Origin of the sequence: Idiomarina sp. UBA3176 (genome assembly GCF_002364295.1) — a bacterium.
In the GTDB taxonomy this organism is placed as follows: domain Bacteria; phylum Pseudomonadota; class Gammaproteobacteria; order Enterobacterales; family Alteromonadaceae; genus Idiomarina; species Idiomarina loihiensis.
In genome coordinates, this window is the sequence record NZ_DEXU01000014.1 from 172,072 (window position 1) to 229,742 (window position 57,671).

Consider the following 57,671-nt stretch of genomic DNA (forward strand, 5'->3'; position numbering starts at 1 on the left):
TCGCTTTATCACAAGCTTGAAAGCCTGGGGCCTGAGGCGTTAACTAAAGTATTGCAAGATCTCGACGGCTATCAGAGCCAGGCTAAGCCGCAAAGTGACGCCAATGCCACTTATGCGAAAAAGCTGACCAAGCAGGAAGGTAAAATAGACTGGACACAACCGGCGGCCTTTATCGAACGCTGCGTACGAGCGTTTAACCCCTGGCCAATGAGCTGGTGCCAGTCAGAACATTTAAAAGCCGGACAGAACACAGTAAAAATTCACGCAGCTGAACTTATTCAGGGTGCCAGCAATAAAGGCCCGGGCACGATTATTAATAGCACCCACGAAGGTATCGACATAGTGACCGGGGACGGTATTTTACGTATCACTCAGGCGCAGATGCCGGGGAAAAAGGCTCAGCCAGCCAGTACATTGGTTAACGGCTATAGCAATGTCTTTAGCCCGGGACTGGAATTACAATGAGCCAGCCAAAACAATCAGAAAGCAGTGGCCAGGGAGCAAATAGCCGGGCCGCCGCTGCAACCGCCCTCTTTCATGTATTAGAGAAAGGCGAATCGCTTTCCGCCGCCTTACCCCACGCCACCGGCAAGCTCTCCGACGCGGACAAACGTCTTGCCAGTGCAATTAGCTATGGTGTTTTAAGGGTTCTGCCCAGCCTTAACAAGCTGGTTGGCGCTAAACTGGATAAGCCACTTAAAGGTAAGCTTAAAGTATTGCACTACTTGCTACTGGTAGGTGCCTATCAGCTTTATTGTCTTCGTATTAAAGACCACGCTGCCGTTAGCGCCACAGTAGAAGCGGCGCGTATTCTGGGCAAACGTAATCACAAAGGCCTGGTAAACGGTATACTGCGCCAATTACTGCGCGAAGCACCAATCGCAGATGAGTCACAGCAGCGCGATCTTCCTGTTGACGCGATGCAAAATCATCCGCGCTGGTTGTTTGATGCGATTCAGGCAGACCACCCACAACAAGCCAGCAACATTCTTTTAGAGAACAACGCACACCCACCCATGTGGTTACGCGTGAACCGTCGTTTTTTCAATCGCGATGACTATTTAAGACAACTGGAAGACAGTGGTATTGCTGCCGAAGGCGACACTCTGGCTGACGATGCTATTCGGCTGCATTCACCTGTTCCGGTTGAAAGGCTTCCGGGATTTGACCGGGGCCACGCATCGGTGCAGGACCGCTCGGCGCAGCTGGCTGCGGATTACCTGAACGTAAAAGCGTCCCACCGCGCACTCGATTGTTGCGCCGCTCCGGGAGGCAAACTGCTACATTTGCTAGAGCGAAACGACTTTGAACAACCGGTTCAGGCTATTGATATTGATGCTAAACGCCTTGAGCGAGTGGACGAAAACCTGGAGCGCGCCGGTTTAAGTACCATAGTTCATTGCGCCGATGTTGCTGCAACTGGTGACTGGTGGGACGGCGAGCAGTTTGACCGCATACTTTTGGATGCCCCATGTTCTGCAACAGGCGTAATACGCCGCCACCCTGATATTAAATGGCTGCGTCGCGCTGAGGACATTAATGAGCTCGCACAATTGCAAAACCAAATACTAAATTCGCTTTGGCCTTTACTTAAAAACGGCGGAGAGCTGCTTTACGCAACCTGCTCTATTCTAAGCCAGGAAAACCAAACTCAAATTGAGTCTTTTCTAAAACAGCAATCGAGTGCTAGTCTGATACCTATTGATGAAAAGCAGAAAACTCTGCAACTGCTCCCGGGTGAACATAACGGGGATGGTTTCTTTTACGCGAGATTGAAAAAAGTCGAATGAAAATTATCATACTCGGTGTTGGCCAGGTTGGCGGCACATTAGCAGAAAACCTGGTTGGCGAACGTAACGATATCACCATAGTTGATACCAACAACGATTTACTGGACGATTTGCAGGATAAGTATGACCTGCGGGTCGTCGTTGGTAACGGAGCGCACCCTGATGTTTTACGTCGCGCGGGTGCCGACGATGCGGACTTGCTTATTGCAGTAACCAGCAGCGACGAAACTAATATGATTGCCTGTCAGGTTGCTTACTCGATATTTAATACGCCAAAGAAAATAGCCAGAATTCGCTCTGAAGAATACATCCGCTATAAAGATCAGCTTTTTCATAATCAGGATGCCCCAGTTGACCACATTATTTCACCGGAACAACTGGTAACCAGCTATATTCGCCGACTTATTGATTACCCCGGCGCACTGCAAGTGATGGAGTTCGCCAACGGACGAGCCAGCCTGGTCGCAGTAAAGGCCTACTACGGCGGGAAGCTCGTTGGCCATGCTATCTCAACACTGCGGGAACATATTCCCAATATCGACACCCGGGTTGCGGCTATTTATCGTCAGGGTAAGCCTATACGCCCTACCGGAACCACAATCATCGAAGCCGATGATGAAGTTTTCTTCATTGCCGACACCCGCCACATTAGTACCGTAATGCAGGAACTGCAAAAGCTGGAAGACAAATACCGCAGAATAATGATTGTTGGTGGCGGCAACATTGGTGCCGGCCTGGCGAAACAACTGGAAGTTGATCATCGGGTTAAGCTAGTAGAGCGTTCAGAAACCCGCGCGGAAGAGCTTTCGCAAAGCCTTGAGCATACCTTAATTTTCCGTGGTGACGCGTCCGACCAAAAGTTGCTGGAAGAAGAGCACGTTGAAGACATCGACGTGTTTATTGCGGTTACCAACGACGACGAAGCGAACATTATGTCAGCCATGCTGGCTAAACGTATGGGCGCCCGTAAAACTATGGTGCTCATTCAGCGTAGCGCCTATGTTGACTTGGTGCAGGGAGGCGAAATTGATATTGCCATTTCACCGCAACGTGCGACTGTTTCAGCTCTACTAACTCACGTACGCCGTGGCGATATTGTTAACGTTTACTCACTACGAAAAGGTGCCGCCGAAGCTATTGAGGCAATTGCACATGGTGATGAAGACACGTCCCGAGTGGTGGGTAAAGCCATTAAAGATATCAAGCTTCCGCCGGGAACCACCATTGGTGCGGTTGTCCGGGGACAAGAAGTGCTTATGGCGCACAGTGAAACCATCATTCACTCCGACGACCACGTGATTCTTTTCTTGCTGGATAAAAAGTACATTGATCAGGTTGAAAAAGTCTTCCAGCCAAGTGCTATGTTCTTTTAGTCCAGTTCTTTCAACTGCACCCGGCCACGGGTGGCAGCTTGTAGCTTCTTCTGCAGCGCCCCAACATTCACGGGGCGTAGCAACACCTTAAGCCGCACACTTTCCTCGTACTCCGAAGATTCCGTTTCAGCATTGGCCTCAAGCAAAAGCGGTTCAACATCGCCCTGGTCAGTATAAGCAAAGTTTAACTGAAAGCATTGTTTAAAAACCCTTTGCTCTTTTTCAAGCTCAGCTAATGCGGCGACTGTCGCGTCGGTATAGGCTCGCTGAAGTCCGCCCGTTCCCAATTTCACCCCACCAAAATATCGCACGACTATAGCGGTAACCTCGCCGACGCCGCTATTTTGTAGCGCCATAAGCATAGGTCGCCCCGCTGTTCCCGAGGGTTCTCCGTCGTCGCTGTAGGCCATACTCTGGCTGTTATTAGGTGCTGAAAAAAGCGACGCAGAGCAATAGTGAGAGGCCTTAGGCCAGCGCTTTTTTATCACGGCCAGAAACTCTGATGCGCTGTCGACGTTTGCTGTATGTGCCAGGCACGCAATAAAGCGGCTGCCTTTAACCTCTATTTCGACTTCCGTTTCCGAAGCCGGAATGTCGTAATCCTGATCATGCAAGACGGGTAACCTTTTTCACGTAAGCATCTAATGTGGTTCGGCGTGTAAGGTTATCATTTCGCTCGCGGTAAACCACAATATTATCCTCGATTCGCACTCCACCAAAGGGTTTAAACTCATCCACTCTGCGCCAGTTAATTAAATGCTTATTGCGTGAATTCGCTAATTTCTGCAGCAAAGGCTCAATAAAGTAGATTCCGGGTTCAATGGTATAAACCTGTCGGGGCTCTACGGTACGAGTGGTTTTTAGCGTAAGGTGACCACTGGGTGGCGCTATCGGCGTGCCTCTTTCATCAGCCTGCGCAGCACCAACGTCGTGTACCTGCAAGCCCAAGGGGTGCCCTAAGCCATGCGGAAGAAATACCGTGGTTATTCCGTCTTCAATCATTTGTTCAGGACTGCAACTGACAAAACCAAAAGCAAAAAGCACATTAGCAATTTGTTCATGAGCCAACTGGTGCAGCGCCGGGAATTCAACGCCCGGCTTCATTTTATCAATTAAAGCCAATGTAATTTGGTCAAGTGCAGCTATCAGCTCTTCGTATTCATTATGTTGTTTAGACCAGGTACGGCTAATGTCGGCGGCATAACCACAAACCTCAGCACCCGCATCAACCAACATCGACTTAAGCGAGCCTGAAGCTTTTTTATCAGGCATCCAGTGATGCAAAACACTGGCGTTTTCATTTTGTCCAATAATGTGATTATAAGGCACTTCGTTCTGCCCTTGCCGAGTAGCCGCCATATATTTCAGCAGACAATCAAACTCCGACTCACCGTTAAAAAAGGCGTCAGCGGCCGCAATATGGCCTTCAGCCGCAATATGGTTTGCCTGGGTCAAACAGGCAATTTCATAGTCGGTTTTAAACAAGCGATGATAATGAAAAAAGTGAAGAACAGGATCTGGGTTTATATTCTCAAAACCCAGAGCCTTGGCAACCTCAATATGTTCACCAAGGTAAGCCGCGCTTTTCTTATCGTAAGGAAGTAGTTTTTCAATGGCCTCTGGTGAACTGATGTGTTCCACGTGGAACTCTTCTAACCAAGGAGCTCCCTCGAGGCTTGCTGTCGTGTGCCAAAAATCTGGAGAACTTAATAGAACTAAGGTTGGCCGGGTGTTCGGCTTTAAAATAACCCAGGCATTAGCCAACTGAGTTTCCGGACACCAAGCCTTAAAGTGAGGGTTCGCACGAAACGGATAGTTCATATCATCCAAAAACCAACGTTTTTGCTGGCCCGAATGAATGGCAACTAAATCTAAATTTTCTCGTTTAAAAAGTCGTTCAGCACGAGTCTGAAGCTGCTTTATATGGTCAGGAAACAACGGCCACAAATCTGCTGTCGCAGTCATATTGGATCGCCTTATTCAGTATCAACAATTGTCATATCAACAACTTGCTCAAATAGATTATCCTCGTTACCACCCAACATCCTATAAATTTGCTGATAACTCAATACTGCTTTTACATAATCTCTGGTTTCATGGTACGGAATGGTTTCAACCCACACATCGGCAGCAACAGGTTCGTCAGGCAACCACTCCTTAACTCTATAGTAGCCTGCATTATAGCTGGCTGTAGCTAATAACCAATTATTCTCAAAACGGTGTTTCAACCGGCTTAAATAGTCAGTGCCCAGGCGCACATTGACAGCGGGGTCGTTTAACCGCCGCCAACTATTGTTTTTAGTGTCCAGTTGCTTTGCGGTACCAGGCAGAATCTGCATTAGTCCCCTTGCACCGGCACTTGAATATGCATCGTGCCGAAAGTTACTTTCCCGGCGCGTAATAGCTAAAGCCCAGTTTTCATCAATTCCGGCAGCCTGTGACGCCCGCCCTAATATATCTTTGTAGGCTAAAGGGAAACGAATGCCCACAGCGTCAAAATGCCCTATTTGCGCTAATGTCCATATTGCCTGATCGTGCCATCCCCACTCGCTGGCGAGATATGCCGCAACCTTTTGCTCCTCGCCATCAAGCTGCGTCAATAAATGGTTCCATTCGCGCCGGGCGTCGACCCAACGCTCCAGTTGAATCAGTTCATACGCACGTTGCACGCTAGGATGATTACGAATTTGCTCAAGCTGAACAACACTGACTTCAAGTTTCTCTTGTTCAAGACTCACCGGCTTCTGCAGTCGCGCGGCCGCCAGAAATCCATAGTAATGGCGCTCATCGGCTAAATCTTCATACAACTCTTGTGCGGCCAAAGCGTTACCGGTTATCTCCTGTGAGCGTGCCAGCCAGTAACGCCATTGATTGCCCTGCCGAATGGCAACCGGCAAACTTTGGATCGCATCTCTCAGGCCTTCGTAATCTTTGTCCTTAAGATAAATAGCCAAACGCCACTGTAAAACTCGTTCATTTAACGCGTTTACCGGAACGCGGTCATGCCAGACACGAGCTTCGGGATGAGAATTTAAGCTTAATGCAACAGCAAACTCTTCGGCGATGCGGCCCTCTTGCTGTTCGGTAAAGGGCAGTTGTGAACTCAGCTTTTTATAGCTTCGCAGAGCAATGTTTTCATCACGCCAAACCAGCTTGGTTAAAGCATAGGTAACTATTTGCGCCTCTTTACCAGGATAGCGCCCCTTGTACCAGGAGTCGTCCTCTATAGCGGCGGGTGAATACCTCACCTTGTGATAAAACTCACCCAGATACTGCTGTAATTCAGGCAATAAACCGGTTAAATACGGGAGCAGAGTCGGGTTACCGTGCTCAGCAGCCAATTCCAATCGTTCCCACACTTTTTCTTCGGTGCGCCCACCCAACTTCGTCCATTCGTCCAAAATAGGGTCACAAGCCGACGGAAGCGAAAATCCATGCTTCCAGATAGCATCCACCTGCCGCCTAAAAGGCCCGTCCCCCAAACCCGTTTTACGTTGAGACTCTATAAATTGACAACGATGAGTTAGGGTTCCCGGATGCCGGAAATCCCGAATAAAGCGTGAATATTCATTTTGTCCCGCCAGATAGGTAAGCCACGGTTGTCTTAATTGCCAGTCGAGGGGAGTCTTTTCATACTTTTCGAGAAAATCCAGCACGCGGTCTTCATTGGCCAGATATCCAACTTGCTCCAGCCGGGCCAATTCCAGATACGGCACTAAAGGATAACCCTCCAGCTTTTCAAGTAATAGCCGGTATTCGCCCAAGCGGCCACGTTTAGCCGCGTACTCCGCTTTTTTGAATAGCTCACGCTGCTGCTCCCGTTGTTTTGTATCAACAGGTTCAGACTGAACCGCACCACTGCTTAGCAGGAACAACACGAAAAACAATGGCGCACTGTAACGTATGATAAACGACTGCTTTTTCATTGATTCAAACGCATGTTTAAATAACCGTTGAAAAATTGGCGTATTCGCGCCAAACTCTGTCTACCTTAACCCAAAGCTATAGCAGAATCAGTTTCTTTATAGCAACAAATTAATGGAAGTCGTGGGAGACCCAAGATGATCTATCAAGGTGAAAGCATTCGGGTCGATTTTATCGAACCAGGTTTCGCAGAATTACAATTTGATGCGAAAGGCTCGGTTAATAAATTCGACCAGGCTACATTAGAAGAATTCAGTGAAGCACTGACAAAATTACAGAACACTGACGATTTACGTGGCGTTATTGTTACCAGCAGCAAGTCGACCTTTATTGTCGGCGCTGACATTACCGAGTTCCTGACGCTATTCTCTGATCAGGAAAAAACCCGCAGCTGGGTGGCAAAAGCCTCACGCGTGTTTGATCAATTAGAAGACCTGCCAGTTCCAACCGTTGGAGCCGTAACCGGATTCGCACTGGGCGGCGGTTGTGAAGCATTGTTAGCTTGTGACTACCGTGTTGCGGACACCACAGCAACTATCGGCCTGCCAGAAGTTAAACTGGGTCTTATCCCTGGCTTTGGCGGCACCATGCGCTTACCTCGCGTGATTGGTCCGGACAACGCGCTTGAGTGGATAACCACAGGTAAAAACAACAAAGCCCTTGATGCGCTGAAAGTTGGTGCTGTGGATGCGGTTGTTGAACCGGAAAACCTGACTAAAGCCGCACTCAACTTAGCTAAAGCCGCAGCAGCCGGCCAGCAGGACTGGAAAGCCAAGCGCCAGCCTAAGTTAGAGCCGCTGAAAGCTAACGACACCGAACTGATGATGTCGCTGGTTACCGCCAAAGGCATGATTACGGCAAAAGCAGGCAAACATTACCCGGCGCCTCATAAAGCCTTAGAAGCCATTGAAAACGGTGCCCGCGAGCATCGTGAAGGCGCGCTAACAGCTGAAAACAACGCGTTTTTCGACCTCACCCAAACCGAGGCTTGTCAGGCTCAAGTTGGTATCTTCCTGGCGGATCAGGCAGTTAAAAGTAAGTCGAAAAAATACGCTAAAGCAGCAACCAAAGAAATTAAGACAGCAGGTGTTTTAGGTGCCGGCATTATGGGCGGCGGTATCGCTTACCAGTCAGCGCTTAAAGGCGTACCGGCTGTTATGAAAGACATTAAGCAAGACGCTTTAGACTTAGGCATGAAAGAAGCCGGCAAGATCCTGAAAAAAGGTGTTGAGCGCGGTAAGGTAAACAACGAGAAGATGATTAAAATCTTGTCTTCTATTACGCCTACGTTGCTGAATGACGCAGTCAAAGACGTCGATATTGTCGTAGAAGCCGTTGTCGAAAACCCGAAAGTTAAAGGCTCGGTGCTGGCTGAAATTGAAGGCGTAATTGGCGATGATGCCATTTTGACTTCAAATACCTCGACCATTTCTATTACTGAACTGGCTAAAAACCTGAAGCGCCCTGAGAAATTCTGCGGAATGCACTTTTTCAACCCGGTACACAAAATGCCATTGGTTGAAATTATCCGTGGCGAGAAAACCTCAGATGACACTGTTAATGCGGTAGTCGCTTATGCACTTAAGCTGGGCAAAACTCCTATCGTTGTTAACGACTGCCCGGGCTTCTTAGTAAACCGCGTATTATTCCCTTACCTGGCAGGCTTTGCTGGCATGGTTGATGAAGGCGTTGATTTCGTCGGCATCGACAAGGTTATGGAGAAGCAATTCGGTTGGCCAATGGGTCCTGCGTACTTAAGCGATGTTGTTGGTATTGACACAGCTGATCATTGTACCGTTGTTATGGAAGCAGGCTTCCCGACCCGCATGAAACGCGACGAGTCCAGCGCCATTGCTAAACTGGCAGCTGCTGAGCGTTACGGTCAGAAAAACGGCAAAGGCTTCTATGTTTACGGCACCGACAAAAAAGGAAAGCCAACCAAAGAAGCGGATCCTGCCACTTACGAGCTATTAGGCTGTGAGCAAGGCAAGAAACTGGATGCTGATGAAGTCATTGCGCGCTGCATGATCCCTATGGTGAACGAAGTGGTTCGCTGTCTGGAAGAAGACATTGTTGGCTCTGCTGCCGAAGCAGACATGGCGCTGCTTTATGGCTTAGGCTTCCCTCCATTCCGCGGCGGCCCTTTCCGTTATCTGGAAACGCTTGGCATGGACAACTTTATTCAACTGGCAGACAAGTACGCGCACCTGGGTGAAATTTATCAGGTTACCGACGGCATGCGCGAAATGGCTAAAGCCGGTAAATCTTACTTTGACACAACCAGCGCGAAGTAAGGCTTGAGGAGGTTATTAAAATGAAAGACATCGTCATAGTAGATTGTATTCGTACGCCAATGGGGCGTTCAAAAAATGGTGTTTTCCGCCATACTCGTGCCGAAGACCTCTCAGCTGCGCTGATGAAGGGCTTACTTGAGCGTAACCCGGAAGTTGACCCGGAAGAGCTGGAAGACATTTACTGGGGTTGTGTACAACAAACCTTAGAGCAAGGTTTTAACATTGCGCGTAATTCAGCATTAATAGCCGGTATTCCGCATAAAGTGGCCGGTGTAACGGTTAACCGTTTGTGTGGCTCTTCAATGCAGGCATTGCACGACGCTACGCGCGCTATTATGAACGGCGACGGCGATATCTTTATGGCTGGAGGTGTTGAGCACATGGGTCACGTACCAATGACTCACGGAATTGACTTTCACCCGGGCATGAACAAGTCTGTAGCGAAAGCCTCTGGCAGCATGGGTATGACCGCTGAACTGTTATCTCGTAAGTTCGGTATTACCCGCGAACAACAAGACGAATTTGGTGCACGCTCTCACAGAAAAGCGCACGAGGCGACGGTTGAAGGCCGCTTTGCTAAAGAGATTTACGCAATGAATGGCCACAACGCCGACGGCGAACTGGTACGTGTTACTGAAGACGAAGTGATTCGCCCAGAAACCACTGCTGAAGGCTTGTCACAGCTTCGCCCAGTGTTTGACCCTGCTAACGGTACGGTAACCGCTGGTACCTCGTCAGCCTTGTCAGACGGCGCCGCAGCCATGTTGGTTATGTCTGCTGACAAAGCCAAAGAACTGGGTCTGACGCCACGCGTTAAAATCCGTTCAATGGCCGTTGCAGGCTGCGATCCATCCATTATGGGTTACGGACCGGTTCCGGCAACAGAAAAAGCGCTGAAGCGTGCTGGTGTGTCTATTGATGACATCGACGTTGTTGAACTGAACGAAGCCTTTGCCGCACAGTCGCTGCCTGTACTTAAAGGTTTAAAACTGTTCGACAAGATGGAAGAAAAAGTGAACCTGAACGGCGGTGCTATCGCTTTAGGTCACCCATTAGGCTGTTCTGGCGCTCGTATCTCAACCACGCTAATCAACTTAATGGAAGAGAAAGACGCGAAGCTTGGCTTAGCAACCATGTGCATTGGCCTTGGCCAGGGTATTGCTACTGTCTTCGAACGCGTTTAAAAGAAACAGAAAAATTAGGGCGGTTTAACACTTTAACTGCTCAGAGGAAGGGGGGAGCGAAGGCTCGCCCCTTTTTATTGTCAGGAAAGACTCAGAAACACGCCGTGAACCCATCCCTGGGGGCTTGACTGCAGCCATCCATGGCTGCAGACAGTTTCTGAGTCTTTCCCGCCAACAAACAGCGGCGCAATCCATCACTCCCCCTCACCTATTAAGCGCGAAAGTGTTAAACTACCCAGCTGCCCCATTAATCTCTACTTGAACATAATGACTCAAATTGACTGCGACAAAGAACTCGATACCTTAGGCCTTAAATGCCCAGAGCCCGTAATGTTAGTTCGTGCGGCTATTCGCAAAATGTCGGTTGGAGAGGTATTGCTGATTTTTGCGGATGATCCCGCAACAACCCGGGATATTCCGGGCTTTTGCGAGTTTATGGAGCATGAATTGGTTGGTTCTGAAACCGAAGAAATCCCCTACCGCTACTGGGTTAGGAAATCTCATTAATAGCCTGATGCTTAGATGTCAGGCTTTGTCTTTATTCAAGTACATTTCCCAAAACTCGGCCTGACCTACGTCACCTAATTCATAAGGTGCAAAGCCGAAGTTCTCATAGGCTTTTTTCGCCCGGTCATTGTTCTCAAGCACTTCCAGTGTCAGCTTCACGCAACCGCGGAACTCTGCAAGTGTTTTCACTTCTTCAAGAAGTTTACGCGCAACGCCCTGTCCCCGGTACTCTGGAATGACGGCTATGTCATGAATATTCATTAACGGTTTTGCTGCGAAGGTTGAAAAGCCTTCTACACAGTTTGCAACGCCAACCGGAGTGTCACCATCGTAGGCCAGCAAAGAAAACACATGGCCTCGCTTTGCCATTTCATCTATGAGGCTTTCTTTAACTTCATCTGATATGCCTTCACCGCCACCCATTGGGTCTTTGGCATAAGCATCTAACATAGCAATAACGGCATTGCGGTGTTTGGGGTTGCTGTAATCCGCAAGAGTAATTTCTATCATTCTTCCTTCGCTCATTTTACAACGTAAACTGTTTCATTTGGTCAGCAACAGGCTGATAACAATGACAGCTAGTAACATGGTCGTTCACCATACCAACTGCTTGCATAAAAGCATAGCAAATGGTCGGTCCGACAAACTTAAAGCCTTCCTTTTTTAACGCTTTTGCCATGCTTTGGGAAGCTTCTGTTTCTGTTGGGATCTGACTTTGCGCCTGGTGCTCATTAATAATCGGTGAGCCGCCTACAAACTCCCATAACCACCGCTCAAATTTGACGCCCTTTTCTTCCATTCTTAAATACGCTTCAGCGTTAGTAAAAATGGCATCAATTTTGGCCTTGCTACGGATAATATCACGGTTGCTGTACAACAATTCACGATCAGCGTCACTCATTGCCACGATAGCTTGTGGGTCAAAACCTAAAAAGGCTTTCTCATAGCCGGCCTGTTTACGCAGAATGGTTAACCAGCTAAGCCCCGCCTGCTGCCCGTCCAGACACAGTTTGGCAAAAAGTTCTATCGGGTCGCTTACCGGACGCCCCCACACATTGTCATGATAAGCACGGTAGTCGTCAGTAGATTCACACCAGGAACACCGTTCTGGCTGATTATTTGTCATACCTTCCCCTATAACCAAGGCGATTCAGAGGGTATAATCTACGCATATTTCTCGACCTTCGGTCAACCACAAATAACAAAGCAGAGAATGCGTATGTCGACGTACGATGTGAAAACCTTTCAGGGGCTTATTCTTGCTCTTCAGGATTACTGGGCTCAGCAAGGCTGTGCCGTGGTTCAGCCACTGGATATGGAAGTGGGCGCGGGTACCTTTCATCCAATGACCTTTCTGCGCTCATTAGGTCCGGAGCCAGCCAGTTTTGCCTATGTGCAACCCTGCCGCCGCCCGACCGATGGCCGGTATGGTGAAAACCCGAACCGCCTGCAGCACTATTATCAGTTTCAGGTCATTATGAAACCATCGCCTAAGGACATTCAGGAGCTTTATCTGGGGTCTTTAGAAATGCTGGGCTTTGACACACTAACTCACGACATACGCTTTGTAGAAGACAACTGGGAATCGCCTACTCTGGGTGCCTGGGGTCTGGGCTGGGAAGTCTGGCTTAACGGTATGGAGGTCACTCAGTTTACTTATTTCCAGCAGGTAGGCGGTATCGAATGTCGCCCCGTGGCCGGAGAAATCACCTACGGCCTTGAGCGTTTAGCTATGTACATTCAGGGCGTGGACAGCATCTACGACCTGGTCTGGACCGACGGCCCGCGCGGTAAAATCTTGTATCGGGATGTTTTCCATCAGAACGAAGTTGAGCAGTCGACTTACAACTTTGAATACGCTGACGTTGATGTGCTGTTCCGCCGCTTCGACGACTGCGAAAAAGAATGTGAACTGCTAATTGAAAAATCTCTGGCTTTACCCGCGTACGAGCAGGTTATGCGCGCATCTCACGCCTTTAACTTACTGGATGCCCGACACGCTATCTCTGTAACCGAAAGACAGCGCTACATACTTCGTGTCAGAACCATGGCGAAAGCCGTTGCCGAAGTCTATTACCAGGCGCGCGAAGCTCTTGGCTTCCCTTTAGCCGACAATAAAAACAAACCAGCAGCGAACTAAGGAGAGCGAGCCGTGCAAAAAGAAAACTTATTAATTGAGTTAGGTACTGAAGAGCTTCCTCCAAAAGCCTTAAAGTCGCTGCGTGACAGCTTAAAGTCGGGTATTGAGTCAGGCTTAAAAAGCGCCGAACTGAATTTTGATAATATTGAGGCTTATGCAACCCCTCGCCGACTGGCCGTTCTGGTAAAACAAGTTGAAACCGAACAGCAGGACAAAGAGGCGGAGAAGCGCGGGCCAGCAGTGAATGTGGCTTTTGACGACTCTGGTAAACCGACTAAGGCAGCTGAAGGCTGGGCACGTTCAAACGGCATTACGGTAGAACAGGCTGACCGCCTTAAAACCGAAAAAGGCGAATGGCTACTGCATAAAGCGACAGTAAAGGGTCAGGCGCTGGCTGACTTAGTTCAGGGTATTTTGGAGGCAGCAATTAAAGCCCTTCCTATTCCGAAGCCGATGCGTTGGGGCGACAGCACCGCGCAATTTATTCGTCCGGTGCACACACTAACAGTCATGCTGGGCAGCGAACTTATTGAAGCCGAAATTCTGGAAACGAAGAGTGCTCGTTTTATCCAGGGCCACCGCTTTCATTCGCCCCAAGGTTTTGAGCTCGATCATGTCGACAATTACTTATCTAAGCTGCTTCAAGCGAAAGTGATCGCTAACTTCGAAGAGCGTATTGAAACCATTCAGTCGGAAGTATCACGTCTTGCCTCAGAACTCGGCGGCCAGGTTATTCAGGATGACGAGTTAGTTGAGGAAGTTGCAGCCCTTGTGGAATGGCCCGTTGCTTTAACGGCAAGTTTCGATCAAGGTTTCCTCGCGGTACCAAAAGAACCGCTTATCGTTACCATGAAAGATGACCAACGTTACTTTCCGGTGGAAGATGGCAAAGGTAACTTACTGCCACAGTTTATTTTCATTACCAATATTGAAAGCCGTGACCCTCAGCAGATTATTAAGGGTAACGAGAAAGTCGTTCGCCCTCGCCTGGCGGATGCACAGTTTTTCTTTGAGTCTGATAAGAAAACGGCTTTAGAATCGCGAGTTGCTGCACTGGATTCGGTTCTATTCCAAAAACAACTGGGCAGTATTGGTGACAAAGCGCGCCGCATATCGGTGTTAGCCGGAAAAATTGCAAACCAGTTAACTGCCGACGTAAAAGCCTCAGAACGAGCCGGGCTGCTGTGTAAGGCTGACCTGGTTTCCGATATGGTTTCTGAGTTCCCTGAAACCCAGGGCGTTATGGGTAAACACTATGCGTTGAACGACGGTGAGAGCCCAGTAGTCGCCGAAGCAATAGAACAGCACTACTGGCCTCGTTTTTCGGGCGACGAGCTGCCTTTGACACGAGAGGCTTGTGCCGTCGCTTTAGCAGACAAACTGGATACGCTGGTTGGGATATTCGGTATTGGTCAGGTACCTAAAGGTGACCGTGACCCATTCGCTCTGCGCCGTGCCGCTCTTGGTTTGTTGCGTACTCTGGTAGAACGTAAGCTTTCATTAGACTTACATGAACTGTTAGCGGCATCCGTCGAAGGCTTTGGTGACAAGCTATCGAATAACACTGTCGCTACTGATGTTTTCGATTTTCTACTCGGTCGTTTTCGTCCCTGGTATCAGGATCAAGGCATTACCGTCGATGTTATTCAGTCGGTACTTGCCCGTTCCCCTTCTAAGCCAACGGACTTCGACCAAAGAGTAAAGGCGGTTCAGTCATTTAAGTCTATGGATTCTGCTGCCAGCCTTGCCGCAGCCAATAAACGGGTAGGTAACATCCTGGCAAAATCAGACGAAGAGATATCCGGTAACGTGGATGAAACTCTTCTACAGGAAGATTCTGAAACAACACTTTATCGTTTGGTTAAACAGACAGAAGACGCTGTTAAGCCACTTATTGCTGATGGTAAGTACAGTGACGCCCTCACGCATTTATCTGAGCTTAAAGAGCCTGTGGATGCGTTTTTTGAACATGTCATGGTCAATGCCGATGACGATAAAGTCCGTATTAACCGCCTGAACTTGTTGTTTCGCTTGCGTCAGCTGTTCTTGGAAATAGCGGATATTTCTTTGCTTCAGTAACTAACGCTTTGATTTTTAATAAAAAAGCCGGCTTCATTTTCATGAGCCGGCTTTTTTGTTGCCTGTTGCTTGCTAATGTCGCTGTTAAGCCTAGACGTCCAAGTTAGCAACCTTAAGAGCGTTTGATTCAATAAAGGCTCTACGTGGTTCAACTTCGTCACCCATTAACGTGGTGAACAGCTGGTCAGCGCCAATAGCGTCCTCAATAGTTACCTGAAGCATACGGCGAGTATCAGGGTCCATCGTAGTTTCCCACAGCTGGTCAGGGTTCATTTCGCCCAGACCTTTATAACGCTGAACGTATAAACCTCGCTTGGATTCACCAATAAGCCATTCCACAGCTTCAACAAAGTGTGTAACTGGCTGCTTCTTCTCACCGCGAAGCACATAGCCACCCGGCTCAACCAAAGAGTCGATCTCTTCGCCAAGCGTCACTATTTGTTCGTAGTCTTTAGACATTAAGAATTCATAGTTCAGCGGGTAATCTGTGTCGACACCGTGTTGACGAATCGTCGTCGAAGGTAACCACATCTTGCGTTCAGTATCTTCATGCAAAGAAACGGTATAAGTTGCCGAATTAATTTCACGGGCAGTTAGGTCATCGTTTAATGTTTTAACCCACTTCTCCATGTAATCTTTATCTTTCAAACGATCATCCGTTAAACGAGGCGCATAGAACAGACGCTGTAAGAAACGCTCAGGCATACGACGACTTAAACGCTTAATATTTTCCTGCGCCATCTGATAGCCGTTAACCAAAGTTTCGAGCTTTTCACCAGAAATACCTGGTGCGGTTTCGTTAACATGTAAAGATGCATTATCCAGAGCTAAACTGGTTAAGTAGCGAATCAACGCAGGGTCATCTTTAATATAAACTTCCTGCTTGCCCTTCTTCACTTTGTACAGCGGGGGCTGAGCAATATAGATATATCCGCGCTCGATAATTTCAGGCATTTGACGATAGAAGAACGTCAATAACAAAGTACGAATGTGTGATCCGTCAACGTCGGCATCCGTCATAATAATAATACGGTGATAACGTGTTTTATCCGGGTTGTACTCATCACGGCCAATACCACAGCCCATAGCAGTAATTAATGTACCAACCTCGACAGAAGACAGCATTTTGTCAAAACGCGCTTTTTCTACGTTAAGAATTTTACCTTTAAGTGGCAAAATCGCCTGGTTTTTACGGTTACGACCCTGCTTAGCGGAACCGCCTGCAGAGTCACCCTCCACAATATAAAGTTCAGACAGTGCCGGGTCTTTTTCCTGACAATCGGCCAACTTACCAGGTAAGCCCGCAATATCCAGAGCACCTTTACGGCGTGTCATTTCACGTGCTTTACGAGCGGCTTCACGAGCTCTTGCTGCATCAATAATTTTATTGATAATAAGTTTTGCTTCGCCCGGGTTTTCTAGTAAATAGTCCGCTAACTGCTCGTTCATTGTCTGCTCAACAGCCGACTTCACTTCTGAAGAAACCAGCTTGTCTTTTGTTTGAGACGAAAACTTAGGATCAGGAACTTTAACAGAAATAATGGCGGTCAGACCTTCACGCGCATCGTCACCCGTTGCAGAGGTTTTTGATTTTTTATTATAACCCTCTTTCTCCATGTAGGTGTTCAGTGTGCGCGTCAGAGCGGCACGGAAGCCGGCTAAGTGTGTACCACCATCACGCTGCGGAATGTTGTTGGTAAAACAATAGATGTTTTCCTGGAATGAGTCATTCCACTGCATACTGACTTCAACACCAATACCGTCTTCTCTTTGTATTGTGAAATAGAAAGCTTTTTGGTGAATTGGCGTTTTGTTCTTATTCAAATAATTAACAAAGGCAGCAATACCGCCTTCGTATTTAAATAAATCTTCGCGGTCGTCACGCTCATCGCGCAACCGTATACCAACACCTGAATTCAGGAACGAGAGTTCGCGCAGGCGCTTAGCCAGAATATCGTAGTGGAATTCAGTATTGGTAAAAGTTTCGTGGCTTGGCCAAAAACGCAGTTCTGTACCTGTTGTTTCGGTATCGCCAACAGGTTTTACATCGCTGTCAGGCTCACCCATATGATAAGTCTGCTCGTAAACCTGGCCTTGTCGACGAATGGTCAACTGCAGCTTTTCAGATAGCGCGTTTACAACAGAGATACCAACCCCGTGCAAACCACCAGACACTTTATAAGAGTTGTCGTCGAATTTACCGCCAGCGTGCAGTACGGTCATAATAACCTGAGCAGCTGAAACACCTTCTTCTTCATGTATATCAACTGGAATTCCACGACCATCATCTTTCACACTAACAGAACCGTCAGAGTGAATGATAACCATAATTTCTGAACAGTGACCCGCTAAGGCCTCGTCAATAGAGTTATCGACAACTTCAAAAACCATGTGGTGCAGACCAGTTCCATCATCCGTGTCACCAATGTACATGCCTGGGCGTTTACGAACCGCATCCAACCCTTTCAGAACCTTGATACTCGATGAACCGTAATTATTTTCTTCCATAGTATTATCTCGATATCATTCGTTTATTACCCCATGTTCCACGTGGAACATTCGGGGTGATTTTTGAAATTTATCCGACAACTGCTTTCCAGTAATTGCGGTGATAAACACTTGTGCGTCTAGATTTTCTAACTCACGACAGAGTAACGCTTGGTTTCTTGAATCAAGCTCTGACGTTAAATCATCGACTAAATAAATGCAGGGTTGCCTTTTTATTTTTTGGTAATGCTTCCCTTGCGCTAACTTTAAAGCGGTTATCGCGGTCTTTAATTGTCCGCGAGACAGGCGATGTTTTACTTCCACCCCGTCCGCTATCACTTTTATATCTGCCTTATGTGCCCCAACTGAGGTAAAGCCGTATTTCTTATCTTTCTCTGTATGGCTTTCTAAGGCGTCAAATAAGCTTTGGCTAGTATCCCAGCCCGATTTTAATCGAACCTCCATTGTAACATCGGAGAGAAAAGATTTCGCTAGTTCTTGTATATAATCATTCAGTTCTTCTAGGTATTTTTCGCGACTTTTACTAATGCGCTCGCCATAATAGGCTAACTGCTCTTTCCAATATCGATCTTCTCTTACAGGAAGCGAGCGCTGCTTGAGTAAACTGTTTCTTTGTTTTAGGAGCTGAGTGTACGCAACCCAGTCAGAATAAAAGGAGTGTTCCACGTGGAACACTCCCCAATCTATAAACTGTCTTCTCTGTCCTGGACCTTCCAACAATATATCGACGGATTCAGGTGTTAATAGTTGTACCGGCACCAAACGAGCAACATCAGACATGCGCTGAACGTTCGCGCCATTCAACCTAAGCGACTGTTCACCATCGGTACTGCGTTTTACACCTATAGCGTAATCTTGGGAACGGCAAAATACAGTAAAGCCCGGTTTCCCTTCTTTAATCAACTGACGAAAACCACCCGGCCGAAAAGAACGACCAAAACCGAGTAAATAGATAGCTTCAAGCAAACTGGTTTTTCCGGAACCATTATCGCCGGTTATGATATTAATTTTGGGGCTGGGAGATAGAGCCACTTCCGAGAAATTTCGGAAGTGGCTTAAATTCAACGTCTCAATGAACATTTACGAGGCAGGGTTACAAACGCATCGGCATAATAACGTAACAGCAAGACTCGTCATGCTGAGGTTCAATTAATGCACTACTATTTGAGTCAGACAGAGTAAAAGAAACTTGTTCGTCATCAATGTTATTTAAGACATCTAGCAAATAGCTAACGTTGAAGCCAATTTCCAGATCATCGCCTTGATAATCCACTTCTATCACTTCTTCCGCTTGTTCTTGCTCGGGGTTCGTTGCCGTAATGCAAAGTTCACCACTACTCAAATTCAAACGCACACCGCGAAACTTTTCATTAGAGAGAATAGATGCTCGCCCAAAGGACTGCCGCAACGCATCGCGATGGGCAACAATAACTTTGTCTCCACCGCTAGGTAAAACGCGACGGTAATCAGGAAAACGACCATCTACCAGCTTACTTGTAAAAACAAGCTCTGGTGTTTCCACGCGAATATGGTTGTTTCCTATCGACACTGACACTTCCTGGTCGTCGTCACCTAACAACCGAAGTAACTCGACCACGCCTTTGCGCGGAACAATAACTTGGCGTTGGGCCAAACCTGGCTGATCAATAGCACAAGTGCTCATGGCTAAACGGTGGCCGTCGGTCGCTACGGAACGCAACATGCCGTTATCAGTTTCGAACAACATGCCGTTTAAATAATAACGCACGTCCTGATTCGCCATGGAGAAATGCGTTTTCAACATTAAATCTTTTAATACCGCCTGCTCAGTTACCAGGTGGATATCGCTTTTCCAGTCGTCGATATTTGGAAAGTCATCTGAAGATAAGGTACTCAATTTAAATTTACTGCGACCAGATTTGACTGTGGCACTGTCTTCCTGCGAGGTAAACTCGATGGTCGAGCCTTCAGGCAGACTGCGCACAATATCCAGCAACTTTTTCGCTGGCACTGTAACAGCCGCATCCATATCCGCCGACTCGAGCGGTACAGCCGAAACCAGTTCAACCTCAAGATCTGTTCCGGTTAGTTTAAGCTGACCATTATCGACCTGAAGCAACAAATTCGACAAAATTGGTAAGGTATGCCGCCGTTCAACAGCGCCACTTACAACCTGCAGCGGCTTTAAAAAAGCATCGCGGTTAATTGAAAATTTCATGACTGAGTCCCCTGTTTATAACGACATACTTTTATGACGACAATGTACGAATTAGATTTCGATAATCTTCTTTAATGTCGTGCTGCGCATCTTTTAATTCTTGTATCTTCCGACAAGCATGCAAAACCGTTGTGTGATCACGACCGCCGAACGCGTCGCCTATTTCCGGTAAGCTATGATTAGTCAATTCCTTAGCTAATGCCATTGCTAACTGGCGAGGGCGCGCTACAGAACGGCTACGGCGTTTTGATAAAATATCGGCTAACTTAATATTGTAGTATTCCGCTACCGTCTTCTGAATATTATCAATAGTAACTAATTTTTCCTGGGCGGCAATTAAGTCACGCAAAGCTTCACGGACAAAGTCTATAGTTATAGGCCGTCCTGTGAGTTGCACATTAGCCACAACCCGGTTCAATGCGCCTTCCAGCTCCCGAACATTTGAACGCAAACGTTTAGCAATGAAAAACGCCACTTCGTGAGGCATATGCAAACCACGTTCATCAGCTTTACGCATTAAAATGGCCACCCGGGTTTCTAATTCCGGGGGCTCAATGGCAATGGTAAGACCCCAGCCAAAACGTGACTTCAACCGATCTTCTACTCCGTCTATTTCTTTCGGGTAAAGATCGCTGGTCATAATAATTTGCTGGTTACCTTCCAACAACGCATTAAAGGTATGGAAAAACTCTTCCTGCGAACCTTTTTTATTCGCAAAGAAGTGAATGTCATCAATCAATAACGCATCGACCGAACGATAGTAACGCTTAAACTCGTTGGTTGAACTGTTACGAATAGAGTTCACCATGTCCTGCACAAAACGCTCAGCCCGAATGTAAAACACCTTGGCGTCCTTTTTGTGCGCCATAATGCCATTACCAACCGCATGCAAAAGGTGAGTTTTACCTAAACCGGTACCACCATAAACAAACAGAGGGTTATAAACGCCGCCAGGATTCTCTGCCACCTGAATAGCGGCCGCACGCGCCAACTGGTTTGATTTACCCTCAACAAAGTTATCGAAGGTGTATTCCGGATGAATATTGCTTTCAAAAGGCACTTCCACATCGGTGTTACCTGATGAGAAGTTAGGTGTTTTTCTGCGGGTTGCAGCTGCGCGTTGCGGTGAGCCGCTGTCACGTTGTGTCGGCGACGCTTCCCCAACTTTTAAAACCACGTTAGGCACTTTGTCATCGCACAAAACTTCTAAATAGGTATTAATGGTTTTCAGGTATTTATCACGCACCCAGTCTACCGAATAAATATTCGGAGCAAACAAGGTTAATGTTTCGCCATTGAGTTTGGCTTGTAGGGGTCTGATCCACGTGTTGAACTGCTGTAACGGTAACTCCGATTGCAGTCGCTCTGCACATTGTTGCCAAAGCGAATTATTCACACTCTTCTCCTGGATCGTTTCTTTATAAACATAACCAAAGATTGTACTTCACTCAGCTAATATTCGCTAGCATAAACTGCCTGAAAACAGCGTCAATAAAGGAGTTAAAAAATAGCCATTGAAACCAAAACTGGCGCATAAATTGCTTAAAAGGCCACATTGCCTCAAAATCGGAAAATAAAGCAAATAGTGAATAACTGTTATTTTATCCACATTATTAATGTTATAATCTCAACAGATTGTGGATGATATTATTTTAGGATTTATTGCCTAAAAAAGCCTCTGGTCATTGACTCAACGAGAAAAGATCGGTAAGATCCGCGCTCTAAAAAATTCCGTTCACGTTTGGTTTCAACTTATTCGGCCAGCGTGGGAAATAGCAAACTGACCGATGGAATATTAGTTATGAAAAGAACATTTCAACCAAGCGTATTAAAGCGCAAGCGTTCACACGGTTTCCGTGCTCGCATGGCAACAAAAAATGGCCGCAAAGTACTGGCTCGTCGCCGTGCACGTGGTCGTAAAGTACTGAGTGCATAAAAGTATCTCATACGGAAGGGAGTTACGTCTGTTAACTCCCTCTCATTTCCAGACTGTATTCTCAAACCCTCCTGTAAAAGCCGTTACTGCTCATGTCACTATGTTGGCAACCCCCAATGAGTTAGGCCATCCACGTATTGGTGTTACCGTCAGCAAAAAGCGAGCTAAGCGCGCAGTTGACCGAAACCGCATAAAACGACAAATACGTGAAACCTTCCGTTTAAGCCAACATAAAATTCCCGCTTTCGACATTGTAATTATTGCTAAGCAGGGTATTGTCGAGCAGGATAACGCCGCATTACGGGATACGTTGAATTATTTATGGCGAAAATTAGCAAAGCGTTGCGAACAATACCAATCGCGTTCATAAAGGTTTATCAGTGGTTTATCAGTCCACTGCTGGGCCCGCGTTGTCGTTTTTATCCATCTTGCTCACATTATGCCTGTGAGGCCATACAAAAACACGGTACAATCCGTGGCATTGGCCTTGCTGCAGTAAGAATCAGTAAATGTCACCCAGCTCATGAGGGCGGCTACGACCCGGTTCCACTTGCTAAGCAAGACGCCAAGCCAGAAAATAACAGCGAATCCGAATCTTTACTAAATCAGCCAACAGAGACGAAATCACTATGAATTCGCCACGCACGATATTATTTATTGCCTTTTTAGTGGTGTCTTTCTTCCTATACCAGAATTGGATGGTGGAAACCGCACCCGGAACAAAAGCACCTGAAAACGTTACCTCAACACAATCGAGCAATAACGCTGAAAACAGCGATGTGCCCTCAGGCAGTTCAGCCGTTTCGGCAGACGTCCCGGAAAGTGATCAGCCGGTTGTAGCTCAGCGGGCTGAAACCACAGTTCACGTTCGCACCGACGTGTTAGATGTTGAGATAGATACCCGCGGTGGTGATGTTGTTTCGACTCACTTACTCAAGTTTGCGAAAACTCAGGGTTCTGAAGAACGCTTTCAACTTCTGCAAAACAGTTCAAACAACGTTTACGTCGCTCAGTCAGGCCTAATTGGCCCGGACGGAATTGATGGCAAAGACGGCCGCCCTTCTTATAACTACGTACAAGAAAGCTACGAGTCTACAAGCGAGGTTATTGAAGTTCCTTTAACCTATACGGCTGAGAACGGCGCTGTTTATCGTAAAGTATTTACCTTCACGCCAGGAAAATACACTGTTGATGTTCGGTACGAAGTAGAAAATAACACCAGCAAAACGCTTGAAACCCAATTTTACGGCCAATTAAAACGTTCCGTACACTCAGGCGAAAGTGGCAGTATGATCATGCCTACCTATTTTGGTGCAGCTTATTCCTACGATGAAGACAAGTTCGAAAAATACGATTTCGACAGCATGCAGGACAAAAAGCTGAACGTTACTTCGCAAACTGGTTGGGTCGGAATGCTTGAGCACTATTTCGTGTCAGCCTGGGTGCCGAAACAAGGTCAGCAAAATCGTCTTTATTCTCGAGTAGCCAATGGCAGCCAGGCAATTATCGGTGTCATTTATCCAATGACTGATATTCAGCCAGGCAGCTCCAAAACGATTGAGTCTCAAGTATTTCTGGGTCCAAAAGACCAAGACGCTATGGCTGAAGTCGTCGAGTATCTGGACTTAACCGTCGACTATGGTTTCCTATGGTGGTTAGCTCAACCGATATTCAAACTGCTGCAGTTCTTACAAAGCATCGTTATTAACTGGGGTCTGGCTATTATCCTGACCACAGTTATTGTTAAAGCGCTATTGTTCCCGCTAACTAAGGCACAATACGTTTCAATGGCTAAGATGCGCATGCTGCAGCCAAAAATGACGGCTCTGCGTGAACGTTATGGTGACGACCGACAGAAGATGTCAGGCGCCATGATGAAGCTCTACAAAGAGGAAAAAGTAAATCCTCTGGGCGGCTGTCTGCCTATGCTGTTGCAGCTTCCAATCTTCCTGGCGCTATACTGGGTGCTATTGGAAAGTGTTGAGCTGCGCCATTCTGCTTTTGTGTTCTGGATACAGGATCTGTCAACCAAAGACCCATACTACATCCTGCCTATTTTAATGGGTGCCAGTATGTTCTTAATGCAGCGACTGCAGCCAACACCGACGGCTGACCCAATGCAACAGAAACTGTTTCAGTATATGCCGGTTATCTTTACCGTATTCTTCCTGTGGTTCCCATCGGGTCTGGTACTGTACTGGCTGGTCAGTAACTTGATTACCATTGCGCAAATGCTGATCATTTACCGGGGCTTAGAGAAGAAAGGGATTAACGTTCGAAACAAGAAATAATCCAACATTAAGGCCCGGCTAATGCCGGGCTTTAGTCCTTTGGGGAGCAGCAAAAATGCAAACTGAAACAGATTTTGACGACACCATAGTAGCTCAGGCAACGCCTCCCGGACGCGGCGGTGTTGGTATTGTTCGCGTGAGCGGAAAAGCCTGTAAAGAGGTTGCAGAAAAGCTGTTAGGTCACTGCCCCAAGCCTCGTAAAGCAGAGTACCTGCCGTTTTACGATTTACAGAAACAACTGTTGGACGAAGGCATAGCGCTCTTTTTCCTGGGTCCAAACTCCTTTACCGGAGAAGATGTCTTAGAACTGCAAGGCCATGGTGGGCCGGTTATTATCGATATGATAATTCGAGCAATACTGGAAATTCCCGGTATTCGCCCTGCTCGTCCCGGTGAGTTTAGCGAACGAGCATTCTTAAACGACAAGCTCGATCTCACCCAGGCAGAAGCCATTGCCGACCTAATTGATACCAACTCAGAGCAGGCCGCAAAAGCCGCCTTACAAAGCCTAAAAGGTGAGTTTTCTCATAAAATTGATCAGTTGGTAGACGCCGTTATTCACCTGAGAATATACGTTGAAGCGGCTATCGACTTTCCTGATGAAGAAATCGATTTTCTTTCCGATGGCAAAGTATCCGGCGATTTAGCTGAAATTATCGACCAGCTGTTCCACATAGAACAGGAAGCCAAGCAAGGCACGCTCATGCGCGAAGGCATGCGCATTGTTATTGCCGGACGCCCCAATGCGGGTAAGTCCAGCTTGCTTAACGCGCTGGCGGGTCGTGAATCAGCTATTGTAACGGAAATAGCAGGAACCACTCGCGATGTTCTGCGGGAGCACATTCAAATAGACGGTATGCCGCTGCATATTATCGATACCGCAGGTTTACGCGAAAGCCCTGACCATGTTGAGAAAATTGGTATTGAACGCGCCTGGGATGAAATACGCCAGGCTGACCGCGTGCTGTTTATGGTCGACAGTCAGGAAACCTCTGCCATTCATCCCGACGATATTTGGCCAGAATTTTTCGCACAATTACCCGAGGACATGCCCTACACCGTTATTCGCAATAAAGTCGATTTATCGGAAGAGCCCACGGGTATAGATGAACACAACAACATTCCGGTTATTCATCTTTCCGCCAAAACAGGACATGGCATTGAATTGCTTAGAGAACACCTAAAACATTGTGTTGGTTACAGTGCAACCTCCGAAGGCAGTTTCATGGCAAGACGCCGCCATTTAGAGGCTCTGGCTAAAGCGAAAGTACATCTACTGCAAGGTCAGGAACAGTTAGAAGCCAATATGGCAGGTGAAATACTGGCAGAAGAACTTCGCCTAACTCAGCAGCACCTCAATGAAATTACCGGCGAATTCACTTCTGATGACCTCCTTGGCCAGATTTTTGGTTCGTTTTGTATCGGTAAATAAAGCTTTTTCTTAGTCGTACAACTAAGGAGCACCAGTGAAAGACAAGTTAGCGCAATGGGGGTTTGACTATGTTCGCCTGCGGTTTGGCTTTCGAACCGGCGTTGCTGCCTGCTTATCTCTTATTATTGCCTGGGCTATGGGCTTAGAGCATCCTCAATGGTCTGCTATGACAGTTTGGGCCGTTTCCCAGCCAACTCGTGGTCTTCTTATAGAAAAGGCCGCATACCGGGCGTTAGGCACTCTTTTAGGGACTATGTTCGGTATGGTGCTGGTGGTTTCTGCCAGTGGCGAAATCATTTGGCTGGTGGCGGGCTTAACTCTGTGGGTATCGCTTTGTGTCTACACGGGCAATTTACTGCACGGGCTTATTTCTTACGGCACCATACTTGCCGGGTATTCAGCTTCCATGGTGGTGTTGCTAACACAAAACCCTGACGCACTTATGCCCCTCGGAATTGACCGTCTACTCACGGTTTTTGTCGGCATTATGACATCACTCGTTATTGGCTGGGCTTTTACTTATAAAAGAGCGGAACAAAGCTTAATTAACCAACTTCGCCGACAAACCGCAGCTAACTTGCACGATATTAGTCGTTACTTCGCCGAACCGGATAATAACGATTTAAACCTTGCCGATAAGTTATCAAAACTGGCGGCCCTCGAAGCTCAACTGCTCGATCACGGCACCGGCTCTGTCAGTGCTCATGAATCGGCCAAAACGTTACGCTTGGTCATTAACAGCCAACTGGGGTTTCTGGCTGAACTGAATATTCAGGAGCCGGAAAAAAACCAAGAAGTAAGCGATTACTTACTCGAAGCGTCAAATAAATTAAATGCTTCCGCTAAACGTTCCGAAATTGTAGAACCTCTCAAAACTGCTCTGGAATCCATTAAAAACGCCGCACTGAAAAAACGCTTTAATGAATTTGTTGAAGCAACCAACGACCGATTATCTTTTCGTGATTCGGGCAAAACTGCCACTTCCACCTTACTCAGCAAAACCATTTTGCATCGCGACTGGTTGGGTGCACGCCAGGCGGCCATACGCACTTTAGTTATTATGGGGCTCATTGGCGCAAGCTGGTGGTATACCGGATTATTTCAATTCGCTTATTTAATGCTGGGTGCTTCAGTTATGTTGACGCTATTCTCCACCGCAGACAATCCGGCATTAACCATGAAATATGTATTTTTTGGGCAGTGTGCCGGCGCGCTGGCAGCCGTAATTATACAGGCAACAATCTGGCAATATCAGGATTCCATTTTATGGATGCTGGTTGCTTTAATGCCGGTTATTTTGCTGGCGGGTTTTCCTATGGCTCATCAAAAAACGGCGAACGGCAGTATGGATTTCAACCTGGTCTTTCTACTGTTAATGCAGCCCTCTATCAGTTATTCGTTCCACCTTGGTCATTCGGCGAGTATTGCTCTGGCAGTCGTTGCCGCTCCTCTTCTTTCATTAATTGCTTATCGACTTATTTATCCAACCAATTTAAAAGCGCGTTATCAAAGCTTACTGCAAACTCTGACCGAAGAAATTGACCAACTGAACAAAACAAAACTCACCGAAAGCCAATACAACCGACGTAAAGCACGTTTCTACCATCGCGTAATAAAGCTTACCCAAATTAGCGACAAACTGGGAATGAAAGACAAAGACGCCATTCTCGGGCACCTTTTAACCGGCCAGAAGCGATTAAATTCCACTGGCTAACTCAACCTTTTTAGCGCGCGACCAGCGTTTTATTTCATATTCCCGCTGACACGCCTTCGTTCGGTTTGGGTGTTCCTCACTCCAGACAAGTGCTACAGGACGCCGGGCACGGGTGTACTTAGCTGCCTTTTTATCGTCCGTATTATGCTCATTCACACGCCGTTCAATGTCCGTTGTGACACCGGTATAAAACGTATTGTCTGCACATTTAATTAGATAAACCGCCCAGCTCACGACTTGAACTCTCTCCAGCTAAACCCAATACATAGTGTAACAACAGTTACTCAATGAACCGACTAAGGATGACATTATGAGCAGACATTTTGATGAAGCCAAGGGTTTGTCTGAACAACACGACCCCGCAACACACGACTTTGTATTTAACCAGACCATGTTCCGCATTAAAGACCCGGAGCGCACCTTAAAATTTTACAGTGAAGTTCTGGGCATGACATTGGTTAAGCGCTTCGACTTCCCGGAAATGGAGTTTACGCTGTATTTCATGGCTGCCATGTCGCCTGAACAACGAAAAGACTGGTCAACCGACAAAGACAAGCGCATTGAACAGACCTTTGGTCGCCCGGCCATGCTGGAACTGACTCACAACTGGGGTGACGAGAACGACGACTCAGTGTCTTATCACAGTGGTAATGAAGAGCCTAAAGGCTTTGGTCACATAGGTTTCGCCGTACCAGATATTGATGCCGCTTGTGAGCGCTTCGAAAAAATGGGCGTAGAGTTTCAAAAACGCCCGAACGACGGTAAAATGAAAGGCATTGCCTTTATTAAAGACCCGGATGGCTACTGGATTGAAATATTCACACCGGATCGCCAACCGGAATTGCTGAAAGAGCACTTAAAATAACGATGGTACCGTGAAAAAAGGCCAGTTCATTTGAGCTGGCCTTTTTCTCTTCTGTAGTACCTTTGCAATTCATTTTACTGTTCTGAAAGCATCGACTTCACTCTATCTTCCAGAGACGTCATTCCATGCTCGCGTCCAACTTCTAACGCGTTTTCTACCGACATTCCATCTAACCAGCCGGCACGCAATGCCATTAACGCCCCAACGCGGTTACTGGAAGCACAATGGACCAGCACGGTTTTATCGCTGTTCTCTAATAAAATACGATCAACCAGGCGTGCGTTAGCAAGCGTTACTCCATCAGCTCCATTTACCGGAACATGGTAATACGCCATGCCATTACGGGTAACCACTGCGGCTTCCTCACTGTCGGTCATTTCTTTTTGTGAAAGCAGATTAATAACAACCTCACCACCTTCATCAGCAAAGTCAGCCAACTGCTCATTTGATGGTGTGCCCATCACCCATAACTTATCTGACACCTGTTTGGGTGACTCAATGCCGGCAAAAACATTCGTTGAAACTATTGCTACACTAAAAGCGACTAATACATTAACCAGAGCTTTTACCATTTGGGTTCTCCTGTATGATTCTCGTGTTTTTAATAGTAGCAAATGAGTTAAAAATTTTATGACTGTTTTACATCTTTTAGTGGGTACAACCTCCGGAAATACCGAGTTTTTAGCCGATACTGTCAGCGAAAAACTAAATCAGCAGGGCATTGAAACCGAGCTACATTACGAACCGGAATTTGAGAAGTTACCCAGCAATCAACCCTGGTTAATTTTTCTTGCCAGCCATGGTGCGGGTGATTATGCCGACTCCATGCTCGATTTCTACGACGAAATAAAGGATCCCCAAAGCCCAGATTTAGCCGGACTGAACTATGCCGTAGTGGCGGTTGGTGAATCCTGTTATGACACCTTCTGCGAAGCCGGTCGACATTGCGATAAACGCTTACAGGAATTAGGCGGAACACAAATGACCGATCGTTTAGAAATAGACATGCTGGAAGACGATCCGGAAGAGAAAACATTAAACTGGTTACCCGCGATCGCTGATTCTGTAAAGGCTCTGTGATCATACCCACAGGCTTGTGCACAAGGATTTCAGCTTGTGACTAAGGTTGGAATAAGATCACTTAAGCACTGTCAGTGAAGTGGGTATAACACTGGGGATAAACTGATCTGTGTATAACTACCCTACTTATCCACGATCTATGATCCCGGTTCAAGGGCACTTATCTACAAAGAGTGATCTTGCTCCAGGATATATTTAAAAAGGGCTTCAGCGATCTATTCACAGAAATCCGCTGACTAGTAGTAATAGTAATAAAAGATCTAAATAAGATCCTTTACTGATCTTCTTTAAGATCTTTAACAGCGCTGAACGAAATTTAACCATTTAGATTTAAGTGAAATCGCGTTAAAATAATCGGCTAACTTCCTATTCTTCAAACAAAGGTCACTTTGCATGTCACAACAGAGCCAACAACACTTTGACGTTATTGTTGTCGGTGGAGGACACGCCGGAACAGAAGCTGCGTTAGCCGCCGCTCGTTTAGGTGTTAAAACCCTATTGCTTACGCATAATATTGATACTTTAGGGCAAATGTCCTGTAACCCAGCCATTGGGGGAATAGGAAAAGGTCATTTAGTAAAAGAGATCGATGCACTTGGCGGCGCTATGGCCAAAGCAGCCGATAAAGCCGGAATTCAATTCAGAACACTGAATTCGTCCAAAGGTCCTGCAGTGCGCGCAACCAGAGCTCAGGCTGATCGACAGCTTTACAAACAAGCGATCCGCTACGCACTGGAAACCCAGCCAAATCTGTCAATATTCCAACAAGGTTGTGACGATCTGATCGTCGAGAGCGATCGCGTTACTGGTGTTGTTACCCAAATGGGTCTTAAGTTCACGGCAAAAACCGTGGTGCTGACCGTAGGAACATTCCTCGGCGGACAAATCCATATTGGTCTGGATAACTACCAGGGCGGACGTGCAGGCGATCCTCCATCAAACGCGTTAGCTAAAAGATTACGTGCATTGCCATTACGAGTTGAACGCTTAAAAACTGGCACACCACCACGTATCGCCAGCCACAGTGTTGATTTTTCTGTTATGCAGGAACAACCGGGTGATACCCCTACTCCGGTATTTTCTTACATGGGTTCTCGTTCTGATCACCCACAACAAATTCCGTGTTACATCACGCATACCAACGAAAATACCCACGAGATTATTCGTTCCGGGCTTGATCGTTCACCCATGTATTCTGGTGTGATTGAAGGCGTTGGACCACGTTACTGTCCTTCAATTGAAGATAAAATTGTGCGTTTTGCTGACAAAGGCTCGCATCAAATTTTTGTTGAACCAGAAGGCTTAGATACCTTTGAAATTTACCCTAACGGCATTTCAACCAGCTTGCCGTTTGATGTTCAGCAGCGTCTGGTTCAATCAATTAAAGGCTTTGAAAATGCGCATATCACACGTCCCGGCTATGCGATCGAATACGATTACTTTGATCCACGAGATCTGAAACAGTCTCTGGAAACCAAAGTCATTGACGGCTTGTTCTTCGCTGGCCAGATTAACGGTACAACAGGCTATGAAGAAGCCGGTGCACAAGGGCTTATTGCTGGTTTAAATGCCGCGTTGCAGGCGCAGGACAAAGAATCCTGGGCACCACGACGCGATCAGGCCTACATGGGGGTGTTGATCGATGACTTATCGACTCTGGGCACTCAGGAACCCTACCGTATGTTCACTTCGCGCGCTGAATATCGTCTGTTGCTGCGTGAAGATAACGCCGATATGCGATTAACTGAAATTGGCCGTAATCTCGGTTTAGTGGATGATGAACGCTGGGCCGCGTTTAATAAGAAAATGGAATCAGTCGAGCAGGAAAAACAACGCTTAAAAACTACCTGGGTGCATAAAGATCATGCATCTGTAGAGCAAATTAACGCGCTGGTCAAAAGCCCTGTCACCAAAGAAGTGAGTGGTGAAGAACTGCTTCGGCGCCCGGAAATTCATTACAAAGATTTAGCCTTAACCGACTTTTTTGCGCCGGGGTTAGACGATCCTTTAGCGGCAGAACAGGTTGAGATCCAAATTAAATATGCGGGTTATATAACGCGTCAGCAGGAAGAAATAGCAAAACAACAACGTCATGAAAATACCTTGCTGCCCTCGCCTTTCGATTACGCTAAAATTAAGGGGTTATCGAACGAAGTGGTTGCAAAGTTAAATGATCATCAGCCTGAGACCGTTGGTAAAGCAGCGCGTATTTCCGGAATTACTCCGGCGGCTGTTTCAATGTTATTGGTTCACCTGAAAAAACAGGGTTTATTGCGTAAAAGTGCTTAAGGAAGCGATGTGAAAGAGCAGTTAAAGGGATTATTAGATCAAGCACAAATAGACCTGTCAGAAGAACAGATTGAGCGACAACTGGCGTTAGTAGGGTTACTGGATAAGTGGAACAAAGCCTATAACCTGACTAGCGTGAGAAATCCGAAGGATATGCTGCCCCGACATATTATGGACAGCCTGGCTGTTCGTAAGTATTTACACGGGCAGCGCTTCATTGATGTAGGCACAGGGCCAGGGTTACCGGGTTTACCCTTAGCCATAGCCGAACCGGATAAAGAATTTGTTTTACTCGATAGTTTAGGCAAGCGCATCCGTTTTATTCGTCAGGTTTGTCATGAGCTAAAACTAACCAATGTCACGGCTGTGCAGGCGCGGGTGGAAGACTATCAGGACGAAAAGCAGTTTGATGGTGTAATCAGTAGAGCCTTTGCCTCGCTTAATGATATGCTTTCGTGGTGTGAACATTTACCGGCTGAAAACGGTCGGTTTTATGCGTTGAAAGGGCTGTATCCGCAAGACGAACTGGAGCAGTTGCCCGAGCAATATAAAATTGAAAGTATTGAGCAAATTAACGTTCCCGGCATTGACGCGAGCCGGCATATCGTCATTATAAGCAAACGGTCATAAAACAACCGACAGTCGACTATCCGACAACAACAAGAGGTTATAAAACCCGTGGCTAGAACCATTGCTATTGCGAATCAAAAAGGCGGAGTAGGAAAAACAACCACAGCAGTTAACTTAGCTGCGTCCATGGCTGCTACCCGTCGCAAAGTGTTGTTGATTGACCTGGACCCTCAGGGTAACGCGACTATGGGCAGTGGCGTTGATAAGTACGATGTTGAAAATACCATTTACGAATTGCTGATTGAAGAAAAGCCAGTCGGCGACGTTGCCGTAAAAGACACCAACGGTAAATACCATTTAATTGCGGCTAATGCTGATGCTACGGCTGCAGAAATTAAGTTAATGGAAGTTTTTGCGCGGGAACTGCGTTTACGTAATGCGCTTAAAGCCGTTCAGGACAGCTACGACTATATCTTTATCGACTGTCCGCCATCGCTGAATATGCTGACCGTTAACGGCATGGCAGCAGCAGATTCTATTCTGGTGCCCATGCAGTGCGAGTATTATGCGCTGGAAGGTCTTACCGCGTTGATGGAAACCATTCGTCAGCTGGCCGACGTGGTTAATCCGGGGCTGGAAATTGAAGGTATTTTGCGGACTATGTACGATCCGCGTAACCGTTTAGCTAACGATGTTTCAGAACAGCTTAAAAACCACTTTGGTGAAAAAGTTTACCGGACCGTTATTCCACGCAACGTCCGTTTAGCTGAAGCGCCTTCATTTGGTGCGCCGGCTATGTACTACGACAAGTCATCCACCGGGTCAAAGGCCTATTTAGCCTTAGCGGGTGAACTTATCCGACGTTCTGAAAATCGTAAAGAAGTAGCAAAAGAATCATAACAAGGGAATAAAGCGAATCATGTCGGCAAAAAAACGAGGTTTAGGTCGCGGTCTGGATGCCTTACTGACCAGTAATCAGCAAAACTCTGACCGTCAATCAGAGCAAGTGACGGAAGAAGTTAAAGGTGAATTACAGAAGCTGCCGGTTGAGTTTTTAAAGCCTGGTCGCTATCAACCTCGTAAAGACATGTCACCCGAAGCTTTGGAAGATTTAGCCGCTTCGGTAAAAGCTCAGGGGATAATCCAGCCCATTGTTGTACGCCCTGTTGGCAAAGACGAATATGAGATTATTGCGGGTGAGCGTCGTTGGCGTGCGGCGCAACTGGCAAAGCTTGAACTGGTTCCTTGCCTGATTAAAGACGTACCTGATGAAGCCGCAGTAGCTATCGCGTTAATTGAAAACATTCAGCGTGAAGATTTAAACGCAATGGAAGAAGCCACTGCGTTACAACGTTTGTTGGTCGAGTTTCAGATGACTCACCAGGACGTTGCTCAGGCAGTGGGTAAATCACGGACTACGGTGACCAATTTGCTGCGCCTTAATAACTTGCAGGACGGCGTTAAAGTGTTACTTGAGCGTGGTGATATTGAACTTGGCCATGCCAAGTTGTTACTTGCGCTGGAAGGCGAACAACAAGCCGACGTAGCACAACAGATTGTCGCAAAAGATATGACCGTACGTGACGCAGAAAAACTCGTCAGACGTACAATAGACCCTCCCAAAGAAACCGAAAAACCAGAGCCAGACGCTAATATTGAGCATTTAGAAACCAAGTTGTCTGAAACCCTGGGAGCCAAAGTTTCCATTAACCATGGTCGTAAAGGAAAGGGTAAACTGGTTATCAGTTACACCAACCTGGACGAACTGGATGGAATTCTGACTCACATCAAATAATAATTTCCAATGCATTGATTGTTGTAGAACTTTTGTTAAATGGCATAGAAACCGTCGCCTACAGGCAAATTTGTTTGCAATTACATGGCAGATCTTTATACTAGCGCGAGTTTCGTTGTGGCTGCTTGAAAGCCTCAAAAAAATAGCCGCCAGTTAAAAGGTTTTAGTCGTGACACAGGCACTTAATGCGGTAGGTAAAAAGCTGGCAGGAAAAGTTGTAGGTACACAATTTATAGCGGTTTTGATAGCCGCACTTGTCACGATAGCAGTTTCAAATACACAGTCGGCTTTGGGTATTCTGTGTGGCGGATTAACCGTCGTAATACCAAGCGCTCTATTTGCACTTATCGCTTTTAGACACGCAGGCGCACGCGCTAATCAGAAAGTTGTACAAAGTTTCTTTTTAGGCGAAGGCGTTAAGCTACTGCTTACAGCAGTGTTGTTAACAATCGCATTGCTGGTAACAAATTTATATCCTGTGTGGTTATTGGTCGGTTTTGTCATCGCCGTCACCATGCAGTGGATAGCACCGGTTTTATTTTTAAAATCAACCTAACTGGGAAACAACATGATAAGTGGAGAACAAACTCCGACTCAGTATATCCAGCATCACCTCCAAAATTGGACGGTTGGTGAAGGGTTCTGGGCGGTGAACGTCGATACTATCTTCTGGTCCGTGTTACTGGGTGTGCTGTTTCTGTGGAGTTTCCGCAGAGTAGCGAAAAAATCCTCTGCTGGGGTACCTGGTAAATGGCAATGCTTTGTCGAAATGATTGTCGAGTTTGTTGACAACAGCGTCAAAGAATCCTTTCACGGTAAAGATAAACTGATAGCACCTCTGGCATTAACCATCTTCGTCTGGATATTCCTGATGAACCTGATGGACTTAATTCCGGTTGACTGGCTACCAACAGCTGCTATGTATGGCGGTTATTGGTTAGGCTTTGTTGAAGACCCGCATGATGTGTACATGAAAGTAGTACCAACAACTGACCTGAATACAACTTTTGCATTGAGTTTAAGCGTATTTGCGCTAATTATTATCTACTCAATCAAATATAAAGGTGTGAAAGGCTTCGCTAAAGAAATGACTTTCACTCCGTTTAATCACTGGGCATTAATACCAGTGAACTTTGTACTGGAAAGTATCACGTTATTAGCAAAACCAGCGTCACTGGCACTGCGTTTGTTCGGTAACATGTATGCAGGTGAATTGATATTTATTCTAATTGCAATGATTGGATTCTGGCAGCTACCGGCGCACTTTGCGTGGGCAGTGTTCCATATTCTGGTTATTACATTGCAAGCGTTTATTTTCATGATGCTGACCATTGTTTACTTAAGCATGGCGTCATCTGAACACTAGTGTTCGAAACAAAAGTTTTTAGCTTTACTTTTAACTTTAATCTACTGAAAAACTGGAGAAATCAATGGAAACTGTAGTTGCTTTTACTGCTATCGCTGTATCAATCATGATCGGTCTGGCTGCACTGGGTACTGCCCTGGGCTTTGGTATTCTGGGTGGTAAATTCCTGGAAGCTGCTGCTCGTCAACCAGAACTGGCACCACAGCTGCAAGTTAAAATGTTCATCGTTGCAGGTCTTATCGATGCTATCGCGATGATCGGTGTTGCTGTTGCATTGCTGTTCACGTTTGCGAACCCATTCTTAACCCAGGTAGCAGGCTAATCGTTATTCGACGGTCACCAACTGAAGGAGGTCCGTTGTGAATATCAACGCTACTCTAATTGGACAAACGATCGCGTTTATCGTGTTCGTGTGGTTCTGCATGAAATTTGTATGGCCACCGATCATCAAAGCTATCGAGGAACGTCAGAAGAAAATTGCTGACGGCCTTAATGCCGGTGAACGTGCTCAAAAAGATTTAGAGAAAGCCCAGCAAGAAATTGCCGAGCAGCTCAAAGAAGCGAAACAGCAAGCCGCTGAAATCATTGAACAGTCGAAAAAACGTGGTGCTAAAATTGTTGAGGAAGAAACTCAACGTGGCCACGAAGAACGTGAAAAAATCGTTGCGGCCGGACATGAAGAAGTTGCTGCTGAACGCAATCGTGTTCGCGAAGAGCTGCGCAAGCAAGTTGCCGTATTAGCGGTGTCTGGGGCTCAGAAAATCATTGAGCGTGAAATTGATAAAGACGCTCATAGTGACATTGTTGAAAAACTGGTCGCTGAACTTTAATAAAGGGGTTTGAGCTTATGTCAGAACTGACTACGGTCGCTCGCCCTTACGCAAAAGCAGCTTTTGATTTTGCTTTAGAACAGGGAGCGCTCGATAAGTGGGCAGAAATGCTTAGCTTCGCTGCTGCGGTGGCGCAAGACGAGACTATTGCCTCATTTTTGAGTAGCTCCTCGACTGTTGGGAAAACAACAGAGGTTTTCTTGGGTGTTTGCGGCGACGAGCTCGACGACAACGCTAAGAACTTCGTTAAAGTACTGGCTGAAAATGAACGTCTGCCAGTGTTACCAGCAGTTAGTGAGCTCTATCAGACGCTTCGTGCTGAACATGACAAAGAAGTCACTGTAGATGTTAAATCGGCAGTTAAACTGCTGAAAGCACAACAAACGGCTTTGATTAAAGCACTTGAGAAGCGCCTGCAACGCAAAATTAAGCTGAACTGCAGTGTCGACAAGTCCATTATTGGCGGACTTGTTATAGAAGCTGGTGATACCGTTATTGACGGCACCTTGCGCGGCAAGCTCGACAGACTTGCTTACGCACTGCAATCCTAATTGGGGACTTGAGCATGCAATTGAATTCAAATGAAATCGCAGAACTGATCAAACAGCGAATTGAGAAGTTCGAAGTCACCAGCGAAGCTCGCAACGAAGGTACCATCATGTCTGTTCAAGACGGTATCATTCGCATCCACGGACTTGCAGACTGTCTGCAAGGTGAAATGGTTGAGCTACCTGGTAATCGTTACGCTATCGCACTAAACCTTGAACGTGATTCTGTAGGTGCGGTTGTTATGGGCCCTTATGCAGACTTGCAGGAAGGCACCAAAGTAAAATCAACCGGTCGTATCCTTGAAGTTCCGGTTGGCGAAAAACTGTTGGGTCGTGTGGTTAACACACTAGGCCAGCCTATCGACGGTAAAGGTCCTATCGAAGCTGACGGCTATGAGCCAGTCGAGAAAATCGCACCGGGCGTTATTGAACGTCAGTCAGTTGATCAGCCAGTACAAACGGGTTACAAGTCAATTGACTCGATGATTCCGGTTGGTCGTGGTCAGCGTGAGCTTATCATCGGTGACCGTCAGACAGGTAAAACGGCTTTAGCAGTAGACGCTATTATCAACCAGAAAGATTCTGGTATTAAGTGTGTTTACGTAGCTATTGGTCAGAAGAACTCGACCATTTCAGCGGTTGTACGTAAGTTAGAAGAGCACGGCGCAATGGAAAACACCATTGTAGTTGCAGCTTCTGCTTCTGAATCCGCAGCCCTGCAATATCTGGCAGCTTACTCTGGTTGTACCATGGGTGAATACTTCCGTGACCGCGGTGAAGACGCTCTGATTGTATACGATGACCTGTCTAAACAGGCTGTCGCTTATCGCCAAATTTCACTGTTGTTGCGTCGTCCTCCGGGTCGTGAAGCATTCCCTGGTGACGTTTTCTACCTTCACTCTCGTCTACTTGAGCGTGCTGCGCGTGTTAACGCTGACTACGTAGAAAAATTCACTGACGGTAAAGTGAAAGGCCAGACCGGCTCATTAACTGCCTTACCTATCATTGAAACTCAGGCAGGTGACGTATCGGCATTCGTACCGACTAACGTTATCTCTATCACCGATGGTCAGATCTTCCTTGAAACTGACTTATTTAACTCAGGTATTCGTCCTGCGGTTAACGCTGGTGTCTCGGTTTCACGTGTTGGTGGTTCAGCACAAACGAAAATCATCAAGAAACTGGGTGGCGGTATCCGTCTTGCCCTGGCTCAGTATCGTGAATTGGCGGCGTTCGCTCAGTTCGCATCTGACCTTGATGAATCGACTCGTTCACAGTTAGAGCACGGTCAGCGTGTTACTGAACTGATGAAACAGAAACAGTACAAGCCTATGAGCGTGGCTCAAATGGCTGTATCAATTTATGCCGTTGAAAAAGGCTTCTTGAAAGACGTAGAAATCGACAAAATCATGGATTTTGAAGAATCTCTGCAATCTTTCATGGCGAGCGAATACGCCGAGCTAATGGCTGAGATTGATAAAACTGGCAACTATAACGACGACATCGATGCGCAATTGAAAGCTGCGCTTGAGAAATTCAAGCAAACGCAATCATGGTAATCGCACCTGGCCGCAATAGCGGCCATTTGTCGTTGAGTTAACAGGAGAATCGTCATGGCCAGCGGTAAAGAGATAAAAACTCAGATCTCGAGTATCGGTAATACTCAGAAGATCACCAGTGCTATGGAAATGGTCGCTGCGTCGAAAATGAAAAAGGCGCAGGAACGTATGGAGGCAAGTCGCCCCTATGCGGACACCATTCGCAAGGTGATTGGTCATGTGGCGCGCGGTAACCTCGAGTATCGTCATCCATTTATGGAAGAACGTCAGGTTAAGCGTGTGGGTTACATCATTGTGTCTACCGATCGTGGTTTGTGTGGCGGCTTGAACGGTAATGAGTTCAAAAAAGTCGTTAAACACGCTAACGAATGGAAAGAGCAGGATGTTGAAGCGGATTTTGCCGCTATAGGCAGCAAAGGAACCAGTTTCTTCAAGCGTTTTGGTAAGTTGAAAGCGCAGGTTTCAGGTATGGGCGATAAGCCAGAACTGAAGGAAATTACCGGTTCTATCCAGGTTATGCTGGATGCTTTTGAAGAAGGCAAAATCGATCGCTTGTACGTTGTATTCAATAAGTTTGTGAATACGATGACCCAGGAGCCGACCATTCATCAATTGTTGCCATTGCCGCAAGCAGGATCGGAAGAAGATGTGCAGACAGGTAGCTGGGATTACCTGTATGAGCCGAATCCGGAAAGTATCCTGGATACGCTAATTCGTCGCTTCGTAGAAATGCAAGTGTACCAAGGCGTAGTGGATAATTTTGCTAGTGAGCAAGCCGCTCGGATGATTGCGATGAAAGCTGCAACAGACAATGCCGAAGATATTATTGACCAATTACAATTGCGATATAACAAGGCTCGTCAGGCAGCAATTACGCAAGAAATTTCGGAAATCGTGTCCGGCGCCGAAGCGGTATAATGCGGCAACGGTTAACAGAATTGAAGAGTTAGAGGAAACGTCATGAGTCAAGGTAAGGTCGTACAAATTATCGGCGCCGTTGTGGATTTAGAATTTCCACAAGACGCTGTACCAAAAGTATACGACGCACTGAAAGTGACCGAAGGTGGCTTAGAAGGTTTGGTTCTGGAAGTTCAGCAGCAGCTGGGCGGCGGAATCGTACGTGCCATCGCAATGGGTACAACTGACGGTCTGCGTCGTGGTATCACCGCTAAAAATACCGGTGAATCAATCATGGTTCCAGTGGGTAAGAAAACCCTGGGCCGTATTATGGATGTATTGGGTAACCCAATTGATGAAGCGGGCCCTATCGGTGAAGAAGAGAAAATGTCTATTCACCGTGCGGCACCAAGCTACGAAGAACAGTCAAACACTAACGAACTGTTAGAAACCGGTATCAAAGTCATCGACTTGATTTGCCCGTTTGCTAAAGGTGGTAAAGTGGGTCTGTTCGGTGGTGCTGGTGTTGGTAAAACCGTTAACATGATGGAGCTTATCCGTAACATCGCTATCGAGCACAGCGGCTACTCAGTATTCGCTGGTGTTGGTGAGCGTACTCGTGAAGGTAACGATTTCTATCACGAGATGAACGATTCAAACGTTCTGGATAAAGTATCACTAGTTTATGGTCAGATGAACGAGCCACCGGGTAACCGTTTACGTGTTGCACTAACTGGTTTGACTATCGCTGAGAAATTCCGTGACGAAGGTCGCGATGTACTTTTCTTCGTTGATAACATCTACCGTTACACTTTGGCCGGTACTGAAGTATCAGCACTGTTAGGCCGTATGCCTTCAGCGGTTGGTTATCAGCCTACCCTGGCCGAAGAAATGGGTGTTCTGCAGGAACGTATCACCTCTACTAAGACAGGTTCAATCACGTCTGTACAGGCCGTTTATGTACCAGCGGATGACTTGACTGACCCATCTCCTGCAACAACCTTCGCTCACTTGGATGCGACTGTTGTACTTAACCGTGACATCGCGTCACTGGGTATCTACCCTGCGGTTGACCCGTTGGACTCAACGTCACGTCAGTTGGACCCACAGGTTATCGGTGATGAGCACTACGACACAGCAATGGGTGTTCAGGAAGTACTGCAACGCTATAAAGAGCTGAAAGACATCATTGCGATTCTGGGTATGGACGAGCTGTCTGAAGAAGACAAACTGTCTGTATCTCGTGCTCGTAAAATTCAGCGCTTCTTGTCGCAGCCTTTCTTCGTAGCCGAAGTATTCACTGGTGCTCCAGGTAAATACGTGTCTTTGAAAGATACTATTGCCGGCTTTAAAGGCATTTTGGATGGTGATTACGACGATATGCCAGAGCAGGCCTTCTACATGGTTGGTACCATCGAAGAAGCGGTAGAAAAAGCCAAAAACCTGTAACCGACCGGGAGGTTTGAATGGCAACACAAACATTAAATCTGGACGTTGTTAGCGCTGAAGACAAATTGTTCTCAGGCGTTGTACAAACGGTTCAGGTCACTGGTAGCGAAGGTGAGCTGGGTATTTACCCAGGTCACGCGCCCCTGCTGACTAAAATCAAACCAGGTATGGTTCGTTATGTCAGCGAAGCGGGCGACGAAGAGCTTCTTTATGTTGCCGGTGGTGTGTTAGAAGTACAGCCTGGTCACGTTATTGTTCTTGCGGACGTTGCTGTTCGTGGTGACGAGCTTGACTTGCAGGAAGCCGAAGCAGCGAAGAAACGCGCTGAAGAAGCCATTGCCGATTCAGGTTCTGATGTGACCTATGCAGAAGCTATTGCTGAGCTATCGCGTGCGTTAGCTCAAATCGATATTATTCGTAAGCTTAAGCGCTAAAACTTCTGCGTTAAAATACGTAAAAGGCCTTGTTGTTAGTGCAACAGGGCCTTTTTTGTCGTTACAATAAGCTAATGTCATAAGGCTTACGCTAGCGATACTGAATTAAGGATCCATTAATATGAAGTTACGCGTTGTTATTCTGGCCGCAGGAAAAGGAACCCGCATGCGATCGGAGCTGCCTAAGGTGCTACATAAGGTGGCGAATAAACCTATGGTAGAGCATGTTATTGATACAGCCAGGTCGCTAAAGCCTGACGCCATTAATTTAATTTACGGCCATGGCGGCGATCAGCTTAAACAGGCGATAGCAGGTGATGACTTAACCTGGGTTGAACAACGCGAACAATTGGGTACAGGACATGCGGTTCAGCAGGTTATTCCGCACCTGAAAAGCAGTGAAAAAGTCATTATTTTGTATGGTGACGTGCCGCTGCTGACCGAATCCACCTTAATTAAATTGGTAACCGCCAGCGCAAACACTTCGCTTGGCCTGCTGACTATGACGCTTGCGGAGCCTACAGGTTATGGCCGTATTGTGCGTAATGAACGCCGCAGCGTTACCGGCATTGTTGAGCAAAAAGATGCCAACGCGCAGCAATTAGCGATTAATGAAGTGAACACCGGCATTATGATTGCCGACAGCGATAAATTAAAAAGCTGGCTTGAGCAACTGAGCAATGATAATGCGCAAAAAGAATATTACCTGACCGATATTGTAGCAATGGCCGCGCGGGAAGGCGTTAATATTGCCACTGCACAGCCTGACAATGCGCAGGAAGTGGAAGGTGCCAATAACCGCCAGCAATTAGCCTCTTTAGAGAGAGCACTGCAGCAGCGTCAGGCTGAAGAGCTCATGACCCAGGGCGCCACCTTAATTGACCCCGCCCGCTTCGATTGTCGCGGTAAACTGAGTGCCGGCAGCGATGTCACTATTGATATTAATGCGGTGTTTGAAGGCAATGTGGTTCTGGGTGACCGGGTTGTCATTGAACCAAACTGCGTCATAAGAAACTCCGTTATTGGTGATGACACCGTTATTCGCGCAAATTCCCATATTGAAGACGCAAAAGTGGCGAAAGGCTGTAAAGTCGGTCCTTTTGCGCGTTTGCGCCCTGGTGCGGAACTTGCGGATGAAGCGCAGGTCGGAAACTTTGTTGAGATGAAAAAAAGCCGTCTGGGTAAAGGTTCTAAAGCCAGCCATTTAACCTATCTTGGCGATACACAGGTGGGTGAATACGCAAACATTGGCGCAGGTACCATTACCTGCAACTATGATGGTGTAAATAAAGCACTCACCGAAATTGGTGATGGTGCTTTTATAGGTTCAAACAGCTCTTTAGTTGCGCCTGTCTCCATTGGTAAGAATGCAACTGTTGGCGCTGGCTCGGTTATTACCCGGGCGGTAGCGGACGAAGAACTGGCTGTTGCCCGCGGCAAGCAGCGTAATATCAGCGGATGGCAACGTCCACAGTCGAAAAAAGGAAGTTAATTTATGTGCGGTATTGTTGGTGCCACGTCGGAACGTCGGGTAACAGGTATTTTGCTGGAAGGTTTAAAACGACTCGAATACCGGGGTTATGACTCGGCGGGTGTGGCTGTTATCGACGCTGATAATCACCTTAAAAGCGTACGCCGTACCGGCAAGGTACAGGAATTAAAAGACGCCATAGACAAGAACCCCTTAGACGGCACTATTGGTATTGCGCATACCCGTTGGGCAACGCATGGTGGGGTTACTGAAGCTAACGCTCACCCTCACCGCTCTGAAGATGAAATTGCGGTAGTGCATAATGGCATTATCGAAAACCATGAACGCCTGCGCGAAGAGCTGCAAGCAGAAGGTTATGTCTTTAATTCGCAGACTGACACCGAAGTAATCGCTCACTTAATTCATCATGAGCGTAAAACGCATGGTGATTTACTGGCTGCGGTTAAATCAGCAGTAAGTCAGCTGGAAGGTGCTTACGGCACCGTGGTTATGGATACCAAGTACCCCGAGCGTTTAGTGGTTGCCCGTTCTGGCAGCCCTCTGGTTATTGGTGTGGGTATTGGCGAGAACTTTGTAGCTTCAGATCAGCTCGCATTATTGCCCGTGACCCGTCAGTTTATTTACCTGGAAGAAGGCGATGTGGCGGATATTAACCGCACTGAAATCGACATTTATGACTCTGAAGGCAACGCCGTAGAACGTGAGATTGTTGAATCTGACGTAAGCTACGACGCGGGTGGTAAAGGCCAGTATCGCCACTTTATGCTGAAAGAAATTTACGAGCAGCCTATTGCCGTGCGTAACACGCTGGAAGGTCGTTTGTCTGAAACTACCGTGTTGGATAACGCATTTGGTGAAGATGCAGCGAGTATCTTAAAAGACATTGAACACGTTCAAATAGTTGCCTGCGGTACCAGTTACCATGCGGGCATGGTGGCGCGCTACTGGCTGGAGTCCATGGCAAACGTGTCATGCAATATCGAAATTGCTTCGGAGTTTCGTTACCGCAAGTCCTATGTTCATCCTAACAGCCTGTTGGTGACCATCTCTCAAAGCGGTGAAACCGCCGATACCCTGGCGGCACTGCGCCTATCCAAAGAGCTTGGCTACAAAAGCAGCCTGACCATTTGTAACGTGGGCTCCTCGTCTATGGTGCGCGAATCTGATCTGGCGTTTTTAACCCGTGCCGGCGCAGAAATTGGTGTGGCGTCGACCAAAGCCTTTACCACCCAGTTAACCGGCCTGCTTATGCTGACCTTGGGTATTGGCAAATACAGAGGCATGCCAGAGCAGCAGCAAGAAGCTGTTGTTCATGCCCTACAAGCGTTGCCAACTAAGCTGGAAGAAGCGGTATCCTTAGCCGATGAAATTGAAGAGTTAGCACAAGACTTTGCGAACAAAGAGCACAGCCTGTTCCTGGGGCGTGGTAACCAATACCCCATTGCTATGGAAGGCGCATTAAAACTGAAAGAAATTTCATACATTCACGCCGAAGCCTATGCCGCTGGTGAGTTAAAACACGGCCCGTTAGCGCTTATTGATGAAGAAATGCCGGTTATTGTCGTGGCACCGAATAACGACTTACTGGAAAAACTGAAATCGAACGTTGAAGAAGTGCGTGCCCGCGGCGGTCTGATGTACGTTTTTGCCGACAAAAACGCCCGCTTCAAAGGCGATGAGTCGTTAACCGTACTTAACGTCAGCCATTGCGACGAAGTGATAGCCCCTATTGTCTATACCGTTCCGTTGCAGCTGTTGTCCTATTACGTAGCTTTGATAAAAGGTACCGATGTGGACCAGCCAAGGAACTTGGCCAAGTCAGTTACTGTGGAATAAGGAAGGGCCGAAAGGCCCTTTTTTTTGTGATGTAGTAATAAAGCCTCATACCTAGTAATAAAGAATCATACTTAGGAATAAAGTTTCATACTTAAATATTTCTCTATTTAACTGTCATGGCTTAGTCGGAAGGTTTTCTGATTTATTAAGTCTACACTTTGGAATTTTCACCTACTGCAACGATATTAACTGCCCACATAAAAAGTTAAAAAATCTGATAAGCTAGTTTTTTATTCGATCTATGGAGTGGCGCTTGATGAGTAAATCTTCAGGCAAGAACATTAAGCATCGTGTAACGCTTGAAGCACAAACGAGACAGGTACGAGCTGCTACAGAATATGCTAAAAAATTGGCGGGTGCTAATGGACTTATCAATAGAGTATTAAGCGAAAGAATTGTACCCTTGCAAGCCGCAACAGCTTTTTTCGAAAGGTCAGAAGCCATTAAAAATGCAAGCCGTATAGCAGAGTCGTTCGCTGAGACTCAAAACTCAATCGCTGCACAGCTTAATGTTAATTACCCGAAAACATTATTGGATCAGTTGGAGATGGTTAGCGAGGCTACTCGTTTAGCTATTTTCGACTCAGGGGTTGCTGCGCGTGTAACTGTATTAGCCTCCCAGTTGAATACGAAAGCTCTATCTGCAATTACGATACCTCAAACGGAACTGATTACAGAAAATATTTCGCAATTAATGCGGGATTTTTATTCAGAGATAGAGACGGACTACCCAGTTCAAGCCGAAGCTATAAAGCAAGAAGTCGAAGCGATACATTTTACAACGACTACTGACCCAAGCTCTAGAAATCTCAGTCTTGAGCAGGCCCTATTGCTGTTGAATACTTTAATGATGGCTATCATGCTCTTTTACACTGTCCTCGGCCATCATAATAGCGCGGTAGAGTCCAGTAGTAACAAGGAATTTCAAGATAAGCTACTTAGCTCTGAAACTCAGATGCTTGGTCAAATGTATGAACTGTATAGTCACATTTCTTCTGTCTCAGAAGCTGAGCATGACTTAGAAAAAGATATGGTTGAATACGTTGTGTTGAGACCAGTAAACCTCCGCACTAAGCATCATACGGGGCAAGAGTCTCACGTTATAACCACGTTGAGGCCGAACCAAAAAGTTGAGCTTTTGAAAAGAGGAGAGCCCCCTAACAAGAAGTGGATATATGTAGGATACCAAGATCATGTTGAGGGGATCCCGCGCACTGGATGGGTTTATAAGAAATACCTTAAACGGATTTTAAACTAAACTTGCTAAAATAAGCTTGTCGCGGAAAACGTAATAAAAAATAGGTTAAATGTTTTTTCTTTTATTTAATATGCACTAAACTCGACTGCTACTGCTTTACACGATGATATTAGGAAATGAGATACAAATATGAATTTTGACAATATGATTTCGTTAATTACGGCTAACGGTTTTTTGATCTCGGTTTTTTCCTTTCTAGCCGTAATTATCGGTATTTGGTATAAAGTCTATAGGGCTCGGCAGGCGAAACGAGCAAATGATATTTCTGAAACCAAATTAAATAGCGACTTACAAGAATATCAGCCTGACGTTTCTATTTCGGCAAGAATAGAGAAAGGTGCTTTTCCTAAAGATTCTGACAGTGAGTTTAAGGTAATTGCCACTATTTTTAACGGAGGCTCGAAAAATATTACAATATTAGAAGTTAGCTTGTGCGCTCAACATAAAAATGAAGACGGTGGAGATATTACTGCCTATAAGTTTAAGTTGCCTAAATATGATATGGCAAAAGAACCATTTATCGTGAAAGCTGGGGAAAAACACTCCGTAACTTTGACTTTAACTGCTTTTAAATGGCTCCCTTCAGGCCGTTTCTGCCATGAAGTAAGAGCTTTAATTAAAGCTGGAACTTTTAAGTCTTATGAAAAATCAAAAAGAAAGACGGAATGGATTTGGTAGATAAAGTTTTTAGGCTTGTCAGGCATATGTCCCTGACAAGCTGAAATTTCAACGCTAGCAGTCAAACACTGCGTATATATGTCATGAGCCTGACCTTTTCCCCTGAAACTTACAATTGTTGGGCTAAAGAAAAAAACAGCCTTAACGAATGTCCAGCGCCTTTTTAATTTTCCATAAGATGGCTTTTCTTTAAATCAAAGTTTATATCTTTATCCAAGGTCTTTTAATTTGGCATGGTACAAGTTGTATACATTATTCTCATTCAATAAGTCTTCGAGCTTTCTAAGGCATATATTAAAAGCAAGAGACTTTTTACCGTCCCACTTTAACTCTTCCTTGGCCTCTTCTAAAGATAATATAGCCCTGTCAATGTTGCATCTGCGCTTGTCTCCTCTCAGATAAATTTCGCGCATTATATCTGAAGCAAAAAGCCAGTCATGCTCTGTTTGAGTTTCAAGGAGATGCCAAATTCTATCATTCATACTTTCTAAAAGTTGCCGGCGATCTTCCTTATAACTTTCTTGAGAACGTTTTACACTCTTTGACATAGCTATTGAAGCATCCAGTAAATCATCGACTTTAATAGAGTTTCGAGATTGAGCTCTTGTTAGTGTTGCTTTGGCTAAAATTTCATACCATTTATCATGTTTTTCATGGTTTTTTTCAATCGCAGTGCCTGCACACTCTATTAAACCTAAGGGATTGCCTAATTCCCTTTCACACTGATACCAGAGATCGAAAGCAAGCTCTTTACGCTGTCCTCTACGAACAGAATTTTTAACGATATCCCTAGCTTCATCAAATTTTCCTACTGGATATGAGATTAAACACCTTGCAAGCATAAGAAGTAAGTCAGGGTTATCTTTGTAATGTTGAAGCTGTACCTCAACTGTTCGCCTAGCTTCATCAATGCGGTTGTCGTTTATTAACGCTAAAGCTTGATTGATTGCTTTTCCAATTTGACGAGTATTACCTTTTTTGCCCCCGCCTTGAGATGAGGTTGTTTTATCAACCTCTTTCTTTAACTTTTTGTAGTCTAAAGCAAAGTCTTCTGGCCTTGAATGTACAATTAAAGCAGTAGTGTTTGAAATCGAGTATCTTTTCTCTGATTCGATCATTTGAGGTTCATTTATAATAAATAGAGACTGTAGCTCTTCAATGGCATTTTGAAGTTTGACATCCCCGAGTTTCACAATGTTTTTTAACTCTGTATAAGAGCTACTTTTTAAAAAGTGTAAAACTAGCAAACAACGCTTTGCTTCCACAGAGAGTGAAGTCAGTTCCTTTTTCAGTGCTGCATCCCTTGCATCTTCCCCTGATTGCCCTTTCCATTCAGTGAGTGCCTCATCTATAGATTTGAACTTAGTCAGTCTTAAAACTGACTCAGTTAATAGAGGAGAACCATCGGTATCTCTGTGTAATTTCTTATATAAACCTTTATTTAGTGATAAACTGAGTCCATGCCTTATGACAAGTTCCTCAATTAACTCTTTGTGCTCTGGTTGCTCTAGACCAGGAACATGTATCATCAATTCCGATGAGTAGCCGTGTCTATTTCGTGTAGTTATTAAAAACCTTATCTCAGAAGAACCAAGTTGGCGGCAAGTGTCTATTACCTTTCTTTGCTCCTCATCATCTAGAGAGTCGATATTATCGACTACAATTATAGAGGGTATAGAGCGCATGTTTGCTCTCAACTGCTTTTTTATCCCCTGAATAGAAAGCTCACCAACTTCCTCATCTATCAATGCGAAGTTATCAGACAAACACGCCAAAAAAGTTTCGTGGTCTGTAAAGTCTGATTCTTGTAGTTGAACATACCGCCCTTCGATCGGACTAAATTGTTTTTCTTTCAAAGAGAGCCAGAGTAGTCTCTCGAATGGTTTAGGAGCGTTACTGACTAACTGCCTTGAAAATTCATAAGCTATTGATGTTTTGCCTTTTCCGCCTTCTCCAGATAATACCCTGGTGTATTCAAACTCATCTCCAAGCCATTTCCAAAGCTGTGTAAGAACCGACGAACGCCCTATGAATTTCGGGCAAATTAAATCTCGAGATGGCAAATTATGATCTATAGAGAACTGTTTAGCTTGTTCTGTGAGGTTCCGCGCGGAAAACAAAAATTGAAAATGACCTGGGTTTTTGGCCTGTACGCATTCATCTTGTTCGCGAAAATAAGTGTCGTCTTTCTGAAAGATGCTTTTGTTCCCTTTCATAGGACCATCTTTTAAGAAGTGTACAATCTCGTCAGTTTCTCCTCTTTTTGGAATATGCAAAAGTCCAACTCCAAAAGATTTGCAGCCGAACTCAATATCATGTATTCCAAAGCTAATATCTATCGTAGTACCCGTATACTGCTTGATAAGGTTACGTATTGAACTTACGTCAAATTTGGAAACATCAAACCCGCAGGGCAAGAACTGGCTATCTTTTTGAGTTTCTTGTACACCATAGACCAAATAGCCCCCAAACGAATTGTAAAAGCTGACTATCTGCAAAACTGTTTTGGCGTGAGATTCTTTAGTATCGCCGACTGCTTCCTTGAAATCCCAAAGTTTTCCTTCTTTCGGTAAGAACTCATCTCCCCTCCGAAGGGTTTCGATGGGTATCGCGGAAATGTCTCCATTTTTAACTAACTGACTTATTTGGCTGTATAATTCCGTTAAACTCTCGTGCTTTGCATCCATGCTGCGATCTCCGTATTCATTAGAATTACAAGTTAAGTTAACAAACTTAACCTAAAGGGTTTTGTTTGCCAAACAAAACCCTTTAATGCTTGAAAGTATCGTGCGTGAGTATCATTTATTGCTGACATACTTTGGGTCTCTTAGTTAAAAGACTCTGCGAATAGTTGTGGTTGGTATGTTTCGGATGTATATCCTGTGAAAACATGGCCTAACTTATTGATTTATGGTGTACTGATAGAATTTAATTTGCGAATTACCGGCGCCCTTACTAGTATGAGTTAATGTCAAAGTCAGGGTTTCGCGATGGCAACGAAAAGAAAAATAATTTCCGAGGCGACCTTTTTCAAATGGATAAAGGAAGGGCGTGGTAGCGGTCAGAATCAAGACTACCGTCCCTGGCTCACTGTTAGGGATTTACCCTCTCTGGGTCGTGTCCATCGAGTATTTGGCCACAAGTCCAGACGAACACACCACTTACTTTCAGATCTTGAACTCTCGGTTTTTCTACTCCTTGAATGGCTGCCGGATGTCACCCAAATTCGTGAACAGTTCCCATTAGATCGAACACTAACCAGAAAAATTGCAGCCGATGCAGGCATTACGCATCCGGCACAAAATGGTGTTGACCAGTTTATGTCGAGTGACTTCTTAGTCGATTCGTCAAATGAAGAAGCCCCTAAGTTCGTGTTTCAGGCGAAATATGCAAATAAGCTGGGCGATGAGCGCACGGTTGAAAAACTTGAATTGGAGCGACGCTACTGGCTGGAAAAAGGTGTGCCCTGGTACTTAATAACTGATCAGCAGATACCAAAGGAAGTTAGTAAAAACGTGAAATGGCTATATCCTGCAGGTCGTGACGAAGATGATGATGAATTAGCGGTCGAGCAGATTGAATTTTACAAGTATCACTTCACCGAAAACCCCAACCAAACCATCATCTCATTATGTAAAAAGCTCGATATTAGCTATGGCCTTAATGCCGGTGAGTCGCTCTATGAGGTTCGTCGTCTTTTGGCAAAACGTTACTTTGAGTTCGATATTTTTATGCCTATTACCAAACTAAAGGTTGGTGCGCTACGCGCCTCAAATTTAGGTTTTGTCCGGGAGGCCTATCGTGTTTCAAATCAATGAAGTTGTTAGGTTTTATGACACCCGGTTTCGTGTCCTGGAAAATCTTAATACGCATCTAGTGTGGATCAATATCGATGATGAGAAAGCATTCCCCGAGTTAATACTTGTTGATGAGGTTTATGGAGCTATAGATGAGGACGTTTTTGAGCGAATCGATGACCCACATAATTACTTAAAATACGAATCTCCGCCCGAAAGTACTATAGCCCGTGAAAAGCGGGATAAGAATCTCTCTTTGCTAAAACCTCTGATTGAGTTGCCGGATTTTTATAATTCTAAAAGCCGGGGACCGGTAGTAGAGAAAATTGTAGTTGAGTTTGGTACCACTAAGCAGACGGTTTATCGGCTTGCGAGGAAGTACTGGCAACGAGGACAGATACCTAATGCTTTACTACCGGATTATAAAAACTCAGGAGGCAAGGGGAAACGGAGGGTGGCTAAAGATAAGAAGCTTGGACGTCCGCGTAAGTATTCGCCTGGCACCGGTGCTATCGTTGATGAGCCAACTGAACGTCTTTTTCGGATTGCGATTGATAAGTACATCCTGAGCGATAAAGGACATTCATTTCCTTATGCGCACCGTCGTTTAGAGACTATGTACCATAACTATTTCCCTGATGTTCCGGAAGAGAATCTGCCAAGTCTTTGGCAGCTGCGACATTTTTATAAACGGGAGTATGTGCAAACGGAAGCATTGCAAAAAAGAATATCTAAAAAAGATTACAGCAAGGATATTCGGCCATTGCATAGTACGGCCAATACTCAAGTCCTGGGGCCGGGTTCGCGTTATGAAATTGATGCAACGATAGCAGACGTTTATCTGGTCTCTGATTCCGACCGGGGCAACATAGTTGGTCGCCCTGTTGTTTATATGGTGATTGATGTATTCAGCCGAATGGTGGCCGGGTTTTATATTGGTTTCGAAAATCCCTCATATGCGGCTGCACTGCAGGCATTGCACGTAGCGATAAGTAGTAAGTCAGACTACTGCCATGCACTTGGCTTTGATATTGCCGACGATGAATGGCCCTGTATAGGGCTACCTGATGCGTTGCTGGCAGACAGAGGAGAACTACTTGGCTATCAAATTGAAAATTTAGAAAGTAATTTCTTTATGCGAATTGAGAACGCACCGCCCTACCGGGGGGATGCGAAAGGGATAGTAGAAAGGCACTTCAAAACTATGCATGAGTCTTTCGGTCCTTTTGTTCCGGGTTATGTTACGGGCAACTTGGTAAAAAAACGAGGGGGCTCAGATTATAGGCTCGACGCGAAACTGACGATCACTGACTTTACCCAAATCGTGTTGTCGTCAGTATTACAACACAATCAGTTTGCAGTGCTAGATAAATATGACCGAGATGTGGATATGCCAACGGACTTGCCGAATACTCCACTTCACCTCTGGAACTGGGGTATACAGAATCGAACCGGACGCTTACGTCAGACTGATTCAGATGCGCTTCGAATTGCTCTACTTCCGAGAAGCAGCGTGACAGTCTCCGAGCGTGGTGTCAGTCTGTCTGGTTTGTATTATACATCTCCAGAAATTGTCCGTTTAGGTTGGACGCACCGAGGGCGGGATGTGAAGCGACCTAAAAAAATGATGGCGGCATATGACCCGTTAAGTGCGGACAATATCTATCTTTTTTATGAAAAAGGGAGCAACAAATACTGGAAATGTAGCCTTACCGATCTATCTAGGCAGTATCGAGGATCATCGTTTTGGGATGTTTGGCAGCTGCAGGAAGAGCAGAAAAAAGTATCGGCAAAAGCTAAGGTGGCTGCTAAGGAAAGTCGTCGGCAACACGAAGAGTTTGTGTTAGAAAAAATCTCTCAAGCCGAAGCAAGCTCTCCAAATAAATCTGAGCGTCCAAACAGTGAAAGGATAAGTGCGATAAAAAACAATCGCTCAAATGAAAAACAATTAGAGCGACAGAGCAAAGCGCCTACGCCTGACAACCGCAATAAAAAGTCAGCTGAGATTATTCCTCTGAATAAGACCAGTCCCGATCTCGACTATCCCGATTATATCGACGAGCTTTTTGAGGATGATGATTGATGCCTTTACCTGATAATTATGTTTCAGCAATCTATAAGTCATCTGATTTCGAGCGTTATCGGGGAAACCCTTTCATCGAAGCTCTGCCTCCAACAATGGATCTCAATACCCTTCGTAATAATCTAACGGGCAAGGTTTATTTTAAACAGGAAGATCGCTTTGCTGAGTCTCACCAGAGAGCTCACGGTATTGCAGCCCTATTAGATGACTTTTTCCAGCCCCTGGCTATTCATAGGCAACTGGAAGAAAAGCTATCAATAATGATCCGTGCTGGTTATGTTGGCCGAAATCCATCGGATGGCTCTCTCAACAAAAAAATGCAGGAAGGCTATCAACGCATTATGGAGGGAGCGACGAGCGATTTTCGTTTCTCTCAGTCGAATTCAACAGCAAAATGTTTATCTCTGATAGGCTGTTCCGGCTCAGGAAAAAGCACTACGGTTAATCGAATATTAGCGACTTACCCGGAGGTTATATTTCATCCTGAGTATAACCTGATTCAATTGCCCTACCTGCGTATGGAGTGTCCAAGTGATGGTTCACTTAAGAGTTTATGCTTAAACTTTTTTCGAGAAGTCGACCGCACATTGCAAACAAATTATGAGGCCAAGTATGGTCGAAAGCGTCACGGGCCTGAAACTCTCTTATCTTTGATGGGACAGGTTGCGACTCAAAGGGCTATTGGCGTTCTCGTTATTGATGACATACAAAGGCTGGGTTTAAAGCGTGAAGAAAGCAAAGAGTCCATGCTTGAGTTCTTTGTTGCCCTGGTAAACGTCATCGGTGTTCCGGTTGTTTTAGTTGGAACCCCAAAAGCTAGACCGCTTTTCGAAATGGAGTTGCAGTCAGGACGTCGGAGCGCTGGATTTGGTTCGTTATTTTGGGAGCCGATGCAAAGAGGATCCCGTCGGTATCATCCTGAAACGGGAGAGCCCAGACTCACCGAATGGGAAGCTTTTACCAATAAGCTATGGAAGTACCAATGGTTAGAGCGACGTGATGAGACGCTTAGTGAAGAAGTTCGGGATTGTTGGTATGACCTATCGCAGGGTGTACTCGATATCGTTGTGAAGCTTTTTGTCTTGGCTCAGATGAGGGCAATAGCGACGGGTCTTGAGCGCATTACTACTGATTTACTTCGTAAGGTTTATGAACAAGAGCTCATTCCGGTTCACCCAATGCTTGAAGCCTTGAGACGCAATGATGCGGATTTGATAGTGAAGTATTCAGACTTGCATTTGCCTTCCGTGGATAAGCGCTTACTTGAGCTCCGTAATTTGATTGAGCAGGAGCAGGAAAAAAAGAAAAAAGAGGTATCGTTTGGTAACAATGAGAAAGCCCTGCGGCTCTACAATATGCTACAGGCGATGGGGTGTGATTCTGATTTGTTGCCGGCACTGGTTGAGAAAGTTTTCAAACAACATGCAGCTCTTGAGCTACCGGAATTAACTCGTATTGTTCTCGAATGGTATAAAACAGAACACGAGCCCTCGTCTGCGTCAAAAGGCAATACTAAGCCCAAGATTAAAACAGTAAAACCAAAAGAGTGGCACACCCTGGCATCGGAGGATCTTCGTTTTAAATATTCTCAAAAGAAAAGCGAGTTTTACCATGAACTTGAGTTAGGCCGTGATATTTTCGATATGGAATCCCGGTTAAAACGGGTGGGCTAAATGCTTGGCTTCCCGATCCCTTATCCTAATGAGCTAATTTATAGCACGATAGCCCGGTATGGAGTGCATAGTGGGCTGACTTCCCCCAAAGAAATATTGCAGGAAGTCTTCGGGAGTAAAACAATAATTGCGACATCGGACTTACATGGCCATCTGGGCAAAATTGCCGGGTTATATCCTCTGGAAATAAATATTCAACCGGAAGACCTGCTCTACAGGCATACCTTGTTCCCGTTATACGCCCCTTTTATTGGAGAGCAGCGCCGGTGTCAGTTAATGAAACAACTGATTGCAGATAAAAAGAACTCAGTACACGTCATGTCCGGTTTCGCTGCTTCCAGAGTTACTCAACCTAATTATCTACGCTATTGCCCCAAATGCATTGAGCAACAATGGAATGAACTTGGAGAGTGTTTCTGGCGCAGAGACTGGCAAGTTGCTGGCATTGACAGTTGCCCGCTACATGGAAAGCTTAAAATGTCTTCTGTGAGGAGGATGACGTATAAGCGACATGTTTATACGCCAGCAAGTCGCACTTTATGCCCTTTGGTTCATCAGGAAAGTATGGATAAATACAGCCGCATTTTGGAGCCGAGTATAGCGGCAACTTTAGGACTGCCTGAACAGTCAGTACCGAGTATTTTTCAGTGGGGATTATTCTACAAGGCTATGGCTTGTGATTTTGGGTTGAATCGAGGGCAACAGGTTGAGCATGAATTGGTCGCTGAGCGAGTTATTAAATTCTGGACTGCAGACTGGCTAAACCACTCAGGTCTTAATGTATCCGAATCTGAAACGTGTTGGCTTAGAACTCTTTTCAGGAAACACCGTAAAAGCTTTAGCTACCTTGAACACTTAATCGTTCTACATGCATTTTTGGGCGATAAATTAACGTTAAACGACGTTATCGGAGATGTGAGGCGGCAGCAGCCTCGTAGTTCATTGGTTCGGATTTCGTCGGTATTTGTTGATAAATTAGTCGTACTTAGAAAGCGGTTCGCATGGCTTAAAGCAATAAAGAACAGAGGGGTGAAGAGAGCTAGAGCCGAGGGGTTTGCGGGACTGTATACCTGGCTATATAGGTACGACAACAGCTGGCTGCTGGGATTAAACGCAAAGTTAAAGCATCGAGAACCGTCTTTAGCGAAGCGAGTTAATTGGGATTCACAAGACCTCACTACTGTAAAAATGCTTATATCTATTCGCAATCAAGTAGAACCGATATTAGAGGGTCCAAGAAGATCAAAAAACTGGTACCTGAGCCAGTTAGACAATAAGTCAAAGCTCGAGAAGAACTTACGAAAACTCCCGAAATGCTCTTTGTTTCTTCATATGTACTCTGAGACTATTTCCGACTTTCAAATTCGTCGTATGACGCGTGTTGCTGCGAAGCGTACTCAGGAAGACGAACAACTGAAACGTTGGGATATTCTGCGCAGTGCAGGCCTCAGTGAAGAGCGATTAACTCAGGGAGCGCGAGAATTTCTTTCTGAAGTACTGGAGTTATAAACTGAATGGCTAAACTGAGCGGTTTTAAAGATAACACCTGGATCAATGGCATTGGATCACTTTTTAAACGAATTAATGGCAGTAAATGGGGAGTCAATCTAAGTATTTATCCTAGTAAAATAAAGGGTAATGACAGTGTCTTGCTCTCCCAGGCACCGATTTTAGTCAGAAAAAATGTCATAAACCATACATGGCCCTTTCGTCGACAAGGCATCGAAATTGAATTCACCATAACTGACTTGCAAGGCTGGATGGTGAGTAATTTGGAGGATTGCCCGGCAAGAGAGCATGATCTACCGAAAGAACATAAGTCCCTCTGCTTTGTTACTAAACTTGCGAACGGTTTAACGATTTATCTTCCGCAATTTGAGCTTGCTCGAGCGCTTTTCTTTCATAACGCTTACTTTTCACGAGCTAGTTTAGAGCATGGAATACTGCAGAATGAGTTCTCTATTGAGGACGATGACTATAATAAAAGCAAGGCGACAGTCACTGTGCTTGCCAATAGCACGTGTCCGGTTAATGTATTTTCCGATCCAGGGTATCGACGTTATTTGGCATGGCTTTTACTGGATGATGACGCCCGACTATCGTATGAAAGTATCAGTAAAAATGAGCTGATGTCAGGCGTTGATAAAGGAGCATATCGGGTTTGGCATTTTGAATTCGAGCCTCCACCACTAAATGGCGCCTCACTAAAAGTACGTGGGAATCTGGATGAAGCAACAAATACGTTATTTGTGTATGAAATTATAGAAATGGTAAATATTCCGGCTGATATCCCTGCCGAAGTTGAGTTCTTTAGTCCAAAATTTTATGTACCTGAAATTACTGGCGGGAAAATGGGTGGCAGCGGAGGCGGTCAACCTCCCGAGCATGAGATAGATGAGGGTCAGGATTCTAGTGGAGAGAACGATCCGATACAGATTGGAAGCTTTAAAACAAAAATCGAATTTAAAAAAGCCGTAAGCACCCGGAAAACCGCGACTAAAAGTAAAAAAGTTGGATCCGGAGGAGAGCCAGGCGGAGAAGAAAGCCCCGGTTTATTGAGCACCGAAGAGCAGTCGCCTCTGGGAGAGCTTCCAGGCGCGGAATGGGATGGGCTCGATGAGCAAACCGATGATATACATTTGTACGCTAAGAAGTTCACTAGTTTTTCTAAGATGCTTGATGACTTGGTAAGTAACCATAATTGTAGAGTCGAGCATGTTGCTTTCAGGAAGCTACCATCTGTCGGACGATGCAAAATGCATTTAATGCGAGATGACTCCACGCCAAGGTGTTGGATGTTGGTTAGGGTTACTATTAAAGGTAAGCCTTTCTATCTGATGGAGGTCGATACATCCGATGCTGCAAAGGCACTATCAACCAAGGTTGTTCTGGTTGCTGAAGTAGAGGAACTGATTGAGAAATTAGCAGATATTGAAGTTAGGCTTCTTAAAAAGTCGCTTAGTTGGCCCAAAGCGTACTTTGATACCGAGTTTGGTGAGGGCCGGCACTTCTTTATTGTTCATCAGGCATCTGAAAAAAAAGGGCTAATATCTCAGGAAACTATAGGTCGTTGGGCAGAAAACGTATATCGTAACTTGGATAACTTATTAACTTCCAAATAGGCGGCGCTTCAACGACTATCGGTAAGAATCAGGAACGAGTGAATTTAACATGCGGGGTTAAAGAGCACATGGCTATCAGTGATCCAGTTAAACTGAGACTCTGGCACCAGTCCCGGTCGGCAGAAGACGATACAAAGGCGTTCAAAGTTGCCGCTAGAATTTTGGATGAGTGGTGTTTTTTGAATGAGGAAAAAGTACTGTCTTTGGGGTTCGTTAGTAAACTACCGGAAGAGCCTTTAAGACAACCATTGACCGTCGACCAGCGTACTAGAGTTTCACTTATTTTGGGTATCCATAAAGCATTATCGACTTTATTTTTGCAGTCAGAACATCGGGTAGAATGGTTAGAAAATACAAACATCAAATTTGATGGTTATTCGCCTAAGGATATGTTGCTGTCAGGCTCTCTAATTGAGGGTCACCGGCTTAGGGATTACCTTGAGTCGAACTGTTGGTAAAGATCTGTTTGCGTGCTGTTGGAGGCTTTGCCATACTACGGTTACAGGTATGAAGCGTTATCTTCCTGAAGGCACTCACCACGCCTTCGGCTAATTAGCCTCCAGGTAGTACTGGCGGCTCTTTTTGATTTTCAGTTATCCACTTGTGGGCTTTGTGACTAAATACGTTACAGCCCACGCAGTAACCATATGAGCGAATTTAACCCTCCTAACGTATGGACGA

51 protein-coding genes (1 of these 51 running past the window's edge) are annotated in these 57,671 nt (G+C 45.8%); 39 read left to right on the forward strand and 12 right to left on the reverse strand.

The genetic code is table 11. The features are described 5' to 3' along the window. The 3 genes in view from fmt to trkA are tightly spaced (each overlapping or abutting the next) and all read left to right on the forward strand, a layout consistent with a single transcriptional unit that may run on beyond the window. Positions 1-465, forward strand: the 3' end of a protein-coding gene (gene fmt / locus B2U97_RS05700; RefSeq protein ID WP_286823847.1) for a methionyl-tRNA formyltransferase. The gene continues 486 nt to the left of window position 1, outside the view; the window shows 465 of its 951 coding nt (coding positions 487-951); its start codon lies beyond the left edge, outside the window; it ends in the stop codon at positions 463-465. Continuing rightward, complete coding sequence (gene rsmB / locus B2U97_RS05705) at positions 462-1,790, forward strand: 16S rRNA (cytosine(967)-C(5))-methyltransferase RsmB (protein ID WP_286823845.1); 1,329 nt, start codon at positions 462-464, stop codon at positions 1,788-1,790. The genes fmt and rsmB overlap by 4 nt, the downstream gene beginning before the upstream one ends. Further along, positions 1,787-3,163 (forward strand): Trk system potassium transporter TrkA, encoded by a 1,377-nt coding sequence (gene trkA / locus B2U97_RS05710; RefSeq protein ID WP_286823843.1) that lies wholly within the window; start codon positions 1,787-1,789, stop codon positions 3,161-3,163. The genes rsmB and trkA overlap by 4 nt, the downstream gene beginning before the upstream one ends. On the opposite strand, the gene B2U97_RS05715 is transcribed toward trkA, so the two are convergent. Genes B2U97_RS05715 through B2U97_RS05725 form a run of 3 tightly spaced genes read right to left on the reverse strand, consistent with a single transcriptional unit; the run spans position 3,160 to position 7,089 of the window. Further along, positions 3,160-3,777 carry a YigZ family protein gene (locus B2U97_RS05715; RefSeq protein ID WP_286823841.1) on the reverse strand — a complete coding sequence of 206 codons (618 nt, stop codon included), beginning with the start codon at positions 3,775-3,777 and terminating at the stop codon, positions 3,160-3,162. The two genes, trkA and B2U97_RS05715, sit on opposite strands and share 4 nt — an antisense overlap. Further along, complete coding sequence (gene pepQ / locus B2U97_RS05720) at positions 3,770-5,128, reverse strand: Xaa-Pro dipeptidase (protein ID WP_286823839.1); 1,359 nt, start codon at positions 5,126-5,128, stop codon at positions 3,770-3,772. Before pepQ ends, B2U97_RS05715 begins: the two co-directional genes overlap by 8 nt. A gap of 11 nt (positions 5,129-5,139) precedes the next feature. Beyond that, a complete protein-coding gene (locus tag B2U97_RS05725) occupies positions 5,140-7,089 on the reverse strand; it encodes a transglycosylase SLT domain-containing protein (protein ID WP_286823838.1) in 1,950 nt (649 codons plus the stop codon). Positions 7,090-7,224: 135 nt separating this feature from the next. Between B2U97_RS05725 and fadB the strand changes: the two genes are divergently transcribed. The 3 genes from fadB to tusA all read left to right on the forward strand — a co-directional run bounded on the left by fadB (position 7,225) and on the right by tusA (position 11,072). Continuing rightward, positions 7,225-9,381, forward strand: a complete 2,157-nt coding sequence (fadB, locus tag B2U97_RS05730) for a fatty acid oxidation complex subunit alpha FadB (RefSeq protein WP_114981826.1) — start codon at positions 7,225-7,227, stop codon at positions 9,379-9,381. 20 nt (positions 9,382-9,401) lie between these two features. After that, positions 9,402-10,565, forward strand: coding sequence for an acetyl-CoA C-acyltransferase FadA (fadA, locus tag B2U97_RS05735; RefSeq protein ID WP_011233274.1), 1,164 nt, complete (start codon positions 9,402-9,404; stop codon positions 10,563-10,565). A gap of 267 nt (positions 10,566-10,832) precedes the next feature. After that, positions 10,833-11,072, forward strand: coding sequence for a sulfurtransferase TusA (gene tusA, locus B2U97_RS05740; protein ID WP_110012851.1), 240 nt, complete (start codon positions 10,833-10,835; stop codon positions 11,070-11,072). An 18-nt stretch (positions 11,073-11,090) separates the two neighbouring features. On the opposite strand, the gene B2U97_RS05745 is transcribed toward tusA, so the two are convergent. Together B2U97_RS05745 and B2U97_RS05750 are read right to left on the reverse strand one after the other, a co-directional pair. Further along, on the reverse strand, positions 11,091-11,582 hold the full coding sequence (locus B2U97_RS05745; RefSeq protein WP_110012850.1) for a GNAT family N-acetyltransferase: 492 nt from the start codon (positions 11,580-11,582) through the stop codon (positions 11,091-11,093). Positions 11,583-11,598: 16 nt separating this feature from the next. Beyond that, positions 11,599-12,198: a DNA-3-methyladenine glycosylase I gene (locus B2U97_RS05750; protein ID WP_110012849.1), complete on the reverse strand. Its 600-nt coding sequence runs from the start codon at positions 12,196-12,198 to the stop codon at positions 11,599-11,601. Between the two features lie 93 nt (positions 12,199-12,291). Between B2U97_RS05750 and glyQ the strand changes: the two genes are divergently transcribed. Both glyQ and glyS read left to right on the forward strand, forming a co-directional pair. Then, entirely contained in the window at positions 12,292-13,212 is a 921-nt protein-coding gene (gene glyQ / locus B2U97_RS05755) for a glycine--tRNA ligase subunit alpha (RefSeq protein ID WP_286823837.1), read from the forward strand. Between the two features lie 12 nt (positions 13,213-13,224). Beyond that, positions 13,225-15,291: a glycine--tRNA ligase subunit beta gene (gene glyS / locus B2U97_RS05760; protein WP_286823836.1), complete on the forward strand. Its 2,067-nt coding sequence runs from the start codon at positions 13,225-13,227 to the stop codon at positions 15,289-15,291. Positions 15,292-15,381: 90 nt separating this feature from the next. Here the strand turns inward: glyS and gyrB are convergent, their stop codons facing one another. From gyrB to dnaA, 4 genes are read right to left on the reverse strand one after another with little or no spacing between them, the layout of a single operon-like run. Continuing rightward, positions 15,382-17,799 (reverse strand): DNA topoisomerase (ATP-hydrolyzing) subunit B, encoded by a 2,418-nt coding sequence (gene gyrB, locus B2U97_RS05765; protein WP_110012847.1) that lies wholly within the window; start codon positions 17,797-17,799, stop codon positions 15,382-15,384. A gap of 15 nt (positions 17,800-17,814) precedes the next feature. Then, positions 17,815-18,879, reverse strand: coding sequence for a DNA replication/repair protein RecF (gene recF / locus B2U97_RS05770; RefSeq protein ID WP_286823835.1), 1,065 nt, complete (start codon positions 18,877-18,879; stop codon positions 17,815-17,817). Positions 18,880-18,892: 13 nt separating this feature from the next. Next, positions 18,893-19,996: a DNA polymerase III subunit beta gene (gene dnaN, locus B2U97_RS05775; RefSeq protein WP_011233266.1), complete on the reverse strand. Its 1,104-nt coding sequence runs from the start codon at positions 19,994-19,996 to the stop codon at positions 18,893-18,895. 31 nt (positions 19,997-20,027) lie between these two features. After that, complete coding sequence (gene dnaA, locus B2U97_RS05780; protein ID WP_114981832.1) at positions 20,028-21,392, reverse strand: chromosomal replication initiator protein DnaA; 1,365 nt, start codon at positions 21,390-21,392, stop codon at positions 20,028-20,030. Between the two features lie 405 nt (positions 21,393-21,797). Between dnaA and rpmH the strand changes: the two genes are divergently transcribed. The 6 genes from rpmH to B2U97_RS05810 are packed head-to-tail and all read left to right on the forward strand — an operon-like array spanning position 21,798 to position 27,369. Continuing rightward, complete coding sequence (gene rpmH, locus B2U97_RS05785) at positions 21,798-21,932, forward strand: 50S ribosomal protein L34 (protein ID WP_011235863.1); 135 nt, start codon at positions 21,798-21,800, stop codon at positions 21,930-21,932. Next, positions 21,925-22,302 (forward strand): ribonuclease P protein component, encoded by a 378-nt coding sequence (rnpA, locus tag B2U97_RS05790; protein ID WP_110012843.1) that lies wholly within the window; start codon positions 21,925-21,927, stop codon positions 22,300-22,302. Before rpmH ends, rnpA begins: the two co-directional genes overlap by 8 nt. Then, entirely contained in the window at positions 22,254-22,565 is a 312-nt protein-coding gene (yidD, locus tag B2U97_RS05795) for a membrane protein insertion efficiency factor YidD (RefSeq protein WP_011235861.1), read from the forward strand. The genes rnpA and yidD overlap by 49 nt, the downstream gene beginning before the upstream one ends. Further along, the gene (yidC, locus tag B2U97_RS05800; RefSeq protein ID WP_286823830.1) at positions 22,562-24,223 is read left to right on the forward strand and encodes a membrane protein insertase YidC; all 1,662 of its coding nucleotides are present in this window, start codon (positions 22,562-22,564) and stop codon (positions 24,221-24,223) included. The genes yidD and yidC overlap by 4 nt, the downstream gene beginning before the upstream one ends. 55 nt (positions 24,224-24,278) lie before the next feature. After that, the gene (mnmE, locus tag B2U97_RS05805; protein ID WP_153849336.1) at positions 24,279-25,655 is read left to right on the forward strand and encodes a tRNA uridine-5-carboxymethylaminomethyl(34) synthesis GTPase MnmE; all 1,377 of its coding nucleotides are present in this window, start codon (positions 24,279-24,281) and stop codon (positions 25,653-25,655) included. Between the two features lie 34 nt (positions 25,656-25,689). After that, positions 25,690-27,369: an FUSC family protein gene (locus B2U97_RS05810; protein ID WP_286830335.1), complete on the forward strand. Its 1,680-nt coding sequence runs from the start codon at positions 25,690-25,692 to the stop codon at positions 27,367-27,369. Here B2U97_RS05810 and B2U97_RS05815 read toward each other — a convergent pair. Continuing rightward, entirely contained in the window at positions 27,352-27,603 is a 252-nt protein-coding gene (locus tag B2U97_RS05815) for a GIY-YIG nuclease family protein (protein ID WP_286823824.1), read from the reverse strand. The two genes, B2U97_RS05810 and B2U97_RS05815, sit on opposite strands and share 18 nt — an antisense overlap. 76 nt (positions 27,604-27,679) lie before the next feature. On the opposite strand from B2U97_RS05815, the gene gloA reads away from it, so the two are divergent. Beyond that, a complete protein-coding gene (gene gloA, locus B2U97_RS05820; RefSeq protein ID WP_286823823.1) occupies positions 27,680-28,234 on the forward strand; it encodes a lactoylglutathione lyase in 555 nt (184 codons plus the stop codon). Positions 28,235-28,308: 74 nt separating this feature from the next. Here the strand turns inward: gloA and B2U97_RS05825 are convergent, their stop codons facing one another. Further along, a complete protein-coding gene (locus B2U97_RS05825) occupies positions 28,309-28,806 on the reverse strand; it encodes a beta-lactamase hydrolase domain-containing protein (RefSeq protein ID WP_286823822.1) in 498 nt (165 codons plus the stop codon). Positions 28,807-28,864: 58 nt separating this feature from the next. Here B2U97_RS05825 and B2U97_RS05830 point away from each other — a divergent pair, with 58 nt between their 5' ends. The 18 genes from B2U97_RS05830 (at position 28,865) to B2U97_RS05915 (ending at position 46,315) form a co-directional block, all read left to right on the forward strand. Further along, on the forward strand, positions 28,865-29,314 hold the full coding sequence (locus B2U97_RS05830) for a flavodoxin domain-containing protein (protein ID WP_286823821.1): 450 nt from the start codon (positions 28,865-28,867) through the stop codon (positions 29,312-29,314). Positions 29,315-29,707: 393 nt separating this feature from the next. Beyond that, positions 29,708-31,603 (forward strand): tRNA uridine-5-carboxymethylaminomethyl(34) synthesis enzyme MnmG, encoded by a 1,896-nt coding sequence (gene mnmG / locus B2U97_RS05835; protein ID WP_286823799.1) that lies wholly within the window; start codon positions 29,708-29,710, stop codon positions 31,601-31,603. Between the two features lie 9 nt (positions 31,604-31,612). Continuing rightward, positions 31,613-32,233, forward strand: a complete 621-nt coding sequence (rsmG, locus tag B2U97_RS05840; protein ID WP_255801546.1) for a 16S rRNA (guanine(527)-N(7))-methyltransferase RsmG — start codon at positions 31,613-31,615, stop codon at positions 32,231-32,233. A 48-nt stretch (positions 32,234-32,281) separates the two neighbouring features. Then, positions 32,282-33,073: a ParA family protein gene (locus B2U97_RS05845; protein ID WP_011235851.1), complete on the forward strand. Its 792-nt coding sequence runs from the start codon at positions 32,282-32,284 to the stop codon at positions 33,071-33,073. A gap of 19 nt (positions 33,074-33,092) precedes the next feature. Continuing rightward, the gene (locus B2U97_RS05850; protein ID WP_011235850.1) at positions 33,093-33,968 is read left to right on the forward strand and encodes a ParB/RepB/Spo0J family partition protein; all 876 of its coding nucleotides are present in this window, start codon (positions 33,093-33,095) and stop codon (positions 33,966-33,968) included. 169 nt (positions 33,969-34,137) lie between these two features. Further along, positions 34,138-34,524, forward strand: coding sequence for an ATP synthase subunit I (locus B2U97_RS05855; RefSeq protein WP_011235849.1), 387 nt, complete (start codon positions 34,138-34,140; stop codon positions 34,522-34,524). A 12-nt stretch (positions 34,525-34,536) separates the two neighbouring features. Next, positions 34,537-35,334 (forward strand): F0F1 ATP synthase subunit A, encoded by a 798-nt coding sequence (gene atpB, locus B2U97_RS05860; RefSeq protein WP_011235848.1) that lies wholly within the window; start codon positions 34,537-34,539, stop codon positions 35,332-35,334. 64 nt (positions 35,335-35,398) lie between these two features. After that, a complete protein-coding gene (gene atpE / locus B2U97_RS05865; RefSeq protein ID WP_011235847.1) occupies positions 35,399-35,656 on the forward strand; it encodes a F0F1 ATP synthase subunit C in 258 nt (85 codons plus the stop codon). Positions 35,657-35,693: 37 nt separating this feature from the next. After that, the gene (gene atpF, locus B2U97_RS05870) at positions 35,694-36,164 is read left to right on the forward strand and encodes a F0F1 ATP synthase subunit B (RefSeq protein WP_011235846.1); all 471 of its coding nucleotides are present in this window, start codon (positions 35,694-35,696) and stop codon (positions 36,162-36,164) included. A gap of 17 nt (positions 36,165-36,181) precedes the next feature. Beyond that, positions 36,182-36,715, forward strand: a complete 534-nt coding sequence (atpH, locus tag B2U97_RS05875) for a F0F1 ATP synthase subunit delta (RefSeq protein WP_011235845.1) — start codon at positions 36,182-36,184, stop codon at positions 36,713-36,715. A 14-nt stretch (positions 36,716-36,729) separates the two neighbouring features. After that, positions 36,730-38,271, forward strand: coding sequence for a F0F1 ATP synthase subunit alpha (atpA, locus tag B2U97_RS05880; RefSeq protein WP_011235844.1), 1,542 nt, complete (start codon positions 36,730-36,732; stop codon positions 38,269-38,271). A gap of 54 nt (positions 38,272-38,325) precedes the next feature. Continuing rightward, on the forward strand, positions 38,326-39,189 hold the full coding sequence (atpG, locus tag B2U97_RS05885) for a F0F1 ATP synthase subunit gamma (RefSeq protein WP_011235843.1): 864 nt from the start codon (positions 38,326-38,328) through the stop codon (positions 39,187-39,189). A 42-nt stretch (positions 39,190-39,231) separates the two neighbouring features. Further along, on the forward strand, positions 39,232-40,617 hold the full coding sequence (gene atpD, locus B2U97_RS05890; RefSeq protein ID WP_011235842.1) for a F0F1 ATP synthase subunit beta: 1,386 nt from the start codon (positions 39,232-39,234) through the stop codon (positions 40,615-40,617). 17 nt (positions 40,618-40,634) lie between these two features. Continuing rightward, positions 40,635-41,051, forward strand: a complete 417-nt coding sequence (locus tag B2U97_RS05895) for a F0F1 ATP synthase subunit epsilon (protein ID WP_011235841.1) — start codon at positions 40,635-40,637, stop codon at positions 41,049-41,051. A 121-nt stretch (positions 41,052-41,172) separates the two neighbouring features. Further along, entirely contained in the window at positions 41,173-42,543 is a 1,371-nt protein-coding gene (gene glmU, locus B2U97_RS05900) for a bifunctional UDP-N-acetylglucosamine diphosphorylase/glucosamine-1-phosphate N-acetyltransferase GlmU (protein ID WP_286830339.1), read from the forward strand. A 3-nt stretch (positions 42,544-42,546) separates the two neighbouring features. Beyond that, positions 42,547-44,379, forward strand: a complete 1,833-nt coding sequence (gene glmS, locus B2U97_RS05905) for a glutamine--fructose-6-phosphate transaminase (isomerizing) (RefSeq protein WP_034819476.1) — start codon at positions 42,547-42,549, stop codon at positions 44,377-44,379. A 256-nt stretch (positions 44,380-44,635) separates the two neighbouring features. After that, entirely contained in the window at positions 44,636-45,637 is a 1,002-nt protein-coding gene (locus B2U97_RS05910; RefSeq protein ID WP_272989162.1) for an SH3 domain-containing protein, read from the forward strand. A 129-nt stretch (positions 45,638-45,766) separates the two neighbouring features. Further along, positions 45,767-46,315 carry a hypothetical protein gene (locus B2U97_RS05915; protein ID WP_272989165.1) on the forward strand — a complete coding sequence of 183 codons (549 nt, stop codon included), beginning with the start codon at positions 45,767-45,769 and terminating at the stop codon, positions 46,313-46,315. Positions 46,316-46,524: 209 nt separating this feature from the next. On the opposite strand, the gene B2U97_RS05920 is transcribed toward B2U97_RS05915, so the two are convergent. Then, the gene (locus B2U97_RS05920; RefSeq protein WP_286824011.1) at positions 46,525-49,002 is read right to left on the reverse strand and encodes an RNA-binding domain-containing protein; all 2,478 of its coding nucleotides are present in this window, start codon (positions 49,000-49,002) and stop codon (positions 46,525-46,527) included. A gap of 303 nt (positions 49,003-49,305) precedes the next feature. Between B2U97_RS05920 and B2U97_RS05925 the strand changes: the two genes are divergently transcribed. From B2U97_RS05925 to B2U97_RS05950, 6 genes are read left to right on the forward strand one after another with little or no spacing between them, the layout of a single operon-like run. After that, positions 49,306-50,133: a TnsA endonuclease C-terminal domain-containing protein gene (locus B2U97_RS05925; protein WP_286824008.1), complete on the forward strand. Its 828-nt coding sequence runs from the start codon at positions 49,306-49,308 to the stop codon at positions 50,131-50,133. Beyond that, positions 50,117-52,195 (forward strand): Mu transposase C-terminal domain-containing protein, encoded by a 2,079-nt coding sequence (locus B2U97_RS05930; RefSeq protein ID WP_286824006.1) that lies wholly within the window; start codon positions 50,117-50,119, stop codon positions 52,193-52,195. The genes B2U97_RS05925 and B2U97_RS05930 overlap by 17 nt, the downstream gene beginning before the upstream one ends. After that, the gene (locus tag B2U97_RS05935) at positions 52,195-53,868 is read left to right on the forward strand and encodes an AAA family ATPase (protein ID WP_286824018.1); all 1,674 of its coding nucleotides are present in this window, start codon (positions 52,195-52,197) and stop codon (positions 53,866-53,868) included. Before B2U97_RS05930 ends, B2U97_RS05935 begins: the two co-directional genes overlap by 1 nt. Continuing rightward, positions 53,869-55,377 (forward strand): TnsD family Tn7-like transposition protein, encoded by a 1,509-nt coding sequence (locus B2U97_RS05940; RefSeq protein ID WP_286830341.1) that lies wholly within the window; start codon positions 53,869-53,871, stop codon positions 55,375-55,377. Between the two features lie 5 nt (positions 55,378-55,382). Further along, a complete protein-coding gene (locus B2U97_RS05945; protein WP_286824003.1) occupies positions 55,383-56,990 on the forward strand; it encodes a Tn7-like element transposition protein TnsE in 1,608 nt (535 codons plus the stop codon). A gap of 38 nt (positions 56,991-57,028) precedes the next feature. Continuing rightward, on the forward strand, positions 57,029-57,448 hold the full coding sequence (locus B2U97_RS05950) for a hypothetical protein (protein WP_286824002.1): 420 nt from the start codon (positions 57,029-57,031) through the stop codon (positions 57,446-57,448). The last annotated feature ends 223 nt before the right edge of the window (positions 57,449-57,671 follow it).

Bases quoted from the DNA above. Each gene is read 5' to 3' on its own strand.
- rsmB (WP_286823845.1), top strand. From the start codon at position 462: ATGAGCCAGCCAAAACAATCAGAAAGCAGTGGCCAGGGAGCAAATAGC.
- trkA (WP_286823843.1), top strand. From the start codon at position 1,787: ATGAAAATTATCATACTCGGTGTTGGCCAGGTTGGCGGCACATTAGCA.
- pepQ (WP_286823839.1), bottom strand. From the start codon at position 5,128: ATGACTGCGACAGCAGATTTGTGGCCGTTGTTTCCTGACCATATAAAG.
- B2U97_RS05725 (WP_286823838.1), bottom strand. From the start codon at position 7,089: ATGAAAAAGCAGTCGTTTATCATACGTTACAGTGCGCCATTGTTTTTC.
- fadB (WP_114981826.1), top strand. From the start codon at position 7,225: ATGATCTATCAAGGTGAAAGCATTCGGGTCGATTTTATCGAACCAGGT.
- fadA (WP_011233274.1), top strand. From the start codon at position 9,402: ATGAAAGACATCGTCATAGTAGATTGTATTCGTACGCCAATGGGGCGT.
- tusA (WP_110012851.1), top strand. From the start codon at position 10,833: ATGACTCAAATTGACTGCGACAAAGAACTCGATACCTTAGGCCTTAAA.
- B2U97_RS05745 (WP_110012850.1), bottom strand. From the start codon at position 11,582: ATGATAGAAATTACTCTTGCGGATTACAGCAACCCCAAACACCGCAAT.
- B2U97_RS05750 (WP_110012849.1), bottom strand. From the start codon at position 12,198: ATGACAAATAATCAGCCAGAACGGTGTTCCTGGTGTGAATCTACTGAC.
- glyQ (WP_286823837.1), top strand. From the start codon at position 12,292: ATGTCGACGTACGATGTGAAAACCTTTCAGGGGCTTATTCTTGCTCTT.
- gyrB (WP_110012847.1), bottom strand. From the start codon at position 17,799: ATGGAAGAAAATAATTACGGTTCATCGAGTATCAAGGTTCTGAAAGGG.
- recF (WP_286823835.1), bottom strand. From the start codon at position 18,879: ATGTTCATTGAGACGTTGAATTTAAGCCACTTCCGAAATTTCTCGGAA.
- dnaN (WP_011233266.1), bottom strand. From the start codon at position 19,996: ATGAAATTTTCAATTAACCGCGATGCTTTTTTAAAGCCGCTGCAGGTT.
- rpmH (WP_011235863.1), top strand. From the start codon at position 21,798: ATGAAAAGAACATTTCAACCAAGCGTATTAAAGCGCAAGCGTTCACAC.
- yidD (WP_011235861.1), top strand. From the start codon at position 22,254: ATGGCGAAAATTAGCAAAGCGTTGCGAACAATACCAATCGCGTTCATA.
- yidC (WP_286823830.1), top strand. From the start codon at position 22,562: ATGAATTCGCCACGCACGATATTATTTATTGCCTTTTTAGTGGTGTCT.
- mnmE (WP_153849336.1), top strand. From the start codon at position 24,279: ATGCAAACTGAAACAGATTTTGACGACACCATAGTAGCTCAGGCAACG.
- gloA (WP_286823823.1), top strand. From the start codon at position 27,680: ATGAGCAGACATTTTGATGAAGCCAAGGGTTTGTCTGAACAACACGAC.
- B2U97_RS05825 (WP_286823822.1), bottom strand. From the start codon at position 28,806: ATGGTAAAAGCTCTGGTTAATGTATTAGTCGCTTTTAGTGTAGCAATA.
- B2U97_RS05830 (WP_286823821.1), top strand. From the start codon at position 28,865: ATGACTGTTTTACATCTTTTAGTGGGTACAACCTCCGGAAATACCGAG.
- mnmG (WP_286823799.1), top strand. From the start codon at position 29,708: ATGTCACAACAGAGCCAACAACACTTTGACGTTATTGTTGTCGGTGGA.
- B2U97_RS05850 (WP_011235850.1), top strand. From the start codon at position 33,093: ATGTCGGCAAAAAAACGAGGTTTAGGTCGCGGTCTGGATGCCTTACTG.
- atpB (WP_011235848.1), top strand. From the start codon at position 34,537: ATGATAAGTGGAGAACAAACTCCGACTCAGTATATCCAGCATCACCTC.
- atpE (WP_011235847.1), top strand. From the start codon at position 35,399: ATGGAAACTGTAGTTGCTTTTACTGCTATCGCTGTATCAATCATGATC.
- atpH (WP_011235845.1), top strand. From the start codon at position 36,182: ATGTCAGAACTGACTACGGTCGCTCGCCCTTACGCAAAAGCAGCTTTT.
- atpA (WP_011235844.1), top strand. From the start codon at position 36,730: ATGCAATTGAATTCAAATGAAATCGCAGAACTGATCAAACAGCGAATT.
- atpG (WP_011235843.1), top strand. From the start codon at position 38,326: ATGGCCAGCGGTAAAGAGATAAAAACTCAGATCTCGAGTATCGGTAAT.
- atpD (WP_011235842.1), top strand. From the start codon at position 39,232: ATGAGTCAAGGTAAGGTCGTACAAATTATCGGCGCCGTTGTGGATTTA.
- B2U97_RS05895 (WP_011235841.1), top strand. From the start codon at position 40,635: ATGGCAACACAAACATTAAATCTGGACGTTGTTAGCGCTGAAGACAAA.
- glmU (WP_286830339.1), top strand. From the start codon at position 41,173: ATGAAGTTACGCGTTGTTATTCTGGCCGCAGGAAAAGGAACCCGCATG.
- glmS (WP_034819476.1), top strand. From the start codon at position 42,547: ATGTGCGGTATTGTTGGTGCCACGTCGGAACGTCGGGTAACAGGTATT.
- B2U97_RS05910 (WP_272989162.1), top strand. From the start codon at position 44,636: ATGAGTAAATCTTCAGGCAAGAACATTAAGCATCGTGTAACGCTTGAA.
- B2U97_RS05915 (WP_272989165.1), top strand. From the start codon at position 45,767: ATGAATTTTGACAATATGATTTCGTTAATTACGGCTAACGGTTTTTTG.
- B2U97_RS05920 (WP_286824011.1), bottom strand. From the start codon at position 49,002: ATGGATGCAAAGCACGAGAGTTTAACGGAATTATACAGCCAAATAAGT.
- B2U97_RS05925 (WP_286824008.1), top strand. From the start codon at position 49,306: ATGGCAACGAAAAGAAAAATAATTTCCGAGGCGACCTTTTTCAAATGG.
- B2U97_RS05935 (WP_286824018.1), top strand. From the start codon at position 52,195: ATGCCTTTACCTGATAATTATGTTTCAGCAATCTATAAGTCATCTGAT.
- B2U97_RS05940 (WP_286830341.1), top strand. From the start codon at position 53,869: ATGCTTGGCTTCCCGATCCCTTATCCTAATGAGCTAATTTATAGCACG.
- B2U97_RS05945 (WP_286824003.1), top strand. From the start codon at position 55,383: ATGGCTAAACTGAGCGGTTTTAAAGATAACACCTGGATCAATGGCATT.